The sequence below is a fragment of the Mycolicibacterium austroafricanum genome (assembly GCF_902705885.1).
Lineage (GTDB): Bacteria > Actinomycetota > Actinomycetes > Mycobacteriales > Mycobacteriaceae > Mycobacterium > Mycobacterium vanbaalenii_A.
This window is the reverse complement of record NZ_CACSIP010000004.1, coordinates 1-57,671: the sequence shown is the minus strand read 5'-3', so window position 1 is coordinate 57,671 and position 57,671 is coordinate 1. Positions and strand designations below refer to the sequence as shown.

General features: G+C 66.6%; 45 protein-coding genes, 1 tRNA gene and 2 pseudogenes (1 of these 48 running past the window's edge). 25 read left to right on the top strand and 23 right to left on the bottom strand.

The genetic code is table 11. From position 1 onward, the window contains the following. Together BEMPMBAN_RS04500 and BEMPMBAN_RS04495 are read right to left on the bottom strand one after the other, a co-directional pair. Window positions 1–1,392, bottom strand: partial view of a metallophosphoesterase family protein gene (locus BEMPMBAN_RS04500; RefSeq protein WP_200845874.1) — the 5' portion only. 489 nt of this gene lie to the left of the window's left edge; the window shows 1,392 of its 1,881 coding nt (coding positions 1–1,392); its start codon is at window positions 1,390–1,392; its stop codon lies off the left edge, out of view. Window positions 1,393–1,572: 180 nt separating this feature from the next. Further along, window positions 1,573–1,830, bottom strand: coding sequence for a DUF3297 family protein (locus BEMPMBAN_RS04495; RefSeq protein WP_159229192.1), 258 nt, complete (start codon window positions 1,828–1,830; stop codon window positions 1,573–1,575). A gap of 828 nt (window positions 1,831–2,658) precedes the next feature. Here BEMPMBAN_RS04495 and BEMPMBAN_RS04490 point away from each other — a divergent pair. Genes BEMPMBAN_RS04490 through BEMPMBAN_RS04480 form a run of 3 tightly spaced genes read left to right on the top strand, consistent with a single transcriptional unit; the run spans window position 2,659 to window position 8,404 of the window. Beyond that, window positions 2,659–3,999, top strand: a complete 1,341-nt coding sequence (locus BEMPMBAN_RS04490) for a P-loop NTPase family protein (RefSeq protein WP_159229191.1) — start codon at window positions 2,659–2,661, stop codon at window positions 3,997–3,999. Beyond that, on the top strand, window positions 3,996–6,953 hold the full coding sequence (locus BEMPMBAN_RS04485; protein ID WP_159229190.1) for an ATP-binding protein: 2,958 nt from the start codon (window positions 3,996–3,998) through the stop codon (window positions 6,951–6,953). The genes BEMPMBAN_RS04490 and BEMPMBAN_RS04485 overlap by 4 nt, the downstream gene beginning before the upstream one ends. A gap of 5 nt (window positions 6,954–6,958) precedes the next feature. Continuing rightward, window positions 6,959–8,404, top strand: coding sequence for a pentapeptide repeat-containing protein (locus BEMPMBAN_RS04480; RefSeq protein WP_234897293.1), 1,446 nt, complete (start codon window positions 6,959–6,961; stop codon window positions 8,402–8,404). Window positions 8,405–8,458: 54 nt separating this feature from the next. On the opposite strand, the pseudogene mobF reads toward BEMPMBAN_RS04480, so the two are convergent. Next, a pseudogene (mobF, locus tag BEMPMBAN_RS04475) lies at window positions 8,459–9,810 on the bottom strand (MobF family relaxase); the annotation flags it as partial. 451 nt (window positions 9,811–10,261) lie between these two features. On the opposite strand from mobF, the gene BEMPMBAN_RS33085 reads away from it, so the two are divergent. The 3 genes from BEMPMBAN_RS33085 (at window position 10,262) to BEMPMBAN_RS04460 (ending at window position 11,705) form a co-directional block, all read left to right on the top strand. Continuing rightward, entirely contained in the window at window positions 10,262–10,552 is a 291-nt protein-coding gene (locus BEMPMBAN_RS33085) for an excisionase family DNA-binding protein (protein ID WP_159229188.1), read from the top strand. Continuing rightward, window positions 10,449–10,844: an N-terminal phage integrase SAM-like domain-containing protein gene (locus tag BEMPMBAN_RS04465; RefSeq protein WP_159229187.1), complete on the top strand. Its 396-nt coding sequence runs from the start codon at window positions 10,449–10,451 to the stop codon at window positions 10,842–10,844. The genes BEMPMBAN_RS33085 and BEMPMBAN_RS04465 overlap by 104 nt, the downstream gene beginning before the upstream one ends. Before the next feature lie 126 nt (window positions 10,845–10,970). Beyond that, window positions 10,971–11,705, top strand: coding sequence for a tyrosine-type recombinase/integrase (locus BEMPMBAN_RS04460; RefSeq protein ID WP_159229186.1), 735 nt, complete (start codon window positions 10,971–10,973; stop codon window positions 11,703–11,705). Between the two features lie 207 nt (window positions 11,706–11,912). On the opposite strand, the gene BEMPMBAN_RS04455 is transcribed toward BEMPMBAN_RS04460, so the two are convergent. The 3 genes from BEMPMBAN_RS04455 to pgm form a co-directional block, all read right to left on the bottom strand. Then, window positions 11,913–11,988, bottom strand: a tRNA-Ala gene (locus BEMPMBAN_RS04455). A gap of 54 nt (window positions 11,989–12,042) precedes the next feature. Beyond that, a complete protein-coding gene (locus BEMPMBAN_RS04450) occupies window positions 12,043–13,311 on the bottom strand; it encodes an MFS transporter (RefSeq protein ID WP_159229185.1) in 1,269 nt (422 codons plus the stop codon). 13 nt (window positions 13,312–13,324) lie between these two features. Further along, on the bottom strand, window positions 13,325–14,956 hold the full coding sequence (pgm, locus tag BEMPMBAN_RS04445) for a phosphoglucomutase (alpha-D-glucose-1,6-bisphosphate-dependent) (RefSeq protein ID WP_159229184.1): 1,632 nt from the start codon (window positions 14,954–14,956) through the stop codon (window positions 13,325–13,327). 63 nt (window positions 14,957–15,019) lie between these two features. On the opposite strand from pgm, the gene crcB (BEMPMBAN_RS04440) reads away from it, so the two are divergent. The 6 genes from crcB (BEMPMBAN_RS04440) to mbtN are packed head-to-tail and all read left to right on the top strand — an operon-like array spanning window position 15,020 to window position 19,934. Next, a complete protein-coding gene (gene crcB, locus BEMPMBAN_RS04440; protein ID WP_159229183.1) occupies window positions 15,020–15,418 on the top strand; it encodes a fluoride efflux transporter CrcB in 399 nt (132 codons plus the stop codon). Then, window positions 15,415–15,780, top strand: coding sequence for a fluoride efflux transporter CrcB (gene crcB / locus BEMPMBAN_RS04435; protein ID WP_159229182.1), 366 nt, complete (start codon window positions 15,415–15,417; stop codon window positions 15,778–15,780). The genes crcB (BEMPMBAN_RS04440) and crcB (BEMPMBAN_RS04435) overlap by 4 nt, the downstream gene beginning before the upstream one ends. Then, window positions 15,777–16,868 carry a putative PII-like signaling protein gene (locus BEMPMBAN_RS04430; protein ID WP_159229181.1) on the top strand — a complete coding sequence of 364 codons (1,092 nt, stop codon included), beginning with the start codon at window positions 15,777–15,779 and terminating at the stop codon, window positions 16,866–16,868. Before crcB (BEMPMBAN_RS04435) ends, BEMPMBAN_RS04430 begins: the two co-directional genes overlap by 4 nt. Next, on the top strand, window positions 16,865–17,185 hold the full coding sequence (locus tag BEMPMBAN_RS04425; RefSeq protein WP_272952212.1) for an acyl carrier protein: 321 nt from the start codon (window positions 16,865–16,867) through the stop codon (window positions 17,183–17,185). Before BEMPMBAN_RS04430 ends, BEMPMBAN_RS04425 begins: the two co-directional genes overlap by 4 nt. After that, window positions 17,182–18,768: a long-chain-fatty acid--ACP ligase MbtM gene (gene mbtM, locus BEMPMBAN_RS04420; RefSeq protein WP_159229179.1), complete on the top strand. Its 1,587-nt coding sequence runs from the start codon at window positions 17,182–17,184 to the stop codon at window positions 18,766–18,768. Before BEMPMBAN_RS04425 ends, mbtM begins: the two co-directional genes overlap by 4 nt. Then, the gene (gene mbtN, locus BEMPMBAN_RS04415; protein ID WP_159229178.1) at window positions 18,765–19,934 is read left to right on the top strand and encodes a mycobactin biosynthesis acyl-ACP dehydrogenase MbtN; all 1,170 of its coding nucleotides are present in this window, start codon (window positions 18,765–18,767) and stop codon (window positions 19,932–19,934) included. The genes mbtM and mbtN overlap by 4 nt, the downstream gene beginning before the upstream one ends. A gap of 80 nt (window positions 19,935–20,014) precedes the next feature. Here mbtN and BEMPMBAN_RS04410 read toward each other — a convergent pair whose 3' ends face one another. Together BEMPMBAN_RS04410 and BEMPMBAN_RS04405 are read right to left on the bottom strand one after the other, a co-directional pair. Beyond that, complete coding sequence (locus BEMPMBAN_RS04410) at window positions 20,015–20,647, bottom strand: GNAT family N-acetyltransferase (RefSeq protein WP_159229177.1); 633 nt, start codon at window positions 20,645–20,647, stop codon at window positions 20,015–20,017. A 54-nt stretch (window positions 20,648–20,701) separates the two neighbouring features. Next, complete coding sequence (locus tag BEMPMBAN_RS04405; RefSeq protein ID WP_425294927.1) at window positions 20,702–21,127, bottom strand: hypothetical protein; 426 nt, start codon at window positions 21,125–21,127, stop codon at window positions 20,702–20,704. 31 nt (window positions 21,128–21,158) lie between these two features. Between BEMPMBAN_RS04405 and BEMPMBAN_RS04400 the strand changes: the two genes are divergently transcribed. Further along, the gene (locus BEMPMBAN_RS04400; protein ID WP_159229176.1) at window positions 21,159–21,353 is read left to right on the top strand and encodes a hypothetical protein; all 195 of its coding nucleotides are present in this window, start codon (window positions 21,159–21,161) and stop codon (window positions 21,351–21,353) included. Window positions 21,354–21,378: 25 nt separating this feature from the next. Here the strand turns inward: BEMPMBAN_RS04400 and BEMPMBAN_RS04395 are convergent, their stop codons facing one another. Next, on the bottom strand, window positions 21,379–22,326 hold the full coding sequence (locus BEMPMBAN_RS04395; RefSeq protein WP_159229175.1) for a DUF808 domain-containing protein: 948 nt from the start codon (window positions 22,324–22,326) through the stop codon (window positions 21,379–21,381). 222 nt (window positions 22,327–22,548) lie between these two features. Between BEMPMBAN_RS04395 and BEMPMBAN_RS04390 the strand changes: the two genes are divergently transcribed. Next, a complete protein-coding gene (locus BEMPMBAN_RS04390) occupies window positions 22,549–23,235 on the top strand; it encodes an HAD family hydrolase (protein ID WP_159229174.1) in 687 nt (228 codons plus the stop codon). A 326-nt stretch (window positions 23,236–23,561) separates the two neighbouring features. Continuing rightward, a complete protein-coding gene (gene trhA / locus BEMPMBAN_RS04385; RefSeq protein WP_159229251.1) occupies window positions 23,562–24,236 on the top strand; it encodes a PAQR family membrane homeostasis protein TrhA in 675 nt (224 codons plus the stop codon). A gap of 9 nt (window positions 24,237–24,245) precedes the next feature. Here the strand turns inward: trhA and BEMPMBAN_RS04380 are convergent, their stop codons facing one another. The 4 genes from BEMPMBAN_RS04380 to BEMPMBAN_RS04365 all read right to left on the bottom strand — a co-directional run bounded on the left by BEMPMBAN_RS04380 (window position 24,246) and on the right by BEMPMBAN_RS04365 (window position 29,805). Further along, the gene (locus BEMPMBAN_RS04380; protein ID WP_159229173.1) at window positions 24,246–24,554 is read right to left on the bottom strand and encodes an STAS domain-containing protein; all 309 of its coding nucleotides are present in this window, start codon (window positions 24,552–24,554) and stop codon (window positions 24,246–24,248) included. Beyond that, the gene (locus BEMPMBAN_RS04375; protein WP_159229172.1) at window positions 24,554–28,696 is read right to left on the bottom strand and encodes a SpoIIE family protein phosphatase; all 4,143 of its coding nucleotides are present in this window, start codon (window positions 28,694–28,696) and stop codon (window positions 24,554–24,556) included. Before BEMPMBAN_RS04375 ends, BEMPMBAN_RS04380 begins: the two co-directional genes overlap by 1 nt. A 1-nt stretch (window position 28,697) precedes the next feature. Beyond that, window positions 28,698–29,048, bottom strand: coding sequence for an anti-sigma factor antagonist (locus tag BEMPMBAN_RS04370; protein ID WP_159229171.1), 351 nt, complete (start codon window positions 29,046–29,048; stop codon window positions 28,698–28,700). 82 nt (window positions 29,049–29,130) lie between these two features. Beyond that, on the bottom strand, window positions 29,131–29,805 hold the full coding sequence (locus tag BEMPMBAN_RS04365; RefSeq protein ID WP_234897287.1) for a PAS and ANTAR domain-containing protein: 675 nt from the start codon (window positions 29,803–29,805) through the stop codon (window positions 29,131–29,133). Between the two features lie 99 nt (window positions 29,806–29,904). Here BEMPMBAN_RS04365 and BEMPMBAN_RS04360 point away from each other — a divergent pair, with 99 nt between their 5' ends. After that, complete coding sequence (locus BEMPMBAN_RS04360; RefSeq protein WP_159229170.1) at window positions 29,905–31,422, top strand: FAD-dependent oxidoreductase; 1,518 nt, start codon at window positions 29,905–29,907, stop codon at window positions 31,420–31,422. A gap of 122 nt (window positions 31,423–31,544) precedes the next feature. Here BEMPMBAN_RS04360 and BEMPMBAN_RS04355 read toward each other — a convergent pair whose 3' ends face one another. Both BEMPMBAN_RS04355 and BEMPMBAN_RS04350 read right to left on the bottom strand, forming a co-directional pair. After that, window positions 31,545–32,024 carry an SRPBCC family protein gene (locus BEMPMBAN_RS04355; protein ID WP_159229169.1) on the bottom strand — a complete coding sequence of 160 codons (480 nt, stop codon included), beginning with the start codon at window positions 32,022–32,024 and terminating at the stop codon, window positions 31,545–31,547. Beyond that, complete coding sequence (locus BEMPMBAN_RS04350) at window positions 32,021–32,728, bottom strand: phosphodiesterase (RefSeq protein ID WP_159229168.1); 708 nt, start codon at window positions 32,726–32,728, stop codon at window positions 32,021–32,023. Before BEMPMBAN_RS04350 ends, BEMPMBAN_RS04355 begins: the two co-directional genes overlap by 4 nt. Window positions 32,729–32,858: 130 nt before the next feature. On the opposite strand from BEMPMBAN_RS04350, the gene BEMPMBAN_RS04345 reads away from it, so the two are divergent. Further along, a complete protein-coding gene (locus BEMPMBAN_RS04345) occupies window positions 32,859–33,719 on the top strand; it encodes a class I SAM-dependent methyltransferase (protein ID WP_159229167.1) in 861 nt (286 codons plus the stop codon). A 12-nt stretch (window positions 33,720–33,731) separates the two neighbouring features. On the opposite strand, the gene BEMPMBAN_RS04340 is transcribed toward BEMPMBAN_RS04345, so the two are convergent. Next, window positions 33,732–34,739 carry an Acg family FMN-binding oxidoreductase gene (locus BEMPMBAN_RS04340; protein WP_159229166.1) on the bottom strand — a complete coding sequence of 336 codons (1,008 nt, stop codon included), beginning with the start codon at window positions 34,737–34,739 and terminating at the stop codon, window positions 33,732–33,734. A 199-nt stretch (window positions 34,740–34,938) separates the two neighbouring features. Between BEMPMBAN_RS04340 and BEMPMBAN_RS04335 the strand changes: the two genes are divergently transcribed. Next, window positions 34,939–35,379, top strand: coding sequence for a pyridoxamine 5'-phosphate oxidase family protein (locus tag BEMPMBAN_RS04335; protein ID WP_159229165.1), 441 nt, complete (start codon window positions 34,939–34,941; stop codon window positions 35,377–35,379). Window positions 35,380–35,400: 21 nt separating this feature from the next. Here the strand turns inward: BEMPMBAN_RS04335 and BEMPMBAN_RS04330 are convergent, their stop codons facing one another. From BEMPMBAN_RS04330 to BEMPMBAN_RS04320, 3 genes are all read right to left on the bottom strand, one after another. Next, window positions 35,401–37,110, bottom strand: coding sequence for a SulP family inorganic anion transporter (locus BEMPMBAN_RS04330; protein ID WP_159229164.1), 1,710 nt, complete (start codon window positions 37,108–37,110; stop codon window positions 35,401–35,403). A gap of 1 nt (window position 37,111) precedes the next feature. Next, entirely contained in the window at window positions 37,112–37,921 is an 810-nt protein-coding gene (locus BEMPMBAN_RS04325; protein WP_159229163.1) for a universal stress protein, read from the bottom strand. A 74-nt stretch (window positions 37,922–37,995) separates the two neighbouring features. Next, on the bottom strand, window positions 37,996–39,675 hold the full coding sequence (locus BEMPMBAN_RS04320; RefSeq protein WP_159229249.1) for a sensor histidine kinase: 1,680 nt from the start codon (window positions 39,673–39,675) through the stop codon (window positions 37,996–37,998). Window positions 39,676–39,854: 179 nt separating this feature from the next. Between BEMPMBAN_RS04320 and BEMPMBAN_RS04315 the strand changes: the two genes are divergently transcribed. Together BEMPMBAN_RS04315 and BEMPMBAN_RS04310 are read left to right on the top strand one after the other, a co-directional pair. Further along, window positions 39,855–40,961: a 3-oxoacyl-ACP synthase III family protein gene (locus BEMPMBAN_RS04315; protein ID WP_159229162.1), complete on the top strand. Its 1,107-nt coding sequence runs from the start codon at window positions 39,855–39,857 to the stop codon at window positions 40,959–40,961. Further along, window positions 40,945–41,829 carry a 3-oxoacyl-ACP synthase gene (locus BEMPMBAN_RS04310; protein ID WP_159229161.1) on the top strand — a complete coding sequence of 295 codons (885 nt, stop codon included), beginning with the start codon at window positions 40,945–40,947 and terminating at the stop codon, window positions 41,827–41,829. The genes BEMPMBAN_RS04315 and BEMPMBAN_RS04310 overlap by 17 nt, the downstream gene beginning before the upstream one ends. On the opposite strand, the gene BEMPMBAN_RS04305 is transcribed toward BEMPMBAN_RS04310, so the two are convergent. After that, complete coding sequence (locus tag BEMPMBAN_RS04305) at window positions 41,820–42,788, bottom strand: 1-phosphofructokinase family hexose kinase (RefSeq protein WP_200845872.1); 969 nt, start codon at window positions 42,786–42,788, stop codon at window positions 41,820–41,822. The genes BEMPMBAN_RS04310 and BEMPMBAN_RS04305 overlap by 10 nt on opposite strands. Window positions 42,789–42,826: 38 nt before the next feature. Further along, window positions 42,827–44,872 (bottom strand): erythromycin esterase family protein, encoded by a 2,046-nt coding sequence (locus BEMPMBAN_RS04300; RefSeq protein ID WP_159229160.1) that lies wholly within the window; start codon window positions 44,870–44,872, stop codon window positions 42,827–42,829. A 249-nt stretch (window positions 44,873–45,121) separates the two neighbouring features. Here BEMPMBAN_RS04300 and BEMPMBAN_RS04295 point away from each other — a divergent pair, with 249 nt between their 5' ends. After that, entirely contained in the window at window positions 45,122–45,832 is a 711-nt protein-coding gene (locus BEMPMBAN_RS04295) for an SRPBCC family protein (RefSeq protein WP_234897286.1), read from the top strand. Window positions 45,833–45,838: 6 nt separating this feature from the next. Here BEMPMBAN_RS04295 and BEMPMBAN_RS04290 read toward each other — a convergent pair whose 3' ends face one another. Further along, a complete protein-coding gene (locus BEMPMBAN_RS04290) occupies window positions 45,839–47,212 on the bottom strand; it encodes a wax ester/triacylglycerol synthase domain-containing protein (RefSeq protein ID WP_159229247.1) in 1,374 nt (457 codons plus the stop codon). After that, window positions 47,212–48,579 carry a WS/DGAT/MGAT family O-acyltransferase gene (locus BEMPMBAN_RS04285; RefSeq protein WP_159229159.1) on the bottom strand — a complete coding sequence of 456 codons (1,368 nt, stop codon included), beginning with the start codon at window positions 48,577–48,579 and terminating at the stop codon, window positions 47,212–47,214. The genes BEMPMBAN_RS04290 and BEMPMBAN_RS04285 overlap by 1 nt, the downstream gene beginning before the upstream one ends. Window positions 48,580–48,868: 289 nt before the next feature. On the opposite strand from BEMPMBAN_RS04285, the gene BEMPMBAN_RS04280 reads away from it, so the two are divergent. The 4 genes and pseudogenes from BEMPMBAN_RS04280 to BEMPMBAN_RS04265 form a co-directional block, all read left to right on the top strand. Further along, window positions 48,869–50,722 (top strand): pyruvate kinase, encoded by a 1,854-nt coding sequence (locus tag BEMPMBAN_RS04280; RefSeq protein ID WP_159229158.1) that lies wholly within the window; start codon window positions 48,869–48,871, stop codon window positions 50,720–50,722. A 115-nt stretch (window positions 50,723–50,837) separates the two neighbouring features. Next, window positions 50,838–53,234 carry a phosphoenolpyruvate synthase gene (gene ppsA, locus BEMPMBAN_RS04275; protein ID WP_159229157.1) on the top strand — a complete coding sequence of 799 codons (2,397 nt, stop codon included), beginning with the start codon at window positions 50,838–50,840 and terminating at the stop codon, window positions 53,232–53,234. After that, complete coding sequence (gene otsB / locus BEMPMBAN_RS04270) at window positions 53,231–56,908, top strand: trehalose-phosphatase (RefSeq protein WP_159229156.1); 3,678 nt, start codon at window positions 53,231–53,233, stop codon at window positions 56,906–56,908. The genes ppsA and otsB overlap by 4 nt, the downstream gene beginning before the upstream one ends. Window positions 56,909–56,955: 47 nt before the next feature. Beyond that, window positions 56,956–57,671, top strand: a pseudogene (locus BEMPMBAN_RS04265) (DUF222 domain-containing protein); the annotation flags it as partial.

Here is a 57,671-nt window from a genome sequence, read left to right as displayed (position 1 = left end):
GATCCGTTGCGGGTGCGCAAACGGAGGCATCGCGTTGTCGCCGAGGCCGTGTGGCCCCTCGTGCATCATGACCACCGTGTACTTGGCGTCGTTGAACGCCGCCGAATTCAGTTCCTCGACCAGCCATTCGTGCTGCCGCGAACCGACGGCGAGGTCTTCGAAGATGAACTCGCCGTAGCCCTGGGCCAGCGGATCAGCGAGGTCGGCTGGTGCTTCCTGGTAGCGGCTGGTGTCGGCGCGGCTGACAGGATCACGGTCGGCCGTCGTGGGGCGCCAAATGCGGGTGGCGAACAAGGACACCAGACGCACGTCACCGACGGTGGTGGCGTAATACCGCGGCCCGCCGGGGCCAGACGTGGGAAGCGAGAAGATCTCCTCGTAGGTGGTGGTGGAGAACGAATTATCCTCGATCCATTGGGCTTTGACTGCCGAATCGCCGTTCGGGTTGACGACATCGGAGACCTTCTCGTACTCGGCTTCGGCTACCGCGCGCGGCACCGCGTTGTTGAAGGAATCGTCGAGCGAATTGTGCCCTGCCCTGCGCCCCTGCACCTCGTGGTTACCGATCGCCGGGTAGAACGGCGCGTGCTGGATCACCTCGCCGCCGCGGTAGATCTTGCCGTCGGTCGCCTCGCGCCCGCCGTTGCCCTGAAGACCCGGAAAGAAAGCCGACCCCCGCTGGTCGTCGAACCATTCGGAGGCTCGATCGGGGGTGTTGACCAGGTCGCCGGGTGCGAATACGGCATCGATCTGCCCGAGCTCCGCGATGATCGTCCGCGCCGCCAACTCGAGGTTGGCGGGAGTATTGACTTTCCCCTGATGATCCGAGGTCAGCATGATGACCGCCCGCTCGCCGGAACCCAGTGGCCCGCGAAGACTGAAGGTGCCCGACCCGGCCAGGCCGTCACCCCGGGTGCTGACGACACGGTACGGCTGCCGGTCGGTTCCCGGCACGGTGACGTTGGCGTGGTGACGAAATACGTCCCTCGCGACGATGCCGGTCGCCGGCTTCCGGTCGGCGGGCAGCTCCGAGTCGCCGTCCTCGGCCACCCGCGAGAGCTGGACGGATTCCGCTGCGAACACCATGATTCCGGGTCCGTCACCGCGTGCGATCGCCTCACGCAATTCGGCTTCGGACATCGTGCCGACTGGTCCGCCGACGAGCACGTGATGTGAGTCGCCGGCGTACTCGGTGAACCAGGCCACCTCGATCGCACCGTCGGCGGGCTGTTGGAGGAAAGGGTCGGTGAGCAGCTCCAGCGAGCCGGCCGGCTCAGCCGATGCCGGCGCCGGTTCCGGATCTCTGTCACACCCTCCGATGAAGCCCGCAACCGATGCGGTCACGATGACGGCACGGGCAACGTGTGACAGCGACGAGGGGTGCGGGCGCACGGGAACCATCTTCCCTGCGAGTGACGCGTCCCGCCGCATGGAAAGCCGACTGCCAGAGAATTGTCACTCGCAGGACACCGGAAAGCCGCTCGGGAAGAAGGCGCCGATGAGGCGCTGGAGACCTTCGAGCCTCTCATCGCTCCCTCCGCTGCTAGCAGCGGATACGCGGTGCGTCACCCGCTATTTCGCGAGGCGAAAATAGGGCTCGACCGCGCCGCTGAGCTTGACGACCATAGGATTTCCGCGACGATCCTTGGCGGTGGGAACTTCGACACGCACCCAACCCTCAGCCACGTTGTATTCGACAACATTGGTTTTCTCGACGCCGTTGAAGCGAATACCCACGTCCCGGCTGAGCACCTCTTCGTCATAGACAGGGCTTCTCGGATCAATGGAGAGTTGATTCGGTGGAACGTTGGAGATCTGGTCCTCGGACATGATGGCTTTCGTTGAGTGCTGCGTCGGTCTCGGGTTGATCGCTGAAAACCTACGCGACGCCAGCTGGCGCGATCAATTCCCTGAACTTCCTCTTACCTGTTGGAGCTAAGGGGATTCGAACCCCTGACCCCCACACTGCCAGGACCAGGCAGAAGGCGTGACCAGGAACGCAGGACCGCTTTCGGGCTGTCATGGCCGTCGTTTGGGCGTGCACCTTTCGTCAGGGTTGTCGTCAGAATTGTCGTCACCCATAGGCGCCTGCGTAGGGTTGAAGCTGACGGTTTGCGGTCTATCCCCGACGTTTTGCGGCTGACTTCAGCGAATCGATGCGTGCGCCGGCAGGGAGCTTGGCCAGCCCAGACCCGCGCTGCGCCACAAGGCGCCCTGGTCTTGATGCTGACCAAGTGGGCGAATTTCAGTTGACCTGCGGAGGTCTGCGGGAACCCGCGCGGAACCTTGGGTGCTGGGACGCTGGTGCGTGAGATTGGCTCTTACAGCTAACGTAGCTGATCACGCTGGACCCGACTGTATCCCGCGAGGACTGCCGGTGGGGTTGCGCGCTTGAGGGCGTCGCTGATTCATCTGGCGGCCAATGTCACGAACAAGTTCGTGTTGCCGGAGTCCCGACGATGCCGCCTGATTCATGTTGACGACGGTTGAAAACTAGGCCAGTTGCGACGTTGACTTGAACCCAACCCGTCGTCAACAATTCAGTACTCCCGACACAAGCCCGGCAACAAGGCACGCGGTGGCAGACCGCTTGGACGCCGATGTGAGATGGTCGCGTTATGTCGTCGAGATCAACCTTCTGCGCTGTAGCCTGAGTCGGTGCAGCAGCAAACCCCGATGCCGGTATACGCAGACCATGTCAGATGGCTGTGGCGGCACATTGCTGCGGCGCCAATTCCGGAGTTGCTGATCATCGGCCCGGTCGACAGTGGCAAATCGTCGTTCTTCAAAGAGCTCACCCTGCACCAACCGCATTCCCATAAACGGGTTGTCTACAGGTATTGGGATCTGTTGCGCTCACCCGGCGCACGTACTTCTGACGGCTTCTGGGAGCAGTTGACCGGCATTCTCGGCCTCGCAGAACCTATACGTTCAGACCGGCTTGGAGACGTGCCCCGACTCCTTGAGGAGAAGTATCCCGACGCACGCGTTGTTCTCACACTCGACCATTGGGATGACGCGCAGGAGAACTTTCAAGCGTATGTCGACCTCGACGCCCTGGAAAAACTTCAACAGTGGGTGAGGAACGCCCAGCGCGACCATTTCGATCGGGTGAGCGCCCGGTTGGGCCTCATCATGGTGACGCGATTCCCGACCACCGACATGTTCGTCGGGTATATACACGATCACCGTCGAGACAAACCTGGACTCCTCAGGGTTTCTGGGGACGTCGAGCGCCTCATTACCAATGTATGTTCCTTCCCGTTTCTCGACGCCGAACATAGCCGCGCGCTGGTCAGGACGTTGACTTCGACTGGCATCGAGGAAATAGTCCACGCCTGCGGAGGATGGCCCGGCCTGCTGGTCGCGGTGGCCCGGCGCGTCACCGCGGCGGGTGTCGACCCCGACCTCACCCAGATAAATCTGTCCGACTGCGTCGGTCCGTTGCTCAACAAGACGCTCCTTCCCGGTGTCGCGGCGAGGCACAACAACAACGAGCGCAGAGCTTGGGTCCGCATCCTCACCGACATCCAGCGTGGGGCAGACCCGGTGAGCAAGTACGCCTTACCCGTACTGAACGCGTCCGCCGACATGGAGACGCCCCTACCCCTTCTGCGCCTACCCTCCGCGATCCGCGATTACCTGCGCCCGGAACCTCTTATGCTGCTCGACCTCCAGAGCGTGGAGTCCACGCTGATGGCTTCCGGCACGTCGCCAGCCGATCTGGCCGTCGCGGTTTTTCACTTAACCAACTCTGTCCGAGCTTATTTCGCGATCTCAGGGCGGCGCGTTCGACGATGGCTGCCGACTGCTGAGCATTTCCAAGTCGACGACCCACGTACACCGCTCGTGGTTGTTTCCGACCGGCCCGCGGCCATCATCGCGGAACCCGAAGTGTTGATGGACGTGACCATCGTGCCGCCAGAGAAGCAGACGGGACCCACGCCGGCTCACTGGAGAATCGCAGATCATGACATGAAGGGGGCGACGCATTCGTGACGACAGACATCCGACCCGCCGGGCCGGTCAGACTCCCCCGGCGCGTCGAGACGTTCCGAGTGCAGCGAAAGCCTCGTAGCCGGGCGGACTTCTATCTCGCGAACCATAACGACAACGGCCCCTTCGTGACCCCGAATCAAGCACTCGCCGCCCACGACGTCGCCGGCGATCGGTTGGTTCTCGCCGAAACGACCAGCGGCGTGTTTCACCGATCGTTGATCACTCGTAGCGGAGAATCAGCGCAGCGGATTAGGAGCGATCACGTCGGCGATTTCCTAACCGAGCGGATCACTCGGTTGCGTCCTCGCCCTCCCGCTGCCCTGCCCGGCTGCGAAGTGTATGCAAGCCATGACGACGCTTGGCGGACTCTGCCCGTCACCTCCCAAGATGCGAACCTCGTCATCGGCGAGACCGCCGAACATTTCACCGAGGCTGATGCAGCGACCATACATTTTGTGGTTGCGTTCGCAGACCGTCCCGGCCATTCGATCACCGTGGAGTACTGGCCCGCAGCAGCTCAGACCTATTCTCTTGAGTCGTGTGTCGACTCAGTCGTGCACGCCCTCGGCACATTGGCTTGGTCGGATGGCCAGCGCATGCTGATCACACCACAGGTTAAGACGCTGGTGCCCGACAGCGTGTCTCTCGACGAGGCGGTGAGCCGCGCGTTCAAGATCTCGCAGAGCCTCTTGACCGCCCCGGCCGACGATGCAGATGCGCGGATGGAAGCTGTACAGCTCATCCAGCAGTTGCTCATGGACCCGTGGGATGTCGCGGATCGACCGTTGTGGTTCGCCCGCACCTATCAACCCGATTTCGAAGCCATGATTCAGATGAGACAAGGCAAGACGGCAGCCGCGATTCTCGCTGCCGAATATCTGATCAGTTGTGCGTGCCATGCCTCAGCCGAACGTCATGTCGATGATTATGAGCTGGAGTCGGAGGCGAGGAGGTTCGCCGACGCGATGACGTGCTATTTGCGGGCGCACGCGGGCGCAAATGCAATTAATGCCCCGGGCGTGACGTCGCGGATCTGCAACCTGATCTTCGAATGGGTTACGCAGCAGGCCGTTCGCCCATACCAATCCCGCCTCGGGCTCGATGGCCGCAAGTTGACGCCGAAGGCACTCGACCGACTGGACCTCCTGGTTCGGTTCGCCCCCTGGCTCGAGTACTACGTCGAAGTCAGGCCCAAAGGGCGTCTCCTAAAGATCGCACTTTCCAACGGGGACCTCGTCACCACGCTGGCGCTCGTCCGCCCACGCAACACCTATGTCCGGGTGTCGGGGCGTCCTGGTGTCAAGGAGAACTCCCGGAGGAACTTCGTCGACGTCAACCTTGCGGTGATGACCGCCCGCTACGTGCTGCCTCGGGAGTTGGTCGACGCGATCGAAACTACACCGCAATTGATGAATGACCTCGCCCGGGCATGCGAGAAGCTGTACTTCAACCCAGTGGAAGCGCGTCGGGCAGTCCAGGTGCTGACGCCGGTTCCGGAGATCGCTGAAGTCGTCGATCAATACGCCACGCTCGCGGAGGCGGACCGGGCGAGCATCAATGAAATCACCGTCTTGATGGATTATCCGCCCAACCTGCCACCCCGGCTCGTCGCCGTTAACACCAGCCCCAGCTCACGTGCTCTCGTCGAACTCGGCGGCTTCACAGCCGAACTTTCCGAATTCACGCTCGATATCGAACGCGCGACGAAGTTCACGACCAGCCCGGTCTGGCTCAACGACCTTGAGAAAGAGGCGGCGTCGGTCTCCGTAGTCGTCGGTGAGAGCCGCAAGCACGTGCCATTGGAGAAGCGGAGCTCCGAGGCAGGCGGCTCCATGTGCGATTCCGAGTGGATCGATCCCGATCTATTCCGCGGACGGCGAGATCAACTTATCCGGCTGTCGGGCATCATGCGGGCCGGCATCGATGTGCGTCCCCCGATAGCCATCTTCGGTCCCAGAAGGGCCGGAAAGACGACGCTTGCGGTGCACGCATGCCGGCGCGCGACATCGAGCGGTGCGCTGTCTGACTTCGTGGTCATCGACATGTTCAGCGACGTCGACGGGACTCGCCCAGACGGCTATACCGAACGGTGGGCGGCAGTCATGGCGGAACGGATATCGGTGAAAAACTGCTCGCTGGGCGAATTCTCGGCATTAGACCCGATAGATGTCCTGCGCCATATCGATGACCACCTCGACGGGAAACTGTTTGGAATCGTGCTCGACGAATTCGACACGTTGCTGAGCGCCGAACCTGACTCCGAGCTGCGCCGGCTGGCAACGCGGCTGGGAAAGCTGCGATGGAAGAATCTCGCAGTAATCGCAACTGTGCAACGGTTTCATCGTTCGTCGAGCGATCTGGAAACGTGGGAGTTCGTCGAGTGCCGAGAGGATCTGACTTGGAGAGACGGCCTGACATACTTCTGCCCACCACTACATGACTGCGAGAACAGCGGTGGCACAGTGGTTCCGCTCGAAGCGCCCGTCGTGTTGCCGAAGGTGTTCACGGATGCGGTCGCCGAGCGAGTCGGTTACCGGCCCTACTTCTGGGGACGCTTGCGGGCTCAGCTCGAGAACTGGTTCGTAGCAGAGGAAGGCTACGCCGTCGTTGACCGTGACTTGATCAACGACGTGCTCGACAACATCGTCACCGCAGACCCTTTCCTCGCGCTGCCATTGCAGTCCACCGTCGGCATGCGCATCGCCGAATGCCGGCGCAGGGACTTGTTCAGCGACGGCGAGCGTCGCATCCTCGCCCATTTCGCGAACCGCGGCCGCAAAGGCATGCCGGTCGAGGAGGCGGTTGCCATTGGACGAACGGACGCCGTCTCCGAATTAACAGACCGCGGATATATGCGTCTCGAGGGCAAGCAACTGTGCCTCGCGATACCAATCTTCGGCGAGTTTCTTCTCCGCCACGCGGGAGATTTTGACTTGGAGGCAGACGACCGGTGACCGCGATGCCGTGCTCGACGGTTGGCTGTGCAGCCCAACATGTAACTAATGGATGGTGCGTGCTACACGGCGGCCAAGACACGTGGAAAGCGTTCCTGCGCCGCATCCAAGATGGCTCCAAACTGGACGAATTGCGAGGCTGTGCCATTGGCGCTGACGAGTTCGGGCAGTTGCTTGATAACTTGCAGAGACGCGACGGCACGTTGCGGATCAACGGAGCGGACTTCACCGACTCGACCTTCGTGTCCGACGTCTGCTTCAAAGGCGTCACTTTTGGCGGTGAGACTTCCTTTGCAGGAACCACATTCGAGGGCTCGCTTCGCTTCGAGAAGGTCACACTGGCCGATGTTTCATTCGGCGGAGCACACGCCAGGGGAAGCGTCACGTTTGACGACGTAGAGGTCACTGGCGATCTGCGGTCCGATAGCGAAATGCGAATCGGCGCGATGCACGCAAACACGTTGCACTGCCGGAACGTATCAACCTTCGCATCGATCGGGAGCGTGGGTGACGTCGAAATCTACGACAGCACGTTCGATGCGCGCTTCATCGCCAAAATAGACTCACCCAACGTGAAGTTCGCCAACAGCCGGTTCGATACCGGCTTGACACTCACACTGACGGCCGGCGCGTTGATACTCGACCACGCCAGCTTCGGTGAACCGAGCGTCATCACAGGATTCACCAATGACAGCCCCGCCGGCATCGTGTCGTTGACCGATGTCGATGTCTCGAAACTCACCTTGCGAAATGTGGATTTGTCGCGGTGCCACTTCGGATCGGCGTATGGCGTCGACGAGCTCATCATGGACAACGTCCGGTGGGGCCATCCTCGCCACTGGTGGCAGTCCGACCGTGCCGTCCTTGCCGAGGAGAAGACCACCGACGTCGACCCGGCATCCGTCGCGCGCATCTATCGGGGACTGCGCAAGGCTGTCGAAACGTCGAAAGACGACGCCGGTGCCGCGGACTTCTACTATGGCGAGATGCTGATGCGGCGGCGCCGACGCCTACGCGACATCGGGAAGGGAAACGCGGCATCGCGGTTGGCGGCCCTCGTGGACTACACCCTACTATCTGTCTACTGGGCCATTTCCGGCTTCGGACTTCGGGTGGGTCGCTCGCTCGCCGCGTTCGCTGTGCTGGTTGGTGCTTGCACTATTCTGCTGGCCGCTGCGGGTTATCCTGTCGCGGAGCCGACGTTCGTCCCCGTCGGCGTCACGTCGGACGGATTGCTCGTCTACAGCCCGGAAGTACTGCCTTCGAATAAGTTCGGCGACAACCTCGGCCGGGCATTCCGCCTCGCTGCGCAGTCCTCGGTTTCGCTCTTACAAACGCCGGCCCAGTCGCTTACACCGGCAGGCGATTGGATCGTGCTGGTGCTGCGGTTCACCGGGCCGATCGTGCTGGGATTGGCGATCCTGGCCGTGCGGAACAAACTCCGGCGCTAGTGGAGCAATGAGTCCGACGAAACGGTCAACTCACGACTCCGCCCATCTTCGCACCCGCTTCTGATCCGACGACAGTCCCGCGGTGTCCTCGGCCTTAACCCACAGCAGCGCACGGTCATTACGGGCGTCAGCCAGGTCGAGCACCGACAGCTCCTCGGCCAAGATCCGGTCGAGGGTGAACCGTTCATGGCCCTCGCGCTGATGCGCGGCGCGCGGGACGGTCAGCCTGATCCCAACCTCGTCGACCGCGGCCTCCGCAACTTCCCGCGGTGACTGGTCGCTGTCGACGGGAAGTTGCGCCCCGACAATCTCCACCAGGTCGGCGCGGGTGAACGCCGCCTTCTCGATATTCTCCGCAGCCTCGGCCAGGCGCGAACGGTCGACCCACGTCCGCGCAGCCGCACGCCGCGCCGCGCGCCGCCTCGAACGCCGCCCGATCCAATTGCAGCTCGCGCGCATCGGCGCGCCACTCCGCCACCAGCTGCCCCCAGCCGAGCTCTTCGGGTTTGGTGGGGCGGGTGGCTTTCTGCGCGGCGGCCAACTGGGCCGCCGACACCGGCCCATCGACAACCTTCAGGTTGCCGGCGGCCGACTCCCGCAGTGCGGTGGATCGGCGCGACCACGCGGTGATGGTGTCGCGGTCCACTCCGGCCAGCTCCGCCATGCCGGTCGAGGGATCGACCGGCGCCCACTCGAACCCCATGGACCGGTGCAGCTCCCGGCAGGCTGGCTTGGTAGATGACTCCGGCGGCGCGGGCCTCGCGATACAGCGAGGTGCCGTCGATTGACACCAGCGCTCCGTCGGCGCGGGCCTGGCGGTTGGGGACGATGACGTGGGTGTGCAGATGCGGGTCCCCGCAGCGTGACGTCTCATGCTGATAGGCCACAGCCACCAGACCGGGCAGCCGTACCAGATCCTTCTCGCCGGTGCGCGGATTGTGCACCCGCGTGTAGCCCGCGTGCGTGGACAGATACTCCATCGCCTCACGTAGCGCGGTGTCATGCGCATCGGCGGTCGCCTTCATCACGACGTCATCGACGCGCAACGCCCGCACCAACGACACACTCTTGGGCGCACAGAACGTCAGATCGAAACCGTGCACCCCGCGCTCGCCGAACGCCCGACCGCGTGCACCGCTCGGGGCGACCCCGTCATCGAGCCAGCGCGCCGCCACCCCCGCATCAGCCTCCCCGCCCGCGCGCTGGGCGTCTGCTAACCCGACGACAGCCGCCGCGCGGGTGTCACCCGCACACACCCACACCGGAGTGCGGGTCTCGTGTCCGGAGTAGTACTCCCCCAGCCCGCCGCCCGACCGGGCGCGACCTTTGGACGCGCGCTCGGCCACCTGGGCGGTGTCGGTGTAGTAGTTGATCGACCACCGCTTCAACTTGGCGATCGTCAACATCGTCTCGCCCCTCCGACCGGCGCCCGCGGCACATGCTGCGCCACAGCCATTCTCGCACCGTTGTGCAAATGTGCCATGCAGATTTCGAGAGGTGTCGTGAAGTGGGGCATGTCTGGATGTCGTTGATAGGTACGGACATTGAGACCTGTGCTGATAGATGGATCGTGAAGGAAGTGACGCCTATTAGACGGGTGGCGTTGAGTAAGAGGAGTTTTGATGGTGCTGTTATGCGGGAGAAGAGGCATCGGCGATAGGGTGGTCTACGGTCCGGCGCCGCGGGCTTGCTCGATCGACGGGCTCCGAAAACAGCTCCCAGGGATGTCGTGACCCGGGCTTACAGTAGTCGTAGCTGTTGGAGCGATGCCGACGCAACGTCGGCGCAAGTTCTTTCCGTAGTCGTGCCGATCATGGGGTCGGCGAGTCGGCTCCACGCGGAGTGCTGGAGGTGGTCATGGTGACCGGTCAAGGAGAGTTCATCACGGTCCAGGCCGCCGCCGACCGCCTGGCGGTCAGCCGATGGATGATCTACCGGCTGATCTGGGAGCAACGACTCAAGTCCGTCCAGATCGGTCGGTGCCGGCGCATCGTCCGCCAGTCGCTCGACGAGTACGTCGCCGGCCTCATTGACGGGACGCGTGATGTCCTCGCGACAAGGCCTGCGGCGGAACCACAATGGAGAGGGCGGTGCCTACCGGCGTGCCAACGGCCGCTGGGAAGGCAAGTTCTTCGTCGACACTCCTGACGGCAAGCGCAAGCGGGTCAGCGTGTACGGAGACACCGAACGGAAAGCGCTGAACGAGCTCAACAAGCTCCGCGACCAACAGCGTCGCGGTGTCCCGGTCGCCACAACGACTCTCACAGTGGCGGAGTACATGCTGTACTGGCTCGAGCACATCGCGGAGCCGAGTATCCGCAGAACTACCTACGCGACGTATGAAGGCGACGTGCGCCTTCACATCAACCCCGGGATCGGTAAGCGCAAGCTCAAATCATTACAAGCGGCGCACATCCGGGAATGGCTCAACAATTTATGAACGACGTGTCAATGCTGCGCCAAAGGTCGCGACGCTGCCCGCGACTCTCCGCGGTGTTGCGGCAAGTCCATTCCGGGCTGCTGCCACGCGGTGTTGTCGGCTAGCTCGATCCGTCACATCCTCAGGGTGCCGCGCGCCGCGCTGCAGGATGCCGTCGATGAGGAGTTAATCAGTCGGAACGTGGCGCGCCTGGTGCAACTGCGGGTGACCGATGAGCACAAGGTCCGCAGCTTCAGCCGCGCCGAGGCGCTGCGGTTCCTCCGTACGGCGGAAAGTCACCGGCTGTACGCCCTGTGGGCGGTGGCCCTGGCGATGGGGTTGCGGCGCGGTGAAGCCCTCGGCCTCGCATGGAACGACGTCGACCTGGACCGCGGTCGGTTGACGGTCCGCCTGGCGCTGGACCGTGTCGATGGGCAGCTGCGACTCGATCCCGTCAAGACCGACGCCTCGGTTGCGGTCTTGCCCATCCGGCGGCCCTGGTGGAGATCCTCAAGTCACACCGTCGCGCCCAGCTCGATGAGAGGCTGGCGGCCGGATCAGACTGGCGAGACACCGGGCTCGTGTTCACCACCGCGACCGGAGGGTTCGTCGAGCCGCGGAACGCCAACCGGCTGTTCCACAGCCTGTGCGCGAAGGCCGGTGTGCCGCAGCTGCGGGTGCACGACCTGCGCCACTCGTGCGCCACCCTGCTCTTCACGATGGGGCGTGCAGCCCGCCACCGTTCAGCGGATGCTGCGCCAAAGTTCGATCACCGTGACCACGGGAACCTACGTCGAGGTGATCGAGGCGGTACAGCGGGACGCACTCGACTCAATGGGAACGTTGTTCCCCAGCGACGTCGACGCGACCGGCTCCTTCTGACAGACCGATCACAACACCACCATGAGGCTCCGTCTGGGGCGGACCCGACCGCGCCGTCGGGCCTTCCCCGGTGTCGTCAGACCTCAGCGTTCGAGTGCGGATTCCATGTTCGAACGACGACTGTCGTCAAGCGCTGTCGTCAAGACCGAACACGGACCGTCCGCGCAAACGACGAAACCCGCCCCGACCAATGCTGCGTGTGTTTCGTGGTGGAGCTAAGGGGATTCGAACCCCTGACCCCCACACTGCCAGTGTGGTGCGCTACCAACTGCGCCATAGCCCCTAGGTTGTGCTCATCGAAGCTACACCACCCGCGGTGGCCGTTCAAAATCCCAGCTCACGGCACTTCCCCACCGGCCTCTGGCCCCAGCGGACGGGCCTCCGTGTGCTCGGTGAACGTCCGTGGCCGAGTTTCGGGGGCAAAGATCCAGCCCACCGCCGCGATGCCGAGGATCAGCCCGCTGACCAGGAACGCCCACCCGAACGACGTGTACTGGGCAATGAACCCCACCAGCAGCGATCCGCCGATCGAGCCGAAATCCGCCATCATCTGGAACGTGGCGACCGCCGACCCGCCCCGCGACTTGTTGCCCAGCACGTCGGCGACGGCGGCTTGTTGGGGTGAGATGAAGATGCCGGTCGCCGCACCGGCGATGAGGGCAGCGGCCAGGAACACCGGCAGCGAGGTGGTGAAGCCCACCAGCGCGGTCGACGCCGCCGCCAGCGCCAACCCGAAGATCATCAGCTTGCGCCGCCCCAGGCGGTCCGACAGGTACCCACTCGGGATGACGACCGAGATGTTTCCCACCGCGAATGCGGTCAACGCGAGGCCTGCCGCGCCCGGCCCGCCGCCGAGCACCTCCACGACGAACAGTGGCACCAACGCTATCCGCAGACCGAACGACGCCCACCCTGTCGCGAAGTTGGAGAACAGCGCCGCTCGATAGGCCCGGTGCTGGAACACCGTCCGGAAGGGCACCGGCGGCACCATTTCCTCGTCGGACTGGGCGACCACCGCTGAATTGCGCAGACTGACGAATACCACCGTCGCGGCGACCAACAGCGCAGCGCCATAGATCAGGAACGGCGCCGACAGACCGAACCCGACGGTCAGGCTCCCCAGGATGGGCCCGCCCACCGAACCGAACATGAACCCCGATGAGAACAGCCCGGCCACGCGGCCGCGCGCATCAGGCGGGGAGATCCGGATCATCAACCCCAGCGACGACACCGTGAACATCGCCGACCCGACTCCGCCCAATGAGCGGAAAAGCAGTAGTTGCCAGTAAGTTTCGGCAAAAGCGCACGCCCCGGTCGACAGGGCGACGATGACGAGCCCGCTGATGTAGACCTTGCGCTCCCCCAGGCGCTGGACCATCCAGCCCGCCGGCGGCGCCCCCACCAGACGCATCACGGCGAAGGCGGTGATGACGAACGTCGCGGCGCTGATGCTGACCCCGAAGTGGCGCGCATACTGCGGCAGCACCGGCGCCACCACGCCGTAGCCCAGCGCGACCACAACGTTGGCGACCACCAGGACCCAGACTTCGCGGGGAAGTCGCCGTTTGGATTTGTCCTTACACTCGCCCCCCGAGCGCGAACTCAAGCGATGACCAGTCTCACGAAATGACCTTGTTCACCACTTCACGCGCAGCGTCCTGAACCTCGGCGAGATGCTCAGGTCCGCGGAACGATTCGGCGTAGATCTTGTAGACGTCCTCGGTTCCCGACGGCCGCGCGGCGAACCACGCGTTCTCCGTCGTCACCTTGAGGCCCCCCAGCGGGGCGCCGTTGCCGGGCGCCGACGTCAGCTTGGCGGTGATCGGCTCCCCCGCCAGCTCGGTGGCCGTGACCTGTTCCGGTGACAGCTTGGCCAGCCGTGCCTTCTGCTCACGATCGGCGGGGGCGTCGACCCGTGCGTACGTCGGGGCGCCGTACCTCTCGGCCAACGTGGCGTACCGCTGCGACGGTGTGGAACCGGTCACCGCCAGGATCTCCGCCGCCAGCAGGGCCAGGATGATGCCGTCCTTGTCGGTGGTCCACACCGATCCGTCGCGACGCAGGAACGACGCTCCGGCACTCTCTTCGCCGCCGAACCCGATGGTGCCGCCGATCAGGCCGTCGACGAACCACTTGAACCCGACGGGCACCTCGACGAGGTCGCGACCCAGGCCGGCCACCACCCGATCGATGATCGACGAGCTGACCGCGGTCTTGCCGACCGCGATCGAATCGGGCCAGCCTGGGCGGTTCGCGTAGATGTAGTCGATCGCCACGGCCAGGTAATGGTTCGGGTTCATCAGCCCACCGTCGGGGGTGACGATGCCATGGCGGTCGGAGTCCGGGTCGTTGCCGGTGGCGATCTGGTAGTCCCCGATGCTGCCGATGAGCGAGGCCATGGCGTTCGGCGAGCTGCAGTCCATCCGGATCTTGCCGTCGGTGTCCAGCGTCATGAACCGCCACGTCGCGTCGACGAGCGGGTTGACCACCGTCAGCTCCAGGTTGTGCCGCTCGGCGATGGCGCCCCAGTAGTCGACGCTGGCTCCGCCCAGCGGATCGGCACCGATGCGGATGCCCTGCGCGCTGATCGCGTGCATGTCGACGACGTTGGGTAGATCGGCGACATAGGCGTCGAGGTAGTCGTGGCGTTGGGCGGTGCCCAACGCCCTGTCCAACGGCACCCGCTTGACCGGTTTGAGGCCGTCGCGCAGGATCTCGTTGGCGCGCTTGGCGATGACGCCGGTGGCGTCGCTGTCGGCCGGGCCGCCGTTGGGCGGGTTGTACTTGAAGCCGCCGTCCCGGGGCGGGTTGTGCGACGGTGTGACGACGATCCCGTCTGCAAGGCCGGTGTCGCGGCCCCGGTTGAACGCCAGGATCGCGTGACTCACCGCCGGTGTCGGGGTATAGCGATCTGCCGAATCCACCATGGCCACAACGTCGTTGGCGGCCAGCACCTCCAGCGCGGAGACCCACGCCGGTTCTGAGAGAGCGTGGGTGTCGCGGCCGATGAACAGCGGACCCGTGGTGCCCTGCGCGGCCCGGTACTCGACGATGGCCTGGGTGGTGGCCAGGATGTGCGCCTCGTTGAACGCTGCGTCCAGACTCGATCCACGGTGGCCCGAGGTGCCGAACACCACCTGCTGGTCGATGTTCTCCGGATCGGGAGCGACGGTGTAGTACGCCGTCACCACCGCGGCCACATCGATGAGGTCCTCAGGTTGCGCCAACTGGCCGGCACGGGGATTCGCCATGGTTTTGATTGTGCTACGTCCGCGGCGCGCAAAAAACCCACCCCGGTGTGCATACTTTCCGGCATGGCTGTCGACCGGCGCGAACTCGCCGCGGTGTTTGTCGGGGGCGCGCTGGGTGCGCTGTCTCGCGCAGCGTTCGAGACGCTGGCGGCCCCGGACCCGGGACGCTGGCCGTGGCCGACTTTCGTGGTCAACATCGTCGGCGCGTTCCTGCTCGGGTACTTCACCACTCGCCTGTTGGAGCGGCTGCCCCTGTCCAGCTACCGCCGACCACTGCTGGGCACGGGATTGTGCGGCGGCCTGACCACCTTCTCGACGATGCAGGTGGAGACGATCGCGATGATCGAGCACGGGCACCATGCCTTGGCCGTCAGCTACACGGTCGTGAGCATCTCGGTTGGTCTGATCGCCGTTTATGTCGCCACCATGCTGGTTCGGCGGGTCCGGGTGCGTCGATCATGAGCGTCCTGGTCTGGAGCAGCGTGCTGGTGCTCGGCGGCCTCGGCGCGGTGGCACGATTTCTGGTGGACCGAACCGTCGCGCGTCGCACCGCCGGATCGTTTCCGTTCGGCACCCTGGTGGTCAACCTCAGCGGCGCACTGGTGCTCGGTTTCCTGACCGGTTTGGCACTGCCGCCGGAGGTGGCTCTGCTGGCCGGCACCGCGCTGATCGGCTCCTACACCACGTTCTCGACCTGGATGCTGGAGACGCAGCGACTCGGGGAGGCACGCCAGGTCAAGTACGCGGCGGCCAACATCTTCCTCAGCGTCGTGCTGGGGTTGGCGGCCGCGGCGACCGGGATGTGGCTGGGGATGGCGCTGTGAACGAGAACTGTCTGAAGCTGACCGCCTACTTCGGTGAGCGCCAGCGCACCGATGGGCAGTTCCTCGCCGAGGCGCTGCTGGAGCTCTACGGTCGCGAGCGGGTGGCGACCAGCATCATGCTGCGGGGCACAGGTGGTTTTGGACCACGTCACCTGTTACGCACCGACAGCTCCCTGAGCCTGTCCGAGGATCCGCCGGTGGCCGTGGCGGCCGTCGACACCGACACCAAGATCTCGGGCCTGCTGGATGCGGTCGTCGACCTCACGCCACGTGGTCTGGTGACGGTCGAACGGGCGCGGCTGATCGAGGCGGACCAGGATGGGGCGGTCGAAGACGTCGTCATCCCCGCGGCGGTGGGCGACGCGGTCAAGCTGACGGTGTACGTCGGCCGGCAGGAACACGTGGGCCGGACACCGGCTTACCTGGCTGTCTGCGATCTGCTTTTCCGGCACGGCCTCCACGGAGCCTCGGCCTTTCTGGGCGTGGACGGCACCGCCCACGGACGTCGCCACCGGGCCCGGTTCTTCGGGCGCAACGTCGATGTCCCGATGATGATCATCGCCGTCGGCGACACCGCCGTCGTGGAACGGGCGGCGTGTGAACTCGGAGGCATCCTCGGCCGAGCGCTGATGACGGTCGAGCGGGTTCGGGTGTGCAAGCGTGACGGCGCGCTGCTCTGCCGGCCCGATGTCCTTCCCAGCACCGACGCCCACGGCCGGCCCCTGCATCAGAAGCTGATGGTGTACACGTCGGAGGACTCGCTCACCGACGGGGTGCCCGTCCATCGGGCACTGGTCCGGAGGTTACGCGAATCACAAAGCGCCGGCGGCGCAACGGCTTTGCGCGGCATGTGGGGTTTTCACGGAGCCGAGCCGCCCCACGGCGACCGATTCCTGCAGCTGAGCCGACGGGTGCCGGTCACGACCATCGTGGTGGACACCCCCGACAGCATCGCGCGCAGTTTCGACATCGTCGACGCGGTGACACAGAAGCACGGATTGGTGACCAGCGAGATGGTGCCGGCGCGGATCTCGATCGACGAGGACAGCCCACAGCGGCCCGTCGAGTTGGCCCGATATGACTACTGAGCACCGGCCAGGGTAAGCGTAGCCTACCTTTACCTCGGGGTGTAACGTCCCACCGCATGGAAACGTCAACCCCGGAAGCCGTCAGCGCGGCACTCGAGGAGATCCTGCGCGACGATCTGAATGTCGACACCAGTCGGATGACTCGCGAGTCACGGCTGATCGACGACGTGGGGCTGGACTCGGTCGCGTTCGCGGTGGGCATGGTGGCCATCGAGGACAAGATCGGCGTGGCGCTGTCCGAAGAGGACCTGCTGACCTGTGACACGGTCGGTGACCTGGAGCAGGCCATCCTGGCGAAGGTGCCGGCCGGCCGGTGAGCATGCTCGCGACCGCGCTGTCGCGCGCGATGACGGACTCGACGAACGACCTGGTGGTGCTCGACCGCGCCAGCGGACAGTGGGCCCGGCACCCGTGGCAGGAGGTGCACACCCGCGCCGAGAACATCGCCGCGCGCCTCCTGGACGGACCAGGCGGCGCCGTCGGCCTCGTCGGAGAGCCCACGGTGGAGTTCGTCGCGGCGATCCAGGGGGCATGGCTGGCAGGCCGTGCACTATCGATCCTTCCCGGACCCATCCGCGGCGCCGAGGAGAGCCAATGGGCCCGTGCCACCGCGGAGCGATTCGCCGGAATCGGCGTCACCCAGGTGTTCAGCCTGGAGCCCCACCTGAATCTGCTGCGCGACAACGGTTCCGGCCTCACGGTCCACGACGTCGCCTCGGTCGGCCACGCACAACGCTCCGCGACGTTCGCCCGGCAGGAGACACCCGAGGGCACCCCGGCGGTCCTGCAGGGCACCGCAGGATCCACCGGAACACCGCGCACCGCCATGCTGTCGCCCGAGGCGGTCCAGAACAACGTCACGGGACTCTGGCAGCACGTCCGGGTGGACTCCGCCGAGGACGTCGGGTGCACCTGGCTGCCGCTCTACCACGATATGGGCTTGACGTTCCTGTTGACGAGCGTTCTCGCCGGCGCCGAAACGTGGCTGGCCCCCACGGCGGCCTTCGCGGCCTCACCGTTCCGGTGGCTCAGCTGGCTCTCGGAGAGCCGCGCAACCATCACCGCCGCACCCAATTTCGCCTACTCGGTGCTCGGCAAGTACGCCCGCCGGGTGTCCGACGTCGACCTCGGCGCCCTCAGGTTCGCCCTCAACGGTGGTGAACCCGTCGACTGCGCAGGCTTCGATCTGTTCCTGACCGAGATGGCACGCTTCGGCCTCGACCCGCATGCCGCGGCGCCCTCCTACGGACTGGCCGAATCCACCTGTGCGGTCACCGCGCCGCGCCCGGGTACCGGTTTGGAGTTCGACGAGATCGTCGATCCGACAACCGATTCGGTCAGCCGCCACGCCGTTCTCGGCAAAACGATTCCCGGAATGGAGTTGCGGATCTCCCCGACCGAGCACACACAGAGTTCCCGGCACGGGAGCGCGGAGATCGGCGAGGTCGAGATCCGGGGCACCTCGATGATGTCGGGCTACCTCGGGCAGGCGGCACAGGTGCCCGGCGAGTGGTTCCGCACCGGGGACCTCGGCTACTTGACCGATGCCGGGCTGGTGGTGTGCGGACGGATCAAAGAACTGATCACCGTGGCCGGACGCAATCTGTTTCCCAGCGAAGTCGAACGCGTCGCCGCCCAGGTGCGCGGGGTGCGTGACGGCGCCGTCGTCGCGGTCGGTACCGACGGCGACTCGGCACGCCAGGGTCTGATCGTCGCCGCCGAGTTCCGCGGCCCCGACGAGGCCGGGGCGCGAGCCGATCTGGTGCAGCGGGTGGCCTCGCAGTGCGGTGTGGTGCCCGCCGAGGTGGTGTTCCTCGCGCCCGGGTCGCTGCCGCGTACCTCGTCGGGCAAGCTCCGCCGACTCGAAGTCAGACAGAACCTGCAGGCGGTGCGCGCGTGACCGCGTCGACAGGTACCGGCATCGACGACTACCGCGAGCTGCTCGACGACGTCTTCGGCGAGAGGATCACCACCTGGACTGCCGCAGCCGAGGTTTCAGAGCGCTTCCCCCGCAAGCTGATCGAACATCTGGGCAGCAGCGGGGTGTTTCGCAGCAAGTGGGGGCCTGCCGGTGTTCAGCACCCCGACGTCGCCAAGCTGAACGAACTTGCGTTCAGGCTCGGCCGTCTCGGGTCGGCGGGCATCGGCGTCGGCGTGAGCCTGCACGATTCGGCGATCGCCATCCTGCGCCGGTTCGGCAAGTCCGATCACCTCAAGACCATCTGCGAGCAGGCCGTCGACGGCCAGACCGTGCTGTGCATCGGGGCCTCCGAGGAGTCGGGGGGTTCTGACCTGCAGATCGTCGAGACCGAAGTGCGCTCCGCCCGAGAAGGTTTCGAGATCCGCGGGATCAAGAAGTTCGTCTCCCTCTCGCCGATCGCCGACCACATCATGGTCGTGGCCCGGGGCGTCGACAACGACCCCGGCAGCAGGCACGGAAACGTCCTGGTGATCGCGGTGCCCACCAAGCAGGTTGAGGTGCAGGCGCCGTACCGCAAGGTGGGCGCCGGTCCGCTCGACACCGCAGCCGTGCACATCGACACCTGGGTTCCCGCCGACCATCTGGTGGCCAGGGCCGGCACCGGGCTTGCGGCGATCTCGTGGGGTCTGGCCCACGAACGGATGTCCATCGCCGGTCAGGTGGCGTCGTCGTGTCAACGGGTGCTCGGTGTGACCCATGCCCGGATGCTGCAGCGCCGCCAATTCGGCGCGACGCTGTTCGAGCACCAGGCTCTGCGCATGCGGATGGCCGACCTGCAGGCGCGGGTGGATCTGTTGCGGCACGGCCTCAACGGCATTGCCGCACAGGGCCGTCTGGATCTGCGAGCCGCGGCCGCGGTCAAGGTCACGGCCGCACGGCTGGGTGAAGAGGTGCTCTCCGAGTGCATGCACATCTTCGGCGGCGCCGGCTACCTCGTCGACGAGACCCCGCTGGGCCGGTGGTGGCGCGACATGAAGCTTGCCCGGGTGGGCGGCGGCACCGACGAGGTGCTGTGGGAGTTGGTGGCCGCCGCGATGAAACCCGACATCGATGGGTATGCCGAGCTGATCGGGCCGCCCGCCTGACCCGCGAAATACCATTCCGGGCTGTGATTTTTGCCAGATCACGACCAGGAATGATATTTCGCGGACAGGGGCGCCGGCGGCTAGCGCGCTGCCGGGATGTCTTCGGGGGTACGAGGCAACGCGTAGAGCGCCATCCTGCGGTTGGCCATGTCGTGCTCACCGAGAAACGCACACGTGGCAAATTCGCACACCCGGCGCGCGCTGGTGTTGCGGTGGTCCGGGTCGAACATGATTCGGCGGCAGCGGGGTTCGACCTCGAACAGGCTGGCCACCAGCTTGGGGAACAACAGCGGCACCAGGCCGCGGTTGACCAGCTTGAGGTCGGCGACCGCCGCGTGCAGACCGAGGTCATGTGGGTCGGCATCATAGCGCGCCGCGATGGAATCCTTTGCTGCGCGATAGATCTCGATGTAGGCCACCTCACGGCCCCGGAAACTGCCGATGAACGGTCGCGAGTATTCGCCGTCGACCTGGGCCTGCAGGTAGCGTCGCCAGCGCTGCGGCGGCCACGGATACTCCCAGGCCTCGACCAGGTGTGGACGATTCATCCACTCCGACACCAATTCCGCGTCGGCATCGGGATCGGCGAGCCGTAACCCGTACGGTTCGTCGACGGGTGGTGTCGGCGGGCCGGGCACCGCCCGGACTTCGTCGGGTATCGAGGTGAGCTCGCGCGGGAGGACAGGTCTGAGGGCCTCGTCGATGTCGGTCATTTGACCGAGCAGCCTACCCGAGATGATTAGGGCAGGGTTACCTTCATTGCGCGCTCACGATGTGAGCAGCAGCCCACCCGCGCCGACGAGCGCGGCGACCTTGACCACCTCCAGGCCCACGTACCACAGGTGGGCGTGTGACCGCGGTCCCTGCCCGCCGGCCAGTACGGCATCGGAGCGCCTGCTCAGCGCCGGCCGCACCGCGACCAGTTGGACCAGCAGCGCCACCCCGGCGATCACCGCCGCGACCGCCGCCCCCGGGGTCGGGGGCTGCACCAGCAATGCGACGGCGACCGCGGCCGCCAGCACCAACTCGCACCCGTTGAGCGCGCGGAACACCAGTCGCCCGATACCGAGACCGATCTGCAGGGTCACGTTCGGGGCGCGGAACTTCAGCGGGGCTTCGAGAAACGAGATCGCCAGGACCATCCCGAGCCAGATCAGCACAGCCGCGGTCGCGACAGCGCAGGCAGGATGCACGGACGCCAGCCTACGGTGACATCGTGGAGAGGTGGACGTCGATCGGGTCGCCGAACTGCAGCGCTGGGAGGATGCCGGAGCCCTGTGGCGGGTGGTGTCGCGGACCTCGGGTGCGGTGACGGTGGCGCTGTTGACCTGTGACGGCGGCGAGGAGGTGGGTCGGTTCACCACCGACGACCGCCGGTTGCTGGAGTACGTCGGCCGGCGCGAGGGCAGCGACGGCTAGCCGCACCGCCGAGCGCAATCCGTCGTCAGGCCGCGGCGGCGTGCTGGTCTTTGCGACCGAACGGCAGCACATGCATGACGGCGACCACGAGCAACCCGACTACGAGGCCGATGACCGCCGAGGCCGCCGTGTTGACCAGCCAGGCCAGCGCTGCGCCGACGCCCGCGACGTGGTGGACGTATCCCTCGACGTGGTGGACCAGGCCGTAGGGCGTGTGCCAACCGAGTTCGTCGGATCCGACGAGCAGAATGTGTCCGCCGACCCACAGCATCGCCACGGTGCCGATGACAGACAGCGCGGACAGCAGCTTGGGCATGCCGGCGACCAGGGCGCGGCCGATCCGCTTGGCGAGCTCCGATGACCGCTGGGCGAGTCGCAGGCCGACGTCGTCCATTTTCACGATGCCGGCGACGATGCCGTACACCACCAGCGTGATCACCACGGCGACCACCAACAGGATGAGCAGCCGCGGCACAAACGATTGATCGGCGACCTCGTTGAGAGCGATCACCATGATCTCGGCGGACAGGATGAAGTCGGTGCGGATAGCGCCGGTCACCATGTGCTTCTCGGCGTCGGCACCCAGTGCGGCGACGGGCGCTTTGTGCGCGTCGTGACCGCGGACCTTCCCCCAGACCTTCTCGGCACCCTCGAAACACAGGTACGTGGCACCCAGCATCAGAATCGGGGTCAGCAACCAGGGCACGAACTGACTGAGCAGCAATGCCGCCGGCAGGATGAAAACGACCTTGTTGCGCAGCGATCCGATCGCAATGCGCTTGATGATCGGTAGCTCACGTTCGGCGGCCAGTCCGTGGACGTACTGCGGTGTCACCGCGGTGTCGTCGATGACGACCCCTGCGGCCTTCGCCGTCGCGCGCCCTGCGGCCGCGCCGATGTCGTCGACCGAGGCCGCGGCCAGCCGCGCCAACACCGCGACGTCATCGAGGAGCGCGAACAACCCCGCGCTCACGGCGTCACCGTGATCGGTTCTGCGGCCATGACATCGAAGATTACCTGCAGCGCACCGGCCGGGCGGGCCGCGGCCGATCCCCCGAAGTTTCGGTCACCAACCGCTCGGGTACCTGCCGGGGAAGATCCCGAGAGCAGGCGCGCAACGATGTCACCACCACCGACGGTGGAACCTCACGGCCTGATGGACCTCGGTGACCGATCAGCGATGGGACGACGACTCATGCCAACCTCGCCACCGGCGGTGCTGTTCGACGTGGACGGCACCCTCGTCGACTCCAACTACCTGCATGTCTGGGCCTGGCTGCGCGCCTTCGACGCCGAGGGGCTACCCGTCGACGCGTGGCGCATCCACCGCTGCATCGGCATGGACGGCACCACACTGGTGCGTACGCTCTCCGGCGACGCCGGCGAGGGAGTACTCGAGCGTCTCAAGAAGGGGCACAGCGAGTTCTACGAACAGAGTGCACACCTGTTGGGTCCGCTTCCCGGCGCCAGAGACCTGCTGCGCGCGGTCGCGGACCGAGGACTGCAGGTGGTCTTGGCGACCTCGGCGCCTGAGGACGAATTGGCGATGCTGCGCAAGGTGCTCGATTGTGATGACATCGTCGCCGCGGTCACGTCGTCGAAGGATGTGGAGACCGCCAAGCCCAAGCCCGACATCGTCCAGGTGGCGCTGGACCGGGCGTCAGCAACAGCAGACGACGCGGTGTTCGTCGGCGACGCCGTGTGGGACTGCGAAGCGGCTGCCCGGGTGAAGGTCCCGTCGATCGGGCTGCTCAGCGGTGGCACCTCGCGAGCGGAGTTGCTCGACGCCGGTGCATCGGCGGTATTCGAGGATGCGGGCGACCTGCTGGGCAAGCTGGACTCGACCCGGATCGGCGCGTTGTCCGGCCACTCCACCGGGTGACACCGGTCCTTTCGCGACCTACGGGGGCGTTCAGCTCGTTTTCGGCGTGCTCGGCGCCACGATTGAGCAGCGCCGGCGCAGATTTACGGGGTGGTTTGCCGGCTTGTCCCCGCGGCGTTACCGGAAAGCCGCGCCGGTGCCCCTATGCTGGACCTCGGCATCGACAATGGAGGCGTCCTGACTATCCGTTCATCGTTGATGGTTGTCGTGTTGTTGATGGTTGTCGTGTGACATTCCGGCCGGCCGATGCGACGACGCCGGTATGGGCCCTCGGCCACGTCGGCGACGACGCAGTCACCGGACCGGTCGACACCGTTGACGACGACATGCCCCAGGTCGTGGCCGACACCATCACCGATCTGCTGCACACGCCCCGTGCCAGGGGCTGGATCCACTTCTATTCGGCGGCCACGGCGATCGTGGCGGGGCTGGCACTCGTGCCCGTCGCGTGGATCACCGTCTCGCCGAAGGCCGGCTGGGCCACGCTGATCTACGCCGTCGGCATCGTGGCGATGTTCGGTATCAGCGCGGCCTACCACCGGGTGCAGTGGCGCTCTGCGGCGGCGACGAAATGGATGATGCGGATCGACCATTCGGTGATCTTCGTGTTCATCGCGGCCAGCTACACCCCCTTTGCGGTGCTGGCGATGCCGCCGCGCACCGGTGCCGAAGCCCTGACGATGGTGTGGGCCGGTGCCGCCGCTGGCGTCGCGCTCAAGATGTGCTGGCCGTCGGCCCCCCGTTGGGTCGGCTTGCCCCTCTACCTGCTGCTCGGCTACTCCGCGATCTGGTTCGCCGGAACGCTGGTGGACGGCGCCGGGTGGGGTGTGGTCGCGCTGCTGGTCCTCGGGGGCGTGCTCTACAACATCGGCGCGATCTGCTACGGCCTGCGCTGGCCGAACCCGTGGCCGAGCACGTTCGGCCACCACGAGTTCTTCCATGCGTTCACCGCCGCGGCGGCGCTGTGCCACTACTTCGCGGCCTGGGGCCTGATCGTCTAGTCGAAGAGGTCATGACGACGCCGGCTTCACGGTCGCGACCTCGGTGAGACCACTGATGGTCAGGACCGACAGCAGGATCGGGTTGACCACGATGTAGATCCCGTCGGCGTGGTCGAACAGAACGCCGATGGCACCGCTGTCCAGGTAGTCGACGCCGCTGAGATCGACACCGAGCTGCCGGTCGGTGGCGGCCCTGCGGGCCTCGGCCACGGCCGCGGAGAACGCGGCGACATTGCTCAAGTCGACTTCGCCGATCACCCGGACCACCAACGAGCCGTCGTCACTGCTGTCGGTGGACAGGCTCAGCGGTGTGACCATCAAACAATCCTCGTGTGCATGTGGACAGTGGTGCCGCCGACATCCGGTTCGATCGTGACATCATGCATCAACCCCTTCATCAGTGTGATGCCCCGGCCGCGATGCACGGCGGCCACCGGGGGTTTCCACGATCCGGTGTCGACCACGGTGACGTGCAACCGGTCCGCCACAGCGGTCGCGCGTAAAGTCACCCTGCCCCGGTCGAGGTGACGGTGGCCGTGCTCGATCGCGTTGGCGAGCGCCTCGCCCGTGGCGATCAGCACGTCGAGCGTCTGCTCGGCGTTGACACCCGCCCGGGTCAACCACCCGCGCAGAGCCGCACGGCTGGACGCAAGCACTTCGACGTCGGCGGCGAGATCCATCTCCAGCGGTGCCGGCTGGCGATACAGCAGCAGGGCCACGTCGTCCTGATAGCCGCCACCGGGCGCCAGCTGCGTCATGATCAGTTTCGCCAGATCATCGAGTGTGGCAGCAGCGTTGTGTGCCATCACCTCGGCAGCGCGTCCGATGCCGTCGTCGAGCGCCTCGCGTCGCCGCTCGACCAGTCCGTCGGTGTAGAGCAGCAGCGTGGCGCGCGGTGGCATCGTCGTCTGCGCTTCCGGCCGGACCCGGTCGTCAGCCAGCCCCAGCGGCGTGGCGGCGGCGCCGTCGAGCAGGACGGGGGCGTGGCCGGGCCGGACCAGGATCGGCGGCGGATGTCCCGCACCGGAGTACACCAGCTCCCCCGTGTCGGGGTGGAGCACCGCGCAGAACGCCGTGGTGCATCGTGCTCCGGACAGTCGGCTCGCGAACCGGTCCATGGCCGACAGGGCCGCCGCGGGGCCAGGGGTCTCCAACAGCAGCGCGCGGAAGGCGCTGCGGAGTTGGCCCATCACCGTCGCCGCCGCCAGGCCGTGGCCCACGCAGTCGCCGACGATCAGGCCGATTCGGCCGTCGTCCAGGTCGACCACGTCGTACCAGTCGCCGCCGACCTGCAGCGGGCGGGTGGCCGGTTGGTAGCGCACCGCGAACCCGGCGGGCACCGCGGGCCCGAGGATCGCGTGCTGCAGGGCCAGCGCCGTCTCCCGCTGCTGGTCGACTCGATGGATTCGCTGCAGCCCCTGGCCGAGACGCCCCCCGAGCACGGTGAGCAGCGCGAGCTCCTCGGAGGTGAAGGGCCGCGGCTCTCTGAGTTGCAGATGCACCACCAGTACCCCCTTGGGGTGCGGTACGGCGATACCGGTGGTACCCGGGCCCCGGTGGTCGGGCACCAGCAGATCGCCGTCGCACAGTGCGGTGATCGCCTGCCGGGTGCGCGCGGGCAGCGCGTCCCAGCCCGCCGACTCGGCGCCGGCACAGACGAGGTGCGGGACGGGGGAACCGGCGGCGGCATGGGTGGGGAAGACTGCGACGTCCACCCGTTCGGCGTCCCAGACCCCGCGCAACGCCTCGGCCGCCCCGAGGACCGCGTCGTCGACGGTGGTGGCCTGGACGAGCCGCTCGTTGAGCGCCGCCAGCGCGGTCTCGCGCTGTCCGGCGTACCGCTCTGCGGTGACGTCGCGCATGGTCCCGACCGTGACTCGGCGGCCGGTGTCGGGATCAGCGGTGTGGTTGAAGTTCGCGCTCACCCAGCGGCGACGGCCGTCCCGATGGATGACGGGGATGTCCCGCAGGCTTCCCTTCGGCTGCTCGAGCAGCCGGTCGAGCGCTTCCACCGCCCGCCGGTGGGCCGCGGAATCGCTGTCGCGCGGAGGCCACCACGGGAAAGGCGGTTCATAGGGCAGCCCGTCGGTGTCGAAGCCGAGGATCTCGGTGAACGCCGCGTTGATCTCGATGACCGCGCCGTGCTCGTCGCAGACGAAAAATCCCTCCTGCAGCGATTCGACCAGCGCGGTACGCCACCGCGCATGGTGATTGCGCAGCCGCGCGAGCTCGACGTTGGCGCGCACCCGCGCAAGCAGTTCCGCCGCAGCGAACGGCTTGACGAGATAGTCGTCGGCGCCGGCCTGCAGACCACCGATGGACGCCTCCTGACCCGCACGGGCGGACAGCAACAACACCGGCACGGCGGAGGTGCGGCGGTCGGCGCGCAGGGCGGCGACCAACTCCAGGCCGTCCAACCGCGGCATCATCACATCGCTGATCACGATGTCGGGCGGGCTGTCGCGGATCGCATCCAACGCCTGCCGGCCGTCGCCCACGGCATCGACCGCATAGCCGTCTGCACGTAGCAGACGAGCCAGATAGTCGCGCATGTCGGCGTTGTCATCGGCGATCAGCACCCGCGCCGGATGCTCTGCGGCGCCGACTGCCGGGCGGGCGGGCGGCGGGGGCGCGACGTCAGCCCGTTCAGCGTCGGCAGGCATCCAGCGCAGCGCCTCCTGCACATACGTCTCCGCAGTGGTGCCCGCTCTGCCCACCAGCGGAGTCGCTACGACCGCATCCGGGGGCAGATGCGCCACGCCGAACGGCAGCCGGACGGTGAACGTGGTGCCCACCCCTTCGGCGCTCTCCGCGGCGATGGTGCCGCCGTGCAGCGCCACCAGCTCCTGGACCAGCGCCAGCCCGATGCCACTTCCCTCATTCGACCGTGCCCGCGCGTTCTCGATCCGGTGGAACCGCTCGAACAGCCGGGGTATCTCCGCGGCGGGCACGCCGATCCCGGTGTCGGCGAACGTGATCACCGCCTCGTCTGCCTCACGCCGCACCCCGACCGAGATGGTGCCCTCGAAGGTGAACTTCAACGCATTCGACAGCAGGTTGAAGACCACCTTCTCCCACATGTCGCGGTCCAGGTACACCGGCTGGTCCAGTGACGGGCAGTCGACCACCAGCGCCAGCCCGGCCCGGTCCACGGCCGAACGGAACACGCTGGCCAGTTCGGCGGTGGTGGCGCCGACATCGACCGGTTCGTAGCGCGCCTGCGTGCGCCCGGCTTCGATGCGGGAGAACTCGAGCAGGGTGTTGACGAGCTTGGTGAGACGAAGGCCGTTGCGCCACACCACATCGAGTTCCCGGCGGGTCCGGTCGCCGACGTCCTCGGCCTGCCGGAGTTCGGCCACCGGGTCGAGGATCAATGTCAACGGAGTACGGAATTCGTGGCTGATGTTGGAGAAGAACGCCGTCTTCGCCCGGTCCAGCTCGGCGAGTTCGTCGGCCCGCCGCTGCTGGACCCGGTAACTGCGAGCCAGACCGAGTCCGGCCGCGATATGACCGGCGACCAGGGTGACGAACCCGCGGTACGCGTCGTCGAGGGGGCGGTACCGGTTCAGCGCGGCCACCAGGAACCCACTGGGCGAGCCGCCCTGCTGCAGCAGCGGTACCACCAGCGCCTCCATCGGCGCTTCGGGCCAGTCCCCGCTCGGCACCCCGACGTACTCCGGCGTGTCGAGGTCCACCAGCACGGTTTCCCCGCGCGCCGCGGCCTGCATCGGCCACAACGCCTCGCCCGTCGCGGACTGGGTCGGCGGGGCTGCCGGATGCCCGCGGACGAGCCCGGTGGCGCCGGCCAGGACCGCATCCCCCACGTCGTCGAACAGGTAGGTCAGCGTGAAGGGCAGGTCCGCCAGGTTCTGGCTCAGCTGGCGATCGGAGAAATTGAGGATCTCACTTTCGTTGCGCACCACGCTGGGGTCGGATCCCAGGTCCCGCAGCGTGGCCATCCGCCGCTCCCCGATCACCTGCTGGGTGTCCTCGCTGACCACGCACAGCATGCCGACGACCTGTTCGTCGTCGTCGCGCAGCGGACTGTACGAGAAGGTGTGGTAGGTCTCCTCGGGATATCCGGAGCGCTGCAGGAACAGCAGCAGCGACGTGTCCCAGGTGGCCTCTCCGGTGGACAGCACCTGGTTGATGCGCGGCTCGATGTCCTTCCAGATCTCCGCCCACACCTCCCGGGCGGGACGGCCGAGCGCCCAGGGGTACTTCTGTCCCAGGGTGTCGCGGCGATAGGCGTCGTTGCAGAAGAACGTCAGGTCAGGGCCCCACGCCATCCACATCGGAAACCGGGAGGAGAGCAGGATGCTGACGGCTGTCTGAAGACTTTGCGGCCAGCCCTGGGGTGGACCGAGCGCAGTGGCGGCCCAGTCGACCTGCGCGTGGTCGCGGCCGACGTCACCGCCTGATGCGAACAACGCAGCCGAGGCGGCGCTGGCTGAATCCACGTCAGCCACCGTCGATCGCGGCGCCGACCGACGGGTAGGGCCGGATCACGGAGTCGAGCTTGGTGATCTGCAGGGGCCGCACCACCATCGGGTTGACGGCTACCACCCGCACCGCCACACCGTCGGCCGCACCGCGCTCGTGGCAGGCCAGCACGGCGTTCAGCCCCGCGCTGCCGAAGTAGCTCAGGTCTTCGAGTTCGATGACCAATTTCTTGGCCGAATGGGTTGCGGCGACGTCGAGGGCGGCCTGCAGCGAGGTCTGGAACGCGTCGACGGTCACCGAATCGACGTGCCCACCGGCAGACACCACCACCGCCGCATCACAAACCTCCTGCCGTACATCCAGTCCCACGTGCGCATCCTCTTGTCACCGTCACTCTCGGCGGGTTACCCGATCAGTGTCCCGGACACACCCCTGCATTCCTCGGCCCGCGCTATGTGCAGCTGCGACCGGGAACCCGCTCGTGGGCAGTGAGCAGTAGATGATCGAACTGCCCGCGCAGATTCTGCGGATCGAAGCTGAGGTTTCCGAGTTCGGCGACGATCTGGGTCGCCAGCAGGCGCAGCTTGGTGTTCGAATGCTGCGAACGCCACTGCAGGAGTTCGAACGCCTCGTCGGCATCGATGCGATAGACCAGCATGAGCGCCCCCTTCGCCTGCTCGATGGCCGCCCGCGCGTCGAAGACGTCTGACAGCGTGCCGGTGAGCGCCTCCTGGCGTACCTGCTCGAAGTTCAGGGTCAGGTCGACGTAATAACCGTCGGTGCCGATCACCGCTCCGCTGCCGTCGACCATCCGATCGGCCAGCACGATCACGGTGTGCTCGGCCCCGCCGGTGTCGATGAAGCGGTGCCGGCTGGAGAACGACCCGTCGAAATGCAGGGCATGGTCGAGCAGGTCCTGCACCGGGCGGCGGTCGTCGGGGTGTTTGTGCGACAGCAGCAACTCGGTGGTCGGGGTGACGGTCCCCGGTTCGTATCCGTGCATGCGCGCGACTTCGTCCGACCACTCCCACCGCTGACCGACGAACCAGAAGCGGAAACCGCCGACCCGCAGTCGCTGGAGTCCGTCACCGGAAGCGTCCGGTTCGGGGTTTGACGTGTCCGACACCCGCTCATCTTGACATCGTGCTGGTCATCGCAGGTGTTTTCGCGAACCCAATCGGCGAGGTAGGCGTTTGGCGGTGCCGCTGCGGGGTATCGCGCCGACATGACTTCTTTGTGGCTGACGGGGCGCGCGGATTCCTCTTCTCGACCCGATGTTCCCCAGAGCGCCGACGTGGTGGTGGTCGGCGCCGGCATCACCGGCCTGACCACCGCGGCCCTGTTGGCCAGGGCCGGCAAGCGCGTCGTGGTGCTGGAGGCCCGCTACGTCGGGGCCGGCGCGACGGGCAACACCACCGGGAAGGTGAGCCTGCTGCAGGGCACCAAGCTGTCCCGGATCGCGGCCAAACATGGCGACGACGTGTTGCGCGCGTACGCCACCGGGAACAAAGAGGGCCAGGACTGGCTGCTGCGGTACTGCGACGAGCACGGCCTGGACGTGCAGCACCAGGATGCCTTCAGCTACGCCCAATCACCCGACGGTGTCAGCACCGCCGAAGACGAACTCGCCGCCGGTCGTGCGGCGGGCCTCGATGTCAGCTGGTGCGCCGATGCCGACGTTCCGTTCCCCTATTGCGGTGGTGTCCGCCTTGCCGATCAGGCGCAGATCGACCCGGTGCCACTGCTGCAGAGCCTCGCGGCCGAGCTGGAAAGCCACGGCGGCTCGATCATCTGCGGTGCCCGGGTGCATTCGGTGTCGGGTCGCGGCCCGGTGCGTGTCGACGTGCGGGTGTCGACCGATGATGCGCGCCGTCCCCGGAAGGTCCGCATCGCCGCGCAGCGGTGCATCCTCGCCACCGGCATACCGATCCTCGACCGGGGCGGGTTCTTCGCGCGGGTCAAACCCGAGCGCTCCTACTGCCTGGCTTTCGACGTGCCCGGCGACGTGACCCGACCGATGTTCCTGTCGGTCGATTCCCCGACGCGCTCGCTGCGCTACGCACCGAGCGCCGGCGGTGACAAACTCGTCGTCGGTGGCGCCGGACACACCGTCGGCCGCGCCGACTCGCCGTCCCGCAGCATCGAGGAACTGACCCGCTGGACCCGACTCCACTACCCCGGCGCCGTGCAGACCCATTTCTGGTCTGCGCAGGACTACACCCCTGTCGACGAGCTTCCCTACGTCGGACCGATCCTGCCGGGCAGCGAAAGCATCTATGTGGCAACAGGGTTCGACAAATGGGGGATGACGAACGGCATTGCTGCGGCACTGGCGCTGACCAGCCGGATACTGGGCGGCCGAATGGACTGGTCTGCCGCCTTCGCCAGCTGGCGGACCGGCGAACTGGCGGGGGTACCCACGGCGCTGCAGGCCAATCTGGAGGTCGGGTTCAACCTGGCGAAAGGCTGGGTGAGTCCGTGGCTCAGCCGTTCTGAGCTGTCCGACGACGGGGGCGCGGTCAGTGGTCCGCCATGGCGTATGCATGCCGACAGCGTCGTCGACGGTGTCGCGCACACCACGTCGCCGGTGTGCCCGCACCTCGGTGGCGTGGTGCGATGGAACGACGCCGATCAGGCCTGGGAATGTCCGTTGCACGGCTCGCGCTTCGCGCCCGACGGCGAGCTGCTGGAGGGCCCGGCCACCCGGGGACTGACGCCCTCGGCCGAGAAGATGAGCGGCTGACTCGACGGCGGGAGCCTAGAGAACGGGTCGGTCGCGGTAGGTGGCTTCACCGCAGTCGGGCACCGGGCTCATCGCCGACTGCAGTCCGGGTACATCTTGCTGTTGTGGGGGAAATCCGATGACTAACCTTCCTGGTCGGCGGTCTCGAGGTCGCGGCGTTCCGCGAGAGACGCCAACCTCCAGGTACATTCGCGATTCCTGGGCCACGCCGCAGCGAGCCCGACCGAATCGGGCAGCCATTTCAGCGGCACGCCGGCAGGGACCTCCGCCATCTCGATCCGGCATCCGGTGGGGGTCGGGGAAAGCCGCATCGTGATCCGTGCGGCACCGAACGGCCTGGTCTTGGCCAGCAGCACGAGTTCTTCGAGCGGCGTGCACTTCTCGACGGTGGTGGTGTCGTTGATGACCAGTGGCCACAGGCCGATGGAATGGTGGATCTGACTCCCCGGTGCCGGCCAGTCCCGGTCCACCGCCCGCATCCTGCTGTTGCCCACCACCCATTGGCTGTAGGTCCAGCCGTCGGCGAGCAGGTCCCAGACCCGTTGCACCGAAGCCGACGTCTCCCGGGTCACCGTCAACGAGTTCTGCGCTTCGGAGGTCATCGCTGCGCCATTCCCGCGTAGCGTCCTTCACGGCTGCTGCGGTACGCCAGGCGCCTGAGCCGAAGCAACCATTCCGGCCACAGCTGCACCCCCTCGGCGCTGTTGCGCACCGGATCGAACGCGATGTCGTCGTCCGGGCCTTCGGCCGCCGGGAGGATCTCGGTGAGTCGCAGCCGGGCCAACGACTGGTAGGGCGCCGCGCCACAGGCCTGTTCGATGTCGAACTGCAGGCCGCCGCGTCCGATGGCGTCGACGACGGTGTCCAGGGACAGCCCGGGCGTGCTCCCCGGCGAGGTGAGGCGGGCACGGATCCACCACAGCTGGTCGTGGTAGCTCACGGGCATCAGGCTGGAGTACAGCGCGTCGGACCAGGAGGTGACCGGCCGCAGCAGCATCCGGTTGGGCAGGATCGACGCATCACCCACCCCCGCGGTAACCAGCAGGACGTCCCACGGGCAGGCGCCGGGCGCGGCAGGCGGCATCCGCCACGCCACACCGGCCGCGTCGGGCAAACTGCCCGGGACACCGACCGCTTTGGACACCCTGCCCACCACGGGCCCCGACTCGACGGGCAACCCCTCGCCGGGGCCACTGACTCGCTCGATGGCGCCATTGGCCAGCACTCCCGCCGGATGGAACAACCGGCGATGACGGATCGCAGCACCCAATTCGAACGGCGCGCCGACGATTTCGGAAGCTCTCATGCGCGACGTATACCGCTGCGGTCCAAGATCAAACCGAACGGGCTTGAATTTGACTGTTTCGCCTGGTGGTGAAGCATTTTGTCGCTATCATTCACAGGCGCCGCCCGTCGGTGGTCGAAGGAGAAGGTCGATGAGCACGTCCGACGCCGCACCTGTCTCGCAGCCTGACCAGGATGCCGATCGCGCACTCAAAGCCAAACACCGGGCGCTGTGGGCGTCGGGCGACTACCCGGCGGTGGCCGCGGACCTGATTCCGGAGCTCGGGCCGCGCCTGGTCCAGGCCTGCGGCATCCGGCCCGGACAGCGGGTGCTGGATGTGGCAGCGGGCTCGGGCAATGCCGCCATCCCCGCGGCCGAAGCGGGGGCGACCGTGACCGCCAGTGACCTGACGCCCGAACTGTTCGAGGCGGGCCGCAGCATCGCCGCGCGACGCGGAGTGGAACTCGACTGGATCGAAGCCGATGTGGAAGCGCTGCCGTTCGACGACAGCAGTTTCGACGTCGTCCTGTCGAGTGTCGGGGCCATGTTCGCGCCTCACCACCAGGCCACTGCCGATGAGATCGTGCGGGTGGTCCGCCCGGGAGGCACCATCGGGATGATCAACTGGACGCCCGAAGGGTTCATCGGCCACCTGTTCGCCACGATGAAGCCCTATGCTCCCCCGCCGCCACCGGAAGCAACACCGGCGCCGATGTGGGGCGAGGAGAACCACGTGCGAGAGTTGTTCGGCGACAGCGTGACCGACCTGACACTGCGCCGCGAGACCGTGGTGATGGATCACTGCCCGACTGCGCTGCAGTTCCGGGAGTACTGGAAAGCCAACTACGGTCCCACCATCGCCACCTACCGGTTCAATGAGGCGGACGCGGAGCGGACCGCGGCCCTGGACCGCGACTTCCTGACGCTGCTGGAGACCTGGAACGAAGCCTCGGAGCAGGACCACACGGCATATTCCGCCGAGTATCTCCTGGTGACGGCCATCAAGAACTAGGGGTGTCGCGCGCTACTCGTCCTCGGGGCCGTCGAACGGTGATCCGTCGAGCCGGGTCAGCCTCTCGTTGATCGGCCGCCGAGGCGTGGCCGGAAGCGGGTCGGCGTCGACCGGCGCCCATCCCACCCTCATCAGCATCTGCGGGTCGTACCGATCGTCGAAGATCTCCGATCGCACCATCGTGCGCGTTTCGGCCACCTCCAACACTTCCGACACCAGGCAGGTTGCCAACCCTCTGGCAGTCGCGGTCAGCAGCGCCGAGCTTGTCGCCTCCCCCGCACGCAACCTGCTCATGTCGTCGTCGGTGGAGGTTCCGAGGGCCAGCAGCACGCCGTTGTCATAGGCGGGAGGTGCACAGGGCGGCTGGCTCAGCGCCGGCCCGGCGAAAACGCGGGCGGGAACCGCTGCCGCGGGATCGGTTTCCGGGACATTGCGCGCAGGCACCCCGACGGCCGCCGCGTGCCGGCCACTCCACATCGTGAGCTCGTCGGCATAGCCGGAGTCGAGCGCATGCTGCCACATCGCCTGGGTCAGAATGGCTTTGAAGTCGGTGGTGGTCTCGACACGACGCAGCGACACACCCATCCGCGCCACCCGCGCGCCCATCCATGCGATGTCACCCAGGGCCACCGGTTGCGAGCTGAAGTTGCGTCGATCCGTGCGCCTCTTGGAGATCGCGGCGGCGAGCGCGATATCGGTCTCACCGGCTGTGTGGCGGTGCAGGCTGATCGCCGCGAGGTGATCCGGCTCGTCGGGATTCGGCAGGCGGTGAATGGTGGCGTGCCAGCCCATCGCCGCCAACGCGACGGTGCCGTGATGGAGGGCGGCACCGCAACTGAGGAGGAGTTCCCGCCGGTCGGGATCGGTGTGCTCCAAGTGCAGGGAGCGATCGGCGTAGAGGTGCAGGCTGTGCGGTCCGACCCGCCAGAGCCATGGCTGAGAATTGTGCACTGACGGTGCGCGGGTGGCCAACGTCAGAGCCGCGCGGATGGTGTCGGCATCGGGAAACTGTGCGGCCATGACTGTGAACTTCCTCCGGGCTGATCTCGCTAGCACTGAACATCTCCGAGTCTGCTCCGAGGTCAGGCACCCGGCCAGAGACGGAAGTCCCGTCCTCGCGGTGACCTTTGCCCGAGCACCCGAATGGTTACTTTGGTCCCTCACACCAGGGAACAACGCCTCACGGACCGCGGGCCCGCGGTTGGCTAGCGTGAAACGTATGAGCAATGAAGCCGCCCCGCGGCCGGTGACGATTCTGCCGGAAAGTGAGTGCTGGCAACTGCTTTCCCGCGCCACCCTCGGCCGGTTGGTGACCAGCGCCGACGGTGCGCCCGAGATCTTCCCGGTCAACTTCGTCGTCCAGCGGCGCACCGTGCTGTTCCGCACCGCGGAGGGAACGAAGCTGGTCAGCACCGCCATCAACAGGGATGTGCTGTTCGAGGCAGACGACCACAGTGCCACCGAAGGTTGGAGCGTGATCATCAAGGGGGTGGCCCGCAGCCTGCACACCGACGACGAGATCGAAGAAGCCGAACGCGCTCAACTCCTGCCGTGGACTGCCACCGTCAAGTCGCACTACGTCCGGGTGCTTCCGACGCGGATCACCGGTCGCCGGTTTGGCTTCGGCCCCGAACCCGATCGCGAATTCACCATCGTCTGACCGGCTCGACACCTCCGGCGGTCAGCCCTCGGCGCCATCCCGCTGCCGGAACGCGGCGACCGCGGTGGGTAGTGTCGGGTAGATGTGCTCGACTCCGATGGCGTCGAGCATTCCGGCCGCCTGCAACGCTTCTCGCAGATCCTGCTTGACCCGTGCCATCGCGAACCGAATGCCCGCCCGTGCCAGGTCGACACGCAACCGATCCACTGCGTCGAGCGCGGTGAGATCGACCTCCGAGTTGGCCTCGGCGTTGAGCACAAACCATTCCACCGGTTGCGGATAGGCCGCCACGGCCTGCAGGGCTCGCTTGCGGAAGTCCTCGGCGTTGGCGAAACACAAGGGGGCGTCATAGCGATAGACCACCAGGCCCGGCACCAACTCCGCCTGCGGATAATCCTCGACGTCATGCATTCCGGGTACGCCGGGAACAAAGCCGAGGACGCTGTCGTGGGCCCGGGCCACCCGGCGCAACAGGTCGAGGATGGACAGTGCCACGGCTGCCAGCACTCCGTAGAGAACCCCGAGTCCCAGTACCGCCGCAGTGGTCGCGAGCGCGAGTACCAGCTCACTGCGGCGGAACCGTCCCAGGCGGCGAAATTCCGAGACATCGATCAGTTGCAGCGCAGCGACGAGGACCAGCGCCCCCAACGCCGCCATCGGAACCGCCGACAGCAGGCCACCCCCGAATGTCAGCACGATGAGAACCACTGCGAGGGCGGTCAGCGACCCAAGCTGCGTGCGGCTGCCCAGTGAATGGCTGATCGCGGTGCGGCTACCGCTGGCACTGACCGGGAAACCGGACGCCAGCCCCGCCCCGATGTTGCACACTCCCAACGCCCGCATCTCCGCGTTGGGGTCGATCTCCTGACCGCTGCGGGCGGCGAAAGCCCGTGCTGTCACCATATCGTCGGAGAACGCCACGATCGCGATGCCCGCAGCCGGAAGCAGCAACGGCAGCAGATCTCCGACGCGCAGGCCGGGGAAACCCAGGCCCGGGAGTCCCGACGGAACGGGTCCGACGACAGCGATCCCACGCGCCTGCAACGAGAACACCAGTACTGCCGCCGACGCCAGGACGACGGCGATCAACGGTCCGGGCACGTGCACCCCGCCCTTCGACGACACGAGTTGCACCACGACCACCGCGGTCGCCAGCGCGATCGTCGGCCAGTGCACGTCGGCGAGGTGTGCCACAAATGACCCGGTCTGCCAGATGAATTCGTTGCCGGTCACCTCGGTGCCGGTGATCTTGCCCAGCTGGCCGGCGATCATCACCAGTGCGATGCCCGCCATGTAGCCGATCAGTATGGGTCGTGACAGCAGGTTGGCCAGGAATCCCAGCCGCGCCGTCCCGCCCACCAGGCAGATGATGCCGACAAGGATCGCGAGCGCAGCCGCCGACACGGCATAGCGGGTGTCGTCACCGTTGGCGATCGGCGCCAGGGTCGCCGCGGTCAGCGCGGTGGTGCTGGCATCGGGGCCGACCGACAGCTGCCGGGACGATCCGAGCAGGGCATACGCCGCGAGTGGCACCAGGGCGGCCCACAGTCCTGCGACCGGGGAGACCCCGGCAAGCGTGGCATAGGCCATCGCCTGGGGAACCAGATACGCCGCGACGGTCAGACCCGCCGTCAGATCGGAACGCAACCAGCCTGTCTCGTACTGCTGAAACTGCGAGAGTCCGGGCAGCAGGAGGTTCACCCGCGACGGCCGCGTCTGTGGTGCGGTCATGTCATCGGCGGACCAACAGCACCGAGCAGTCCGGATAGCCCACGATCGGGTGGCAGTTGGGGATCTCGAGTTCGGTGATCCGGTCGGCGTCCGCCTGACCCACGACGGCCAGCTGAGTGCCCTGCGGGCCACGCTGCCCTGCAGCGTAGGCGCGACCGCTGCCTGCGGCGACGATCTCAACGTGCACGTCGGGAAACCGGCGTATCCAGCTGTCGATGCGCCTGTCCACCTGCCGCACAGTCGCCTCCCGCAGCCGGCCTTCCTGCATCGCCAGGTGGACCACCGCATCGTTGTCCGGCTCGTCGTCGAGGACCACAGAGACCACCCCGGACTCGGGGGGTGATCCCGCGGAGTCGGATCGGATCAGTGCGACCGTGCAGTGCGCATGGGTGGCGAGCGCGGCGGCTGTCGGCCCGAACAGCGGGTCGGCCGCCCGGTCGCGCCAGGGAACTCCGATACAGACCATCAGCGCATGTCTTGATTCGGCGATGAGGACGTCGGCGACGTTCCCGTCGATCTGCACCGACTCGACCCGGATGGACTTTCCGGTCCGCTCCGCCTCCGCCTCGACCGACAACACCGCGGCGTCGACGGAGTGCCCGGCGCCGTGGGGCGCGGCAGGGCCGTCGTGTCGGTCATCGCCGGTGACCACCGAGACCACCCGAAGAGGCACGTCGCGGGACTCGGCTTCGGGCACCGCCCATCTCAGGGCGTGGTGGGCGGCCCGTGATCCGTCGAACCCGACGACGATGGGCCTGTCGCCGCCTGCGGTCGCAGGATGAGCCGGGTCGGAGTCCTGGCCGGTGCTCATGGGCCCACGCTATCCCTCACCGCGCCAACCGGTTAGGGCCTTTGGTCGCTACCTGCCCGGCGGGAACGCCGCGGTCACGGCAGCGGCGCCGACCACCGCAACACCGTTCCGCCGCGCGGCGAGGATTCGACGCTGAACGCCCCGCCGACATCCTCGGCGCGTCGACGCAGGTTGGTCAGCCCGCTGCCGGTGACCTCAGCGGGTAATCCCCGGCCGTCGTCGCTGACCTCGATGCACAACTCGTCCTCGACGGTAACGCTGACCGCGAGGTTGTTGGCCTTGGCATGTCTGACGGCGTTGCTGACGGCTTCACGGACCACTGCTTCGGCGTGGTCGGCCAGCCTGGCGTCGACCACGGACAGCGGCCCGACGTACTGCACTGCCGTCCTCAGGTCCGCACCGGCGAATTGGGCCACGGCCTCGTCCAGACGCTGGCGCAGCCGGGTGACACCTGATGAGCCGCCATGCAGGTCGAAGATCGCGGTACGGATCTCCTGAATGACTCCCTGCAGGTCGTCGACACAGCCCGTGAGCCGCTGCTGCACCTCGGGCGCGCGCGCACGCGGGATCGTTCCCTGCAGAGCCAACCCCACGGCGAACAGCCGCTGGATCACATGGTCGTGCAGGTCACGGGCGATGCGGTCGCGATCTGTCAGGATGCTGAGCTCGCGCATCTGGCGCTGGGTCCTTGCCAGCTGCCACGCCAGCGCGGCCTGGTCGGCAAAGGCGACCATCATGTCGAGTTGCTCCTCGGTGAACGGTTGCGCCCCGACCGGCCGGAGCGCGACGAGCACACCGGCCACCATGTCGGTGGCCCGCAGCGGCAGCACCAGCGTCGGGCCGGTCAACATCCCGTCCCCGGTCAGGTCGAACGTGTCGAACCGCGCGGGGGTCCGCTGCACGAACGCCGCGCCGACGACGGTTCCCTCCACCGGGATCGAGTGCAGGTCCGTGACCGGGCCGTCACCGGCGGTCGCCGAGACGACCAGTTCCGTGGTCTCGCTGATCGCCAGCTCAGGGTCATCCGGAACCGCCACGAACGTCATCTCTGCGCCGCTGAGCACTCGGGTTGCGTCGGCGACCAGACGGAACACGGTGGCCGGATCGGTTCCCGACAACAGCTCGGTACCGATGTCCCGGGTGGCCTCGATCCACGACTGACGCATCTTGGACTGCTCGTAAAGCCGGGCATTCTCGATGGCGATCCCGGCCGCCGCAGCCAGCGCCTGGACCAGCACCTCGTCGTCCTCGCTGAAGGGCTGCCCGCCGGCCTTCTCGGTCAGGTAGAGGTTGCCGAACACCTCGTCGCGAATCCGTACCGGCACCCCGAGGAAGGTCCGCATCGGCGGATGGTTGGGCGGGAAGCCTACAGAGGCGGCGTGGTGGGCGATGTGGTCCAGTCGGATCGGCTTCGGGTCGTCGATCAGAACTCCGAGCACGCCGAGGCCCTCAGGGAGGTGTCCGATCTTGGCGCGCGTCTCTTCGCCGATGCCCTCGTAGATGAAAGCCATGAGTTCGTGACCGTGGCCGCGCACACCCAGAGCCCCGTATTGGGCATCAACCAGGTCGATGGCGGTGTGCACGATCGTGCGCAGCGTTTCGTCGAGCTCGAGTCCTGAAGTGACCACCAACATCGCTTCGACTAGCCCGTCGAGCCGGTCCCGGCCTTCGACGATCTGCTCGACCCGGTCCTGGACCTCTTTGAGAAGTTCACGCAACCGCAGCTGAGACAGTGTGTCGCGCAGCGGCGGCATCCTGGCCGCGGCCCCCCGTTCGCTCCTGTCGGTCACGCCCCCATGGTCCCACCGCTGCGACACACAAGAAAGGTTTCGGGCGGCTTGGCTGACGGCATCACATGTCAGGGTCCAAGGTCCTCGCCGGCGGCGCCCGAAGTTCTCTATCCGCGCCGGGACATCGAGACCAATATGTGTCAATGACGCGGACGCGGTGGCTGGTGATGGAGCCCCACGGCGGGGAATCCTCGGCCCCGTACCGCACCCGATTGGCAGGCGCCGGGCGTCACCTGCCGCCGACCCACCTGACCACGTCGGAGTTGATGTCGCGGACCCGGCATCACACCCACATCGACCTCGAACGACTGACCGGAATTCGCGAACGCCGGGTCTCGGTCGGCGACGAGGACTCCTACAGCCTCGCCACGGCCGCGGCCTTCGACTGCCTAGGCAGGGCGCAATGCCCCGGCTCGTCGGTGGACGTCGTGATCAGCTGCAGCATCACCAAGTTCCATGGCGGCTTGACCCAATGGCTGGAGCCGACGATGAGCCGCGCCGTGGCCGACGCCGTCGGGGCGCAGCACGCGATGACGTTCGACGTCTCGAACGCCTGCGCCGGAATGCTCACCGGCGTCACCATCGCCAACAACTGGATCCGCCACGGCGCGGTCGAACGCGCGCTGGTGGTCAGCGGCGAGTACATCTCCCAGCTCGGCCAGAACGCGGCCCGTCACATTCGCAACATCATGAGCAAGGAACTGGCGTCGCTGACCCTGGGCGACGCGGGGGCAGCGCTTCTGCTGGAGCGAGCCCCCGCAGGATCTGAAGGGATTCGGCGCGCCGGTTTCACCACCGTGGCCGACTACAGCCGGTTGTGCCTCGGTTATCCGAAGGGCCACGAGCCGGGTGCTCGAATGTTCACCGACGCCAGAGGGATTCACCGAGCAGCGATGTCGAACACCCCGTTGCTGCTGCACGAGGTGCTGGATGCGGCGGGCATCGCCATGCACGACATCGACCATGTGATCACCCACCAGACCTCGGCACGGGCGATCCGCAAAGGCATGGCCGAACTCACGGCATCGTTCGGGGACACACCCCGGCACGACGCGGTGATCACCGTCGACCGCTACGGCAACACCGCGTCGACGACGCACACCGTGGCCCTCGTCGAAGAACTCGAAGCCGGCCACATCCTGCCCGGAGAGACGATTGCGCTCATCGCGCTGGCGTCCGGGTTGGAGATCGGTGTCGTTCTGGTGACCTTGGACAAGGAACTGGTGGACCGGTATGGGCACAGTCATTGATCGGGTCGCCGTCACCGACGGTGGCTGGCGCACCCGCCACAGCGCACTCCGGCTGGCGGTCAGATCCGTCAGGGAATGTCTACACGCTGGCGAACGTAACCCGCACGACGTGGATCTACTGATCAACGCCGGGGTCTACCGGGACCGGAACCTGGGCGAACCCGCGTTGGCGGCCCTGATCCAGCAGGACGTCGACGCCAATCCCGAGGACCCGCATGCGGGCGCGCACGGCACGTTCTCGTTCGACGTGGCCAACGGAACCTGTGGTGTGCTGACCGCGCTGCAGATAGTCGACGGCTTCCTGAGATCGCACACCGTCGGGTGCGCGCTGGTGGTCGCCAGCGACGCCAATCCCGGGCATCGGATGAGTGAGGACTTTCCGTTCTCCCCCGCTGGGGCGGCCCTGTTGTGCGACTGGACCGAGGATGACTACGGACTCGGGCCTATCCGTTGGGTCAGCACGCCGGATGCCGGCGAGAGTTTCAATGCCACAGTCGGACTCGTCGACGGTCGCAATGTGCTCCGCTTCTCGACGTCGGAGGCGAAGGACGAGAGGTTCGCCGACGCAGCGGCACGGGCCGTCCACGAGTGCCTGCACGACTCGGCGCTCGGACTCGACGACTTCGATGCGATCGTCGCCGCCCCGGCACAGCCCGGGTTCCGCGCCGCCCTGGCCGACCATCTCGGAGTTCCCGGGTCGCGCATCGTGGTCGCGGAAGACCCCGACATGCATACTGCGTCGCTGGCTGCAGCGTTCGAGCGGGCAGCCGGCGAGACCCGGCGCAGCGGCAACATCCTGCTGGTCGCGGCGGGCGCCGGTATCACCGCGGGGGCCGGGGTGTACCGGTTCCCGCCAGATCAGGTGTGAACCGCGTCGACGTCCTCTGCGGCGGGAACGATCCCGAAGAAGCGTTCGACATCCTCCCGGGTGCAGGCGGCGGTTCCGGGGGTCAACAGCATGGCGGCCCCGGCGGCGATCCCGAACCGCACCGACTCGGTCAACGTCCAGGACCGACTCAAGCCGACCACGATCGCGGCGACCATCGCATCGCCGGCCCCGACGCCGCTGACCGTCCGGACCGGGACCGCCGAGAAACGCTGGCTGTGCAGGGGTGTTGCCAGCAGCGCGCCCTGGGATCCCAGCGACACCACCACAGCTTGTGCGATCTCACGGTCGACCAGCTCGTGGGCTGCCGCCAATTGCTCGGCCTCCATGGCCAGCTCCCGCCCGACGCATTCGCGCAGCTCGCGCAGGCTGGTCTTGAGCACGAACACGCCGTTCTTGATGTGGGTGAGTCCGCCGCCCGAGGTGTCCAGGATCAGCAGCGCTCCCATCGACCGGCATACGTCGGCCACCCGCTGGTACCAGTCGGGCGGGACGCCCGGCGGCAGGCTCCCACTGGCCACCACGAACTGCGCCGAGGTCCCCGCCCCACGCAGTTTCTCCAGGCATTGCGCCTGATCGGTGAATTTGAGCCGCGGGCCGGGAAGGACGAAGCGGTACTGCTTGCCCGTGCTGCGTTCGTCGATGGTGAAGCTCTCCCGGGTCGATTCGGCGATCTCGATCTGCTGCAGCGGCACGCCGGCATCGTGGACGAGGCGGGTCAGGAGGTGGCCGGTGTGGCCACCTGCGGGAAACACCGCCGAGACGGAGGCGCCCAGCACGTGTGCGATGCGGGCGACGTTGATCCCGCCGCCACCCGGATCGTATCGTGCAGCCGCACAACGCAATTTGTCGGTAGGACGGACGATGTCGACCTCGGTGGTGATGTCCAGTGCCGGGTTCATCGTCAGGGTGACGATCGTGGGTGACGGCAACGATGACATTGCGCTGGTGCTCCGTTCGTTGATGGGGTTCCTCGGCATCACAGTCCCGTCGGATAAGTTTCTGGCGTCTCACCCTTCGACCACGAACTCGCCACTTCGAGCGGCTCCAGTGCCCGGGTCCTGTCGATGTGGATGATCGCGTCGAACTGTTCCCCGGGCCGCACATGGTAGTAGTGGCTTTGCCGTTCGGTCGCAGGTTGGTAGATGACCCCGATCGCCCGCCCCAGCCGGACGCGGTCCAGAGGCTCGCTCACCGCATGACTGATCGCTGCGGAGACCAGGAACTCCGGCCTACCCGTCTCGTGGAACAATTCCTCGACGCTGCCGTTGAGCGCCGGCCGGACGAACTTTCGTTCGGCGACGCCGCCCCATTCGCTGGCTGCGGTCACCGTGCCGTCGTACGTCGTGAACCCGATCAGACGGGCGTCCTCGCCGAAGTGCTCCCGCGCCAGTTGCCCCAATGTCAGCTGACCGTCAGCGCCCACCTCGGTGGCCCTGGCATCACCCACGTGAGAGTTGTGCGCCCACACCACGATTCGGGCCGGCTCCGAATCGCGATGACGATCCAGGTGTGCCAGCAGCGCGTGCAGCGTCTGCGCCATGTGATCGTCGCGCAGGTTCCATGACGTGACACGACCGCCGAACATCGCCCGGTAGTAGACCTCCGCGTCGCGGACGGTCTGCGCGTTCTGCTGCGCGTAGAACACCTCGTCCTCGGCGAGCAGGCCGTCGCGGCGCGCGTATTCCAGTGCATTGCGCTGCATCTCGACGAGCTGCTCGATCGCCTGGCGTTCACAGGACAGGCCCGCGCCGAAAGCTGCGGCGAAGCCGTAGGCCTGGCCGTCATCGGCGGAGGTGTGGTCAAAACATGCGTAGCGGGCCCGCGCCCGCGCCGCTGCCCGCGGATCGGCGTTGTCGAGGTAGCTGATCACCTCCTGCATCGACCGGTGGAGGCTGTAGAGATCCAACCCGTAGAAACCGGTCTGGCGTTCTCCGGCCTGTCGACGGTGCCGGTTGTGGGTGTGCAGCCAGTCGACGAAGTCGCGCACGACGACGTTTCGCCACATCCAGGCGGGAAACCGCTCGAATCCGCTCAGCGCCTCATCGGAGGTGTCATCGTGTCCCAGCCCGCGGACATACCGATTGACCCGGTAGGCGTCGGGCCAGTCGGCCTCCGCGGCGACGGCGCAGAATCCCTTGTCCTGAATGAGCCACTTGGTGATCGCCGCTCGCGCCGCGTAGAACTCGTGGGTGCCGTGGGAGCTTTCGCCGATCAACACGATTCGCGCGTCGCCGATGATCTCCTCGAGCGCCTCCGTCGGTGGTACCCCGGCGGGGGCGTCGACGGCGCCCCGGTTGATGACCGCTGCGGGCGTCTCGTTGATCAGGCTCGTCGGGGCGGACGCACCGACCGTGGCCGTGGCAAGGCACACGCGGACCTCTTCGTCGCTGACCTGTTTGAAGTCCCAGAAGGACTCCCCCACCGCGAGGAACGGGGTGGGCATCGTCGCGCACACGACGTCGTCGACGAGTCCGGTGAACTCCCGGCAGGTCGACTCCGGGGCCGCGGGGACTGCGATGACGATCTCGGCCGGTTCGGCTTCCCGCAACGCCTGTACCGCGGCCAGCATGCTGGCCCCCGTGGCGAGCCCGTCGTCGACCAGAATGACGGTCTTGCCGGCGACGTCGATGGGCGGGCGCCCACCCCGGTAGGCGGCTTCGCGTCGGATCAGCTCCCGTCCTTCGCGTTCGGCGACATCACGCAGCTGCTGCGGCGAGATCCGCAGCGCGCGCAGGATGTCGTCGTTGACGACGACCCGTCCGCCACTTGCCAACGCACCCATCGCGAACTCCTCGTGGCCGGGTGCCCCCAGCTTGCGCACGATGAAGGCATCCATCGGAACCCCCAGGGCCGCTGCCACTTCCCACGCGACGGGAACGCCACCACGCGCGAGGCCGAGCACGACCACGTTGGCGCGCCCACGGTAGGCACCGAGTAGGTCGGCCAGGACGCGCCCGGCTTCCCGACGATCGCGGAATACCCGCCGCGGCGCTCGTGGAGACGGGTCCTTCATGCGGGTCATCGCTGTCCTCCGTACCCCGATACCGTCGACTCGATGACGGGACGCGCCCCCTCATATCTGATGGTTTGCACCTCGATCCGACCACTTTCCGACCGCCGTCACTAGGGACCGAAGTCCCGGCAGGTGGAGTAGTTGGTCTGCGTCGAGACGGTGCCCGACGAACCCGGTGCGCCCGGCGTGGCGATCAGGCCACTTTTTGAGGACTACCGGCCCTAGTCTCGCCGACCCCGGTGCTCGCAGAGTGTGTTCATGACTGCAAACCTGGCGCGAGTCACCGGAGTGGCCGCATTGCTCTATGCGGCGCGCCGGTACTACCGCAATTGGGGCACGACCAAGGAAGAGTGCGCCATGCACCTTCCCGGCGACGAGCTGATTCGCCGCCCGTCGGTCCGGTCCACCGAAGGCATCTGGATCGACGCGCCGCCGGGGTCGGTCTGGCCGTGGCTGGTGCAGATCGGTCAGGACCGTGGCGGCGTCTACAGCTTCGAGACCATCGAGAACCTCATCGGCCTCGACTACGACACCGCCGACCGGATACATCCGGAATGGCAACGGCTGGCTCCGGGCGACACGATCCGATTCACACCGGGCGGCTGGATGGGTCTGCGACACGGGCTCTCCCTGACTGTCGAGCAGGTCGTCGACCAGAGCACCCTTGTGCTGCGCGGCCGCCCGCCGGGGTTCCCCTGGGAGACCGTGTGGTCCTTTCATCTCCTGCCCCGCTGGCAGGACCGCTGCCGACTGCTGGTCCGTACCCGCACCAGGCTGCGGCATCCCGGGGAGGTACTGAGCGTCGAGCTGGCCGGCCCGTTGACCTCGTTGCTCACCCGGGGGTTGCTGATCGGGATCAAGCGCAGAGTCGCCCAAGTCGCGATGCCGAACCACGACCCGGCGACCGAAGTCCTCGCAGGACCGTTGATCGTCGAACCGGTGCCCCTGCATCCCGAACACCACGCCTAGCGGCCGTCAGCCGCCCGGCGCGTCGAGCGCCAGCACCTCGTCGAAACCGGCGATGAGGCACTCGAAAAACTCCTCGTAGTCGGGGATCGCGCCGGTGTCCACGTCGATACCCAGCGTGCACACGTCGACGTAGGTCAACAGCGTGACGTTGACCGCCGCACCGATGGTCGGACCGAAGCCGTACTGGGTCAACACCTTTGCGCCTCCGAGGAACACCGGCACCGGGATGCCCGGCACGTCGCTGCACAGGAAGTCGACGTTTCGCAGGATCGAACCGATGTACCACCGCGGCATCATGTTCAACGCACCGGCGATCCACTGGGTGTAGGGCACCGACTTCTCGTGACGAACCCTGGTGGTGATGTCGTGGATCTGTCGGATACGTTCGCCCGGGTCGGCGACGCCGACCGGTACGTCGAACCGCATGATGGTGATGTGGTTGCCGCCGAGCTCGTCGCCGTCTTCGCGCAGGCTCATCGGCATCGTCAGGTGCAGGTCACCGACTGTGACACCGTGCTTTTCGTGGTAGCGCCGCAACCCTCCGGCGACCCCGGCGACAAACGCGTCGTTCAGCGCACCGCCGCCACCGTGCGCCGCAGCACGAAGTCGGGGAAACGGGACCTCGAGCACGCCGAGGCGGCGGATGAGGCTGCGATCGGTCATCAACGACGAGCCGGTCCGGTTCACCGGACGTACCGTCCGATAGACCGAGGCGGCCAGCCCGGCGGCCGACGACACGGTGTCCACGGGGCGCAGAATGCCCTGCGAAACCAGCTTGGGCGCTGCTTTCAGCGCCCCCATCAGCGCGTTACCCACTACACGGGCGTCATAGCCCGCGGTGTCCCGATAGCCGCTCAGCCACGGTGGCGGCGGCACCTCGGGCAACGCCGCGACCGGCCCGTGCCTCTCGGGGACTTCGGACAGGTCGAACAGGATCATCCCGATCTGAACACCCCCGACCCCGTCAGTCAGTGCATGGTGGAACTTGAGCACCATTGCCGCACGACCATTTTCGAGACCATCGATCAGCGTGGCCTCCCAGAGCGGACGTGCGCGATCGAAGTCCTCCATCGCCGCGACCCGTGCCATCTCCAGCACCGTGTCCATGGTGCCGGGCGCCGGCGCGGTGACCCTTCGCATGTGGAAGCCCAGGTCGAAGTCCGGGGCATGCTCCCATCTCGGTGGCGCGGGCGGCGGGGAGGGCACAACTCGCTGCCGCAACATCGGTACCGCGCCGGCGATGCGCTCGAACCGGTCCCGCACCTCATCCCAGTCCGGAGATCGGTCGAGAAGGATCACCGTGACCACCGTCGAGCGCAGCCGGGGATCGGTTTCCATCGCCCAGGTGAACGCGTCGCTGTTGCGCATGAACTCCGCCATCAGCGTTTCCGGTTCACTTTCGCCAGGCACCGCACCGCGTCCTCGATCCCGCGGGCGAGCGCGTCGACATCGGGTGCGCTGTCGAAATCAGCCGTGATGCCGAAGGAGAACCGATCGGCGTAGCTGACCATCGCGATACCGGTGCGCAGGTGAAGCGCGATAGGCGGTATCGGCAGAATCTCCACCACGTCACGGCCCAGCACCCGTTGTCGGCCACGAGGGCCGGGCACGTTGGTCGCCAGCGCAGTCACCGACTTCTGCGGCAGGCGGGTGAGAAGTCGAATCGCCCACGCCGAGAGCGCAAAAGGAAGGTTCCCGGCAGCTGCGACCACGGCACCGGCGCCTTCCCTTTGACCACTTCCCTTGGCCTCGGTCAGCCTTCGGTGCACGATCTCGAGCTGCTTGACCGGGTCGGGTTCGTCGACCGGCAACAACGGCAGCATCGCCGAAACCCGGTTGTCTGTGACGTCGAAATGGTCCGCCGAGCGCATCGACACCGGAACCAGTGTGCGCAGCGCGTGAGATCCCGGCGATTCACCACGGCTGAGCAGCATGGTCCGGTAACTGCTGGTGATGGCTGCCAGCGCCACGTCGTTGAGGGTCACGTCGAAGTCCCGGCACACCTCTTTCATCACGGACAGGTCCACCAGAGCCGCGCTGTATCGGCGCATCCTGGTGACCGGGCCGTTCAGCGAGGAATCCTGGTCCGCGCTGAGCACACGGGCGGTGAGTTCGGCCGCACCCACGACGGCATGTTCGGCGGCGCTTGTCGCGGCGACCGTTGCACGCCAGACATCGCCCATCCAGCTGACCGGGTTGAGCCGCGGCCGCAGCAGGCTCAGGATCGAAGGTGCAGTCTGCTGCGCGGCGCGGATGTTGCCGGCGAACGTCTCGCCCGCGCCGTCGTCGCTCAACTTCGCCAGCATCTGCGCGGTCGCGATACCGTCGGCGATGCAGTGGTGAATCTTTATCAGCGTCGCCCACCGCCCCTCGGGAAGCCCTTCGATGACCCAGCACTCCCACAACGGACGCTCGCGGTCGAGTCGCTGTTCCATGATGTAGGCGACCATCGAGAACAGTTCGGCGTCGTCGCCCGGCTCCGGCAGGGCGACGTGGTGCACGTGGTGGCTGATGTCGAAGTGCGGATCGTCCACCCACCCTGGGGCTCCGAGGTCGAACGGCAGCGTGTGCAGCTTCTGCGTGCAGCGCGGGATACTCTGTGCCCGCTCGCCGAACGCCGACACGAGCTCGCTGTACACCGGCGCCGGACCCTCGATGATCGACACGGCGCCGACCGCCAGGCTGACGTGGGGGTCGGAGTCCTCAGCCTCGAGGAAGCTCGCATCAAGCATGCTCAGGCGCTCCATAGAGTGACCGTGCATCGTGGCGCGATCACACGGCAGGGTCCCAAGTCCTCAAACCCGAGGGCACAACGTCGTCGCTTTCGTGTGGGTCAGCGCGAGCGTTCACCTGGCAGCCACCTACCGTGACAGTCCGTTAACGCGCTCGACACATCAACGCCGCCAATTCACTGTCGTTGGGGCACAACGACTCTAGTCCCTCAATCGGCAATCGGACTACAGTCGGATCCGACAGCCCGCATCGATATCAGCGAACCTCGACGCCCATCGAAGAACAGGGAACACGTTGCCTGATATGCAGACCGACATCAACACCGCCAGCCGGCAGCTCCTCAAGCTGCGCGACGACGTGGACCAACTCCTCCGGCAGTTGTCCGCAGCGGAGATCACCTGGTCCCGCTGGTTAGCCGGGGTCGCCGCGGTGCATCGCGCCAGCGCACGAAACATGGTGCATTATTGGGCAATTCGTCAGCATGATCTTCGCGACCTGCAGGCACGGCTCACCGGGTACGGGCTCTCCTCGCTGGGCCGAAGCGAACCCCATGTCGAGGCCACCCTGGTCTCGGTACGGTCGGCCATCAGCGCCATGCTCGGTGAGGGTTTTCCCGCACTCTCGACTGCCGCTTCGGACATCGACCAGGGCGCGGACCTGCTCCGCAGCCGGACGGGCGAGCTGCTGGGTCCCTGTCCGGCCGATCGGGTCACCCGCATCATGGTCACCCTGCCGTCCGCGGCGGCCACCGACCCCACGCTGGTGCGCGAGCTGGTGGAGCGTGGCATGGACATCGCGCGCATCAACTGTGCACACGACGACGCCACGGCATGGCGCGCCATGGCACGACACGTCCGACAAGCGACTGAGGCCACGGGACGAGGTTGCCTGGTCGCGATGGACCTCGCGGGTCCGAAGCTTCGGACCGGACCGCTGGAACCCGGGCCGCGCATTGTGAAGATCCGGCCACGACGCGATGAGTTCGGACAAGTCTTAGCCCCGGCCCGGGCATGGCTGACGAGCACGGAGGAGCCGGTCGAACCACCTGAAGCCGGCATACCGACGATCAAGGTGTCCCGGTCATGGCTGACCCGCCGCCACGACGGCGACGTCCTGATCCTGCACGACACGCGTGGCTCCAAACGTCGCCTCGAACTCCACGGTGACGTCCCACAGAACTGTGCCATCGAAGGCTTCGTGGTCACCGCATACAAGACCACCTATCTTTCACCCGGGACCGTTCTCGAGGTCGAAGGCGTTGACGACCCCGCACACGTCGGCGAACTCCCGCAGACGGAGCAACGACTCGTGCTGCACCGCGGTGATCTTCTCGAGCTGACCAGGGATTGCTCGCCCGCGCCGGTGGCCGGCGGCGCACCCGCGAGAATCGGCTGCACGTTGCCAGAGATATTCGACTGCGCCCGCGTGGGCGAGAAGGTCCATCTCGACGACGGGCGGATCAGCGGCACGATAGTCAGCGTTGCTCCCGATGCGTTGGGGCTGAAGATCGATCATGCCGCCGACGAGGGGTCCCGACTGCAGGCCGGCAAGGGAGTGAATGTGCCGGATGCCCGGCTGCCCATCTCGGCACTCACCGAGAAGGATCTCGCAGACCTTCCTTCGGTGGTCGAGCTGGCCGATATGGTCCAGATGTCCTTCGTACGAGACCCTTCCGACGTGTCGCGGTTGCTCGACGAGTTGGACCGGCTCGGCGACACCTCACTGGGCGTCGTGCTGAAGATCGAGACCCGCCAGGCCTTCGAGCACCTCCCTCAACTGTTGCTCACGGTGATGCGGCGACCGAACGTCGGGGTGATGATCGCCCGCGGTGACCTCGCCATCGAGTGCGGGTACGAGCGGCTCGCCGAGCTGCAGGAAGAGATCCTCTGGCTGTGCGAGTCGGCGCACCTCCCGGTGATCTGGGCGACCCAGGTGCTCGAACAACTCGCGAAGACGGGCAATCCCTCCCGCGCTGAGGTCAGCGATGCAGCGTTGAGCGAACGGGCCGAGTGCGTGATGCTGAACAAGGGGCCATACATCAATGACGCCGTCGTCGCCCTTGACAGCATCCTGCAGCGGATGGCGGATCACCACTACAAGAAAACCGCGCTGATGCCGTCCCTGCACTCCTGGCACCCTGACATCGCGAGCACCTGACAGATGGCCGGATCGCCCTCCGTTCGGGTGACCTTCGGCCCTGTGTCCCGGACTACCTCTATGGGAGTTTGAGTTCGGGTGGCAGCACCGGCGCTGCGCTACGAGAGGACACGTGATGGGTACGGCTACGTATGTTCGCTTCTTCGAGGACTTCGGGATCGAGGATGTGCCGCTCGTCGGCGGCAAGAACGCCTCGCTGGGTGAGATGTTCCAGAAGCTCTCAGAGCAGGGGGTGCGGGTGCCGCACGGCTTCGCCATCACCGCAGCCGCCTACCGTCACATGCTGGACGAGGCCGGCGCCTGGGAGCGCCTGCATGCCGAACTCGACGATCTGGACCCCGATGATGTCGCCGCGCTGGCACGCAAAGCCAAGCGCGCCCGGGAGATCGTCTACGGCGCCGGGCTTCCCGACGACCTGGCTGCCGAAATCCTGGACGGGTACCGCGAGCTGCAGCGGGAGTACGGCGAGGAGGTCAGCCTCGCGGTGCGCAGTTCGGCAACCGCCGAGGACCTGCCGACCGCCAGCTTCGCCGGGCAACAGGATTCGTATCTGAACATCAAGGGCGACGAAAGCCTGCTCGACACCTGCCGTCGTTGTTTTGCCAGCCTTTTCACCGACCGGGCGATCCACTACCGGATCGACCAGGGCTTCGACCATTTCAAGGTCTCGCTGTCGATCGGGGTGATGAAGATGGTGCGCTCCGACATCTCGTCGTCGGGGGTGATGTTCTCGCTGGACACCGAATCGGGGTTCCGCGACGCGGTGTTCGTCACCGGTGCCTACGGTCTCGGCGAGAACGTGGTGCAGGGCGCGGTGGATCCCGACGAGTTCTACGTGCACAAGCCGACCTATCTCGCCGGCCACCGCACCGTGCTGCGTCGCCTACTCGGTGACAAGGCGGTGAAGATGATTCTCGTCGAAGGCGAGACGAAGAACACCACCCGCAACATTCCCACTCCGAAGTCCGACCGTGCCCGGTTCTGCCTCACCGATTCCGACGTTCTGGAACTGGCCGGCTACGCATGCGCCATCGAGTCGCACTATGGACGGCCGATGGACATGGAGTGGGCCAAGGACGGTCTCGACGGGAAGCTGTACATCGTCCAGGCCCGGCCCGAAACCGTGGCGTCCCAGCACAGCGTCACCGCACTCGAGTCCTACGTGTTGGAGGGCGGCGGCGCAATCCTCGCCGAGGGACGCTCGGTCGGTGAACGGATCGCCTCGGGTGCGGTCAGGCGCATCGAGACCCTCGGGCAACTCTCGGAATTCAAGCCCGGTGAGGTGTTGGTCGCCGACACCACCACTCCCGACTGGGAGCCGGTCATGAAGACCGCCGCAGCCATCGTCACCAACCGCGGTGGTCGTACCTGCCACGCGTCGATCATCGCCCGCGAACTCGGCATCCCCGCTGTGGTGGGCACCGGCAACGCGACCACGAGCGTGCCCGACGGCGCGGTGGTGACGGTGTCGTGCGCGGAGGGAGATTCAGGACGGGTGTACGACGGCGCGGTGAAGTTCCACGTGGACCGCACCGAGGTCGGCGACATGGCCCGACCCCGCACCCAGATCATGCTCAATCTGGGCAACCCCGATCTCGCGTTCAAGACGTCGTTTCTGCCCAACGACGGTGTGGGCCTTGCGCGGATGGAGTTCATCATCAGCGAGTACATCCGGGTTCATCCGCTGGCGCTGCTGCATCCGGATCAGGTCGAGGACCTGGAAGCACGCCGGACCATCAACCATCTCATCGAGGGCTACTCCGACGGCAGCGCGTTTTTTGTCGAGCGACTGTCGGAGGGCATCGGCACCATCGCCGCCGCTTTCTGGCCCAAGCCCGTCGTCGTGCGGATGTCGGACTTCAAGACCAACGAGTACGCCAGCCTGATCGGCGGCGGCGCCTTCGAGCCGTCCGAGAGCAACCCGATGCTCGGCTTCCGCGGTGCCTCGCGGTATGCGCACCCATCCTATGCCGAGGGCTTCGCGCTGGAATGCCGTGCCATGCGCCGGGTGCGAGACGAGATGGGGCTGACCAACGTCATCCTGATGCTGCCGTTTGTGCGCCGCGTCGCCGAAGCGGACCTCGTCCTGCAGACCATGGCGGACCTCGGGCTGAAGCGGGGCGAGAACGGACTCGAGGTCTATGCGATGTGTGAGATCCCGAACAACGTCATCCTGATCGACGAGTTCGCCAAGCGCTTCGACGGCTTCTCCATCGGGTCCAACGACCTGACCCAGCTCACCCTCGGGGTCGACCGGGACAGCGAAGTCGTGGCGTTCGACTATGACGAACGCGACGATGGCGTCAAGGAGATGATCAAACTGGCCGTGGAAGGCTGCCGTCGCAACGGTATTCACTCAGGGCTGTGCGGCCAGGCGCCGTCGGACTATCCGGACATGGCGGAGTTCCTGGTTCGGCTGGGAATCGACTCGATGAGCCTCAATCCCGACACCGTGGTCAAGACCACCCGTCAAGTGCTGGAGTTGGAACGACAGCTCGTGCCGGTGCCATGAAGCTACCGGTCACCATCGATCCGCGTTATCACGACGCGGTGCTGCTGGACCTCGATGGCGCGCTGACCAGCGAAGTCCCCCTGTTCGGGGCAACGGTCGAACTGGCCAAGAAGCTGCACGGCATCGGGGTGGCGCTGGCGGCGTACTCGTCGAGCCCGCAGTGCCGCCGCGCCCTCGAGGACGCCGGGATCGACGACCTGTTCGGGGTCTACGTCGAGGGATCCTCCGGTGGGCGCGGAACGGTCGAGAAGCCCGATCCCACGGTGCTCCGAGAGGCCGCCCGTCAACTCGGGGTGCGTCCACAGCGGTGTGTTGTCGTCGAGAACTCCGCGGCCGGCGTGGCAGCCGGGCGTGCCGGCGGCTTCGCCCTGGTTGTCGGGATCGACGGCACCGGGGGCGCCGACGAGTTGACCCGCAACGGCGCCGACATCGTGCTAGATGAGCTGGCCGACATCGCCGTACGCACGGGTGACCGGCGGATCTCGGAGCTGCCGAATGCCCTGGCGTCCTACGGTCAGCTCATCGGTGTCAGCACCGCGCGCCGGTCGATGCTGTTCCTGGACTTCGACGGCACGCTGTCACCGATCGTCTCTGATCCCGGCTCGGCCAGCCTCGTCGAGGGTGCGGCGGCGGCCTTGAAGCTCATTTCCGAAGTGTGTCCGGTGGCCGTCCTGAGCGGCCGCGGACTCGCGGACATCACCGACCGGGTCGGCATCCCCGGCGTGTGGTACGCCGGCAGCCACGGCTTCGAGCTGACCGGCCCGGATGGTACGTACCACTGCAACGACGCGGCGGCCGCGTCCGTGCCCGCCCTCGAGGGTGCCGCCACCGAGTTGAACCAGTCCCTGGCTCACATCGCGGGCGTGCGTGTCGAGAACAAGCACTTTTCCGTCGCGGTGCACTGCCGCGAGGTGGCACCCGAGTATGTGAGCGAGATAATCTCTGCGACAAAGGCTCTCGCAGCACAGTCAGGCCTTCGCGTGACCAGCGGGCGGATGCTCGTTGAGCTGCGGCCCGACATCGACTGGGACAAGGGCACCACGCTGGCCTGGATTCGCGACAGCATCGATCCGTCCGGTTCGTTGCTGCCGATCTACATCGGCGACGACCTCACCGACGAAGATGCCTTCGACGCGATCGGATTCGACGGTGTGGGCATCGTCGTCCAACACGCTGAGGATGGCGACCGCAAGACCGCTGCCCACTTCACCCTGCAGAGCCCCGACCAGGTGCGCGAGTTCATCCAGCGCGGGGCACAGTGGCTGGCGTACGAACAGAAGGTGTCAGGCGAAGCGTGGGATTACGTCTTCGATGGCTACGATCCACAGTACGAAAAGCTCCGGGAAGCGTTGTGCACGTTGGGCAACGGCTATTTCGCCACCCGGGGGGCGGCACCCGAGCGCAAAGCCGGGCAGGTGCATTACCCGGGCACCTACGCGGCAGGGGTGTACAACCGGCTCGTCGACAACGTGGCGGGGACCGAGATCGACAACGAGAGCCTGGTCAACCTGCCCAACTGGCTGGCACTGACCTTCCGCATCAACGACGGTGACTGGTTCGACATCGACACGGTCACCGTGCTGGAGTACCGGCAGACTCTGGACCTTCGCGGGGCTGTTCTGACTCGGGAGGTCCGCTTCCGCGACGACGCCGGCCGGACCAGCTCGCTGACGCAGCGACGGTTCGTGGCCATGCATCTGCCTCACGTGGGTGCGCTCGAGACCACGGCGCTGGCCGAGGACTGGTCAGGCACGATCGAGTTCCGCTCCACCGTGGACGGCAACGTGACAAATTCGCTGGTCGAACGCTATCGCGATCTGGCCGACAAGCATCTGGCGTTGGTGGATGCCTGCGAGATCGCCGACGATGCGGTCCTTCTGACCATGCAGACCACCCAGTCCCGCATCCCCGTTGCGATGGCGGCGCGCACCACCGTGTGGCGCGACGGCGAGCCGGTTCCTGCTGCGTTCGAGCTGTTCCACGACCGCGCCGAGATCGGGCACAGCATCGCAGTTCGCCTGTCGGTCGGCGAGCAGGTGCGGGTGGAGAAGGTCGTCACCGTCTATACCGGACGCGACGTGGCGATCTCCGAACCCGGAGTAGACGCCCAACGCTGGGTCACCCGTCTCGGCGGGTTCTCCGAGCTGCTGGCCGGACATCTGACCGACTGGACGCATCTGTGGGAGCGGCTGTCGATCGAGTTCGACGACTACACCGACGAAGTGCGGATCCTGCGCCTGCATCTGCTGCACCTGCTGCAGACCGTGTCCCCGAACTCCGCCGACCTCGACGCCGGTGTGCCGGCACGTGGACTGCACGGTGAGGCCTATCGCGGCCACATCTTCTGGGACGAACTGTTCATCTACCCGGTGCTCAACCTGCGCTTCCCGATGATCACCCGCTCGCTGCTGGGCTACCGTTTCCGGCGCCTGCCGGAGGCCCGCGAGGCCGCCCGCACTGCCGGCCATGCGGGCGCGATGTTCCCGTGGCAGTCAGGTAGCGACGGCCGTGAGGAGAGCCAGCGGCTACACCTCAACCCGCGCAGTGGCCGGTGGAATCCGGACGCCAGCGCCCGCGCCCACCACATTGGCATCGCCGTCGCCTACAGCGCATGGCAGTTCTACCAGGCCACAGGTGATCTCGCCTATCTGATCGACTACGGCGCGGAGCTGATCGTCGAGGTCGCACGATTCTTCGTCAGCCTCGCCCACCACGACGAAGCCCTCGACCGCTTCGGTATCAACGGTGTGATCGGACCGGACGAATTCCATTCCGGCTACCCCGCGGCGCCCTACGACGGCATCGACAACAACGCATACACCAACATCATGGCCGTCTGGGTGGTCATGCGGGCCCTTGACGCACTGAATCTGCTGCCGTTGCCGAACCGGCTGGATCTGATGGAGTCGCTGGGGTTGAACAGCGCGGAGCTGGCGCACTGGGACGAGGTCAGCAGGCGGATGTACGTCCCGTTCCACGAGGGCGTCATCAGCCAGTTCGAGGGCTACGGCGAACTGGCTGAACTGGATTGGGACCGTCTTCGCCACCAGTACGGCAACATTCAGCGGCTGGATCGCATCCTGGAGGCCGAGGGTGATGATGTCAACCGCTACAAGGCATCCAAGCAGGCCGATGCTCTCATGCTGCTCTACCTGTTGTCGGCGACCGAACTGATGGAGCTGCTCGACCGGCTCGGCTACCGTTTCCTGCCTGAGCAGGTGCCGGCGATGGTGGATTACTACCTGTCCCGAACTTCTCATGGGTCCACCCTCAGCGGAGTGGTGCACACCTGGGTGCTCGCCAGGGCCAACCGCGATCGCGCGCTGGAGTTCTTCCAGCTGGCGCTGAAGTCTGACGTCTCGGACATCCAGGGCGGCACCACATCCGAGGGTGTCCACCTAGCGGCCATGGCGGGCACCGTCGACCTGATGCAGCGGTGTTTCACCGGGCTCGAGACCCGGTCGGATCGCCTGATCCTGTCCCCGTACTGGCCCGAATCGCTTGGGGTGCTGGCTATACCGATCCACTACCGCGGCCTGCATCTGCACCTGCGGGTGAGCGGAAAGGGCGTCATCATCAGCGTGGATCCCCGGCACGCAGCCGGCATCGAGGTGGAGTGTCGCGGGCGCGTCGTCGAGTTGATGCCGGGAACCACGGTGCGATTCCCGGACTGATCGGCACGCGGCCGGTTTTTGTCGGACGTGTCTGTGATGATGGGGTCATGTCTTCGGCGGCAACTTCTTTGGCTCCTAAGGAGCGGCTTGAGGTGTTGTTCGCCGAGCTGGCGGAGCTGGCGGGTCAGCGTAATGCGATCGACGGGCGGATCGTGGANCTCGTCGCNGAGNTCGACCGCGACGAGCTGTGTGGGTTGACCGGGGCGCGGTCGCTGGAAGCGCTGGTGGCNTGGAANGCNGGGNNNCTCNCCGCGCAACGCCGAGACGCTGGTGGCGGTCGCTGACCGTCTCGAGGCGTTCCCGCGGCTGGCCGACGGACTACGAGAAGGCCGGCTGTCGCTGGATCAGGTCGGTGTGATCGCCGAACACGCCGCCGACGGCTCCGATGCCCACTACGCGCAACTGGCCGAATCGGCGACGGTCACCCAGCTACGCACCGCGGTCAAGTCCGAACCCCGCCCCGACCCGGCGCCGCGGCCACACCCGGCGCGGTCGATCACCAGAACCGACCACGGCGAGCACACCACCTACCGGATCACGGTGTCACGAGTAGAAGCGGCCAGAGTCGACGCCGCGCTGGATGCCCGCCGCGAGGCGTTGATCACCGACTGGGAACGTGACCACACCACCGACACCGAGCAGACACCGCCGATGCCCACCACCGTGGACGCGTTCGTCGACCTGATCGACACCGGCTGGGACGCCGAAGCCACCCGCCGCCCGCACGGGCAGCGCACCACCGTCATCGCCCACCTCGACGTCG

Bases quoted from the DNA above. Each gene is read 5' to 3' on its own strand.
- BEMPMBAN_RS04355 (WP_159229169.1), bottom strand. From the start codon at position 32,024: ATGACCTCCGAAGCGCAGAACTCGTTGACGGTGACCCGGGAGACGTCG.
- BEMPMBAN_RS04290 (WP_159229247.1), bottom strand. From the start codon at position 47,212: ATGGCGGAGTTCATGCGCAACAGCGACGCGTTCACCTGGGCGATGGAA.
- BEMPMBAN_RS04295 (WP_234897286.1), top strand. From the start codon at position 45,122: ATGACTGCAAACCTGGCGCGAGTCACCGGAGTGGCCGCATTGCTCTAT.
- BEMPMBAN_RS33085 (WP_159229188.1), top strand. From the start codon at position 10,262: ATGGTGACCGGTCAAGGAGAGTTCATCACGGTCCAGGCCGCCGCCGAC.
- BEMPMBAN_RS04320 (WP_159229249.1), bottom strand. From the start codon at position 39,675: ATGCCGCCGCTGCGCGACACACTGTCTCAGCTGCGGTTGCGTGAACTT.
- BEMPMBAN_RS04285 (WP_159229159.1), bottom strand. From the start codon at position 48,579: ATGGAGCGCCTGAGCATGCTTGATGCGAGCTTCCTCGAGGCTGAGGAC.
- ppsA (WP_159229157.1), top strand. From the start codon at position 50,838: ATGGGTACGGCTACGTATGTTCGCTTCTTCGAGGACTTCGGGATCGAG.
- BEMPMBAN_RS04350 (WP_159229168.1), bottom strand. From the start codon at position 32,728: ATGAGAGCTTCCGAAATCGTCGGCGCGCCGTTCGAATTGGGTGCTGCG.
- pgm (WP_159229184.1), bottom strand. From the start codon at position 14,956: ATGGCGAATCCCCGTGCCGGCCAGTTGGCGCAACCTGAGGACCTCATC.
- BEMPMBAN_RS04465 (WP_159229187.1), top strand. From the start codon at position 10,449: ATGTCCTCGCGACAAGGCCTGCGGCGGAACCACAATGGAGAGGGCGGT.
- BEMPMBAN_RS04380 (WP_159229173.1), bottom strand. From the start codon at position 24,554: ATGGTCACACCGCTGAGCCTGTCCACCGACAGCAGTGACGACGGCTCG.
- BEMPMBAN_RS04345 (WP_159229167.1), top strand. From the start codon at position 32,859: ATGAGCACGTCCGACGCCGCACCTGTCTCGCAGCCTGACCAGGATGCC.
- BEMPMBAN_RS04315 (WP_159229162.1), top strand. From the start codon at position 39,855: ATGACGCGGACGCGGTGGCTGGTGATGGAGCCCCACGGCGGGGAATCC.
- crcB (WP_159229182.1), top strand. From the start codon at position 15,415: ATGAGCGTCCTGGTCTGGAGCAGCGTGCTGGTGCTCGGCGGCCTCGGC.
- BEMPMBAN_RS04495 (WP_159229192.1), bottom strand. From the start codon at position 1,830: ATGTCCGAGGACCAGATCTCCAACGTTCCACCGAATCAACTCTCCATT.
- BEMPMBAN_RS04340 (WP_159229166.1), bottom strand. From the start codon at position 34,739: ATGGCCGCACAGTTTCCCGATGCCGACACCATCCGCGCGGCTCTGACG.
- BEMPMBAN_RS04280 (WP_159229158.1), top strand. From the start codon at position 48,869: ATGCAGACCGACATCAACACCGCCAGCCGGCAGCTCCTCAAGCTGCGC.
- BEMPMBAN_RS04325 (WP_159229163.1), bottom strand. From the start codon at position 37,921: ATGAGCACCGGCCAGGACTCCGACCCGGCTCATCCTGCGACCGCAGGC.
- trhA (WP_159229251.1), top strand. From the start codon at position 23,562: ATGCCCCAGGTCGTGGCCGACACCATCACCGATCTGCTGCACACGCCC.
- BEMPMBAN_RS04360 (WP_159229170.1), top strand. From the start codon at position 29,905: ATGACTTCTTTGTGGCTGACGGGGCGCGCGGATTCCTCTTCTCGACCC.
- BEMPMBAN_RS04330 (WP_159229164.1), bottom strand. From the start codon at position 37,110: ATGACCGCACCACAGACGCGGCCGTCGCGGGTGAACCTCCTGCTGCCC.
- crcB (WP_159229183.1), top strand. From the start codon at position 15,020: ATGGCTGTCGACCGGCGCGAACTCGCCGCGGTGTTTGTCGGGGGCGCG.
- BEMPMBAN_RS04480 (WP_234897293.1), top strand. From the start codon at position 6,959: ATGCCGTGCTCGACGGTTGGCTGTGCAGCCCAACATGTAACTAATGGA.
- BEMPMBAN_RS04305 (WP_200845872.1), bottom strand. From the start codon at position 42,788: ATGTCATCGTTGCCGTCACCCACGATCGTCACCCTGACGATGAACCCG.
- BEMPMBAN_RS04310 (WP_159229161.1), top strand. From the start codon at position 40,945: ATGGGCACAGTCATTGATCGGGTCGCCGTCACCGACGGTGGCTGGCGC.
- BEMPMBAN_RS04300 (WP_159229160.1), bottom strand. From the start codon at position 44,872: ATGACCCGCATGAAGGACCCGTCTCCACGAGCGCCGCGGCGGGTATTC.
- BEMPMBAN_RS04390 (WP_159229174.1), top strand. From the start codon at position 22,549: ATGCCAACCTCGCCACCGGCGGTGCTGTTCGACGTGGACGGCACCCTC.
- BEMPMBAN_RS04335 (WP_159229165.1), top strand. From the start codon at position 34,939: ATGAGCAATGAAGCCGCCCCGCGGCCGGTGACGATTCTGCCGGAAAGT.
- otsB (WP_159229156.1), top strand. From the start codon at position 53,231: ATGAAGCTACCGGTCACCATCGATCCGCGTTATCACGACGCGGTGCTG.
- BEMPMBAN_RS04410 (WP_159229177.1), bottom strand. From the start codon at position 20,647: ATGACCGACATCGACGAGGCCCTCAGACCTGTCCTCCCGCGCGAGCTC.